Source organism: Enterobacter cloacae complex sp. GYL001, assembly GCF_049237125.1.
In the GTDB taxonomy this organism is placed as follows: Bacteria; Pseudomonadota; Gammaproteobacteria; order Enterobacterales; family Enterobacteriaceae; genus Enterobacter; species Enterobacter hormaechei_C.
Genome location: NZ_JBMKGW010000005.1, coordinates 1 through 56093, shown reverse-complemented (window position 1 = coordinate 56093; position 56093 = coordinate 1). Strand labels below are relative to the sequence as shown.

Annotated in this window: 57 protein-coding genes; 24 read left to right on the top strand and 33 right to left on the bottom strand. The window is 53.7% G+C overall.

Annotated elements, in window-relative coordinates:
- Positions 1–44 precede the first annotated feature (44 nt).
- Entirely contained in the window at positions 45–1097 is a 1053-nt protein-coding gene (locus tag ACOTWU_RS11510) for a YcjF family protein (protein ID WP_023296694.1), read from the bottom strand.
- On the bottom strand, positions 1094–2491 hold the full coding sequence (locus ACOTWU_RS11505) for a YcjX family protein (protein ID WP_040117725.1): 1398 nt from the start codon (positions 2489–2491) through the stop codon (positions 1094–1096). Before ACOTWU_RS11505 ends, ACOTWU_RS11510 begins: the two co-directional genes overlap by 4 nt.
- A gap of 155 nt (positions 2492–2646) precedes the next feature.
- Here ACOTWU_RS11505 and ACOTWU_RS11500 point away from each other — a divergent pair, with 155 nt between their 5' ends.
- On the top strand, positions 2647–3657 hold the full coding sequence (locus tag ACOTWU_RS11500) for a LacI family DNA-binding transcriptional regulator (protein WP_023296696.1): 1011 nt from the start codon (positions 2647–2649) through the stop codon (positions 3655–3657).
- 33 nt (positions 3658–3690) lie between these two features.
- On the opposite strand, the gene ACOTWU_RS11495 is transcribed toward ACOTWU_RS11500, so the two are convergent.
- The 15 genes from ACOTWU_RS11495 to pspA form a co-directional block, all read right to left on the bottom strand.
- The gene (locus ACOTWU_RS11495) at positions 3691–4605 is read right to left on the bottom strand and encodes an OmpG family monomeric porin (protein WP_023303821.1); all 915 of its coding nucleotides are present in this window, start codon (positions 4603–4605) and stop codon (positions 3691–3693) included.
- 65 nt (positions 4606–4670) lie between these two features.
- A complete protein-coding gene (locus tag ACOTWU_RS11490) occupies positions 4671–5753 on the bottom strand; it encodes an ABC transporter ATP-binding protein (protein ID WP_032619600.1) in 1083 nt (360 codons plus the stop codon).
- 13 nt (positions 5754–5766) lie between these two features.
- The gene (pgmB, locus tag ACOTWU_RS11485) at positions 5767–6432 is read right to left on the bottom strand and encodes a beta-phosphoglucomutase (RefSeq protein ID WP_040117727.1); all 666 of its coding nucleotides are present in this window, start codon (positions 6430–6432) and stop codon (positions 5767–5769) included.
- Complete coding sequence (locus ACOTWU_RS11480) at positions 6422–8701, bottom strand: glycoside hydrolase family 65 protein (protein WP_252049276.1); 2280 nt, start codon at positions 8699–8701, stop codon at positions 6422–6424. The genes pgmB and ACOTWU_RS11480 overlap by 11 nt, the downstream gene beginning before the upstream one ends.
- The gene (locus ACOTWU_RS11475; RefSeq protein ID WP_108376594.1) at positions 8695–9753 is read right to left on the bottom strand and encodes a Gfo/Idh/MocA family protein; all 1059 of its coding nucleotides are present in this window, start codon (positions 9751–9753) and stop codon (positions 8695–8697) included. The genes ACOTWU_RS11480 and ACOTWU_RS11475 overlap by 7 nt, the downstream gene beginning before the upstream one ends.
- 11 nt (positions 9754–9764) lie before the next feature.
- Positions 9765–10553, bottom strand: coding sequence for a sugar phosphate isomerase/epimerase family protein (locus ACOTWU_RS11470; RefSeq protein ID WP_126498572.1), 789 nt, complete (start codon positions 10551–10553; stop codon positions 9765–9767).
- A 17-nt stretch (positions 10554–10570) separates the two neighbouring features.
- Complete coding sequence (locus ACOTWU_RS11465; RefSeq protein WP_015570403.1) at positions 10571–11623, bottom strand: zinc-dependent alcohol dehydrogenase; 1053 nt, start codon at positions 11621–11623, stop codon at positions 10571–10573.
- A 28-nt stretch (positions 11624–11651) separates the two neighbouring features.
- Positions 11652–12494, bottom strand: coding sequence for a carbohydrate ABC transporter permease (locus tag ACOTWU_RS11460; protein ID WP_015570402.1), 843 nt, complete (start codon positions 12492–12494; stop codon positions 11652–11654).
- Entirely contained in the window at positions 12481–13362 is an 882-nt protein-coding gene (locus ACOTWU_RS11455; protein ID WP_003856862.1) for a carbohydrate ABC transporter permease, read from the bottom strand. Before ACOTWU_RS11455 ends, ACOTWU_RS11460 begins: the two co-directional genes overlap by 14 nt.
- Positions 13363–13383: 21 nt before the next feature.
- Positions 13384–14676, bottom strand: a complete 1293-nt coding sequence (locus tag ACOTWU_RS11450; RefSeq protein WP_126498573.1) for an ABC transporter substrate-binding protein — start codon at positions 14674–14676, stop codon at positions 13384–13386.
- A 13-nt stretch (positions 14677–14689) separates the two neighbouring features.
- Positions 14690–16387: a sugar phosphorylase gene (locus tag ACOTWU_RS11445; protein WP_126498574.1), complete on the bottom strand. Its 1698-nt coding sequence runs from the start codon at positions 16385–16387 to the stop codon at positions 14690–14692.
- Between the two features lie 195 nt (positions 16388–16582).
- Complete coding sequence (pspD, locus tag ACOTWU_RS11440; protein ID WP_003856857.1) at positions 16583–16807, bottom strand: phage shock protein PspD; 225 nt, start codon at positions 16805–16807, stop codon at positions 16583–16585.
- A 12-nt stretch (positions 16808–16819) separates the two neighbouring features.
- A complete protein-coding gene (gene pspC / locus ACOTWU_RS11435; protein WP_126498575.1) occupies positions 16820–17179 on the bottom strand; it encodes an envelope stress response membrane protein PspC in 360 nt (119 codons plus the stop codon).
- Positions 17179–17403: an envelope stress response membrane protein PspB gene (pspB, locus tag ACOTWU_RS11430; RefSeq protein WP_003856853.1), complete on the bottom strand. Its 225-nt coding sequence runs from the start codon at positions 17401–17403 to the stop codon at positions 17179–17181. Before pspB ends, pspC begins: the two co-directional genes overlap by 1 nt.
- 49 nt (positions 17404–17452) lie before the next feature.
- Complete coding sequence (pspA, locus tag ACOTWU_RS11425) at positions 17453–18121, bottom strand: phage shock protein PspA (RefSeq protein ID WP_015570399.1); 669 nt, start codon at positions 18119–18121, stop codon at positions 17453–17455.
- 151 nt (positions 18122–18272) lie between these two features.
- Here pspA and pspF point away from each other — a divergent pair, with 151 nt between their 5' ends.
- The 6 genes from pspF (at position 18273) to sapF (ending at position 24633) form a co-directional block, all read left to right on the top strand.
- On the top strand, positions 18273–19265 hold the full coding sequence (pspF, locus tag ACOTWU_RS11420; protein WP_163375074.1) for a phage shock protein operon transcriptional activator: 993 nt from the start codon (positions 18273–18275) through the stop codon (positions 19263–19265).
- Between the two features lie 88 nt (positions 19266–19353).
- Positions 19354–20994: an ABC transporter substrate-binding protein SapA gene (sapA, locus tag ACOTWU_RS11415; protein WP_017383082.1), complete on the top strand. Its 1641-nt coding sequence runs from the start codon at positions 19354–19356 to the stop codon at positions 20992–20994.
- Positions 20991–21956: a putrescine export ABC transporter permease SapB gene (gene sapB, locus ACOTWU_RS11410; protein WP_017383081.1), complete on the top strand. Its 966-nt coding sequence runs from the start codon at positions 20991–20993 to the stop codon at positions 21954–21956. The genes sapA and sapB overlap by 4 nt, the downstream gene beginning before the upstream one ends.
- Positions 21943–22833 carry a putrescine export ABC transporter permease SapC gene (gene sapC, locus ACOTWU_RS11405; RefSeq protein WP_003856843.1) on the top strand — a complete coding sequence of 297 codons (891 nt, stop codon included), beginning with the start codon at positions 21943–21945 and terminating at the stop codon, positions 22831–22833. Before sapB ends, sapC begins: the two co-directional genes overlap by 14 nt.
- Positions 22833–23825, top strand: a complete 993-nt coding sequence (gene sapD / locus ACOTWU_RS11400) for a putrescine export ABC transporter ATP-binding protein SapD (RefSeq protein ID WP_003856840.1) — start codon at positions 22833–22835, stop codon at positions 23823–23825. The genes sapC and sapD overlap by 1 nt, the downstream gene beginning before the upstream one ends.
- Position 23826: 1 nt before the next feature.
- On the top strand, positions 23827–24633 hold the full coding sequence (gene sapF, locus ACOTWU_RS11395; protein ID WP_003856838.1) for a putrescine export ABC transporter ATP-binding protein SapF: 807 nt from the start codon (positions 23827–23829) through the stop codon (positions 24631–24633).
- Here sapF and ACOTWU_RS11390 read toward each other — a convergent pair.
- Positions 24630–25220, bottom strand: coding sequence for a TetR/AcrR family transcriptional regulator (locus ACOTWU_RS11390; RefSeq protein WP_015570397.1), 591 nt, complete (start codon positions 25218–25220; stop codon positions 24630–24632). The two genes, sapF and ACOTWU_RS11390, sit on opposite strands and share 4 nt — an antisense overlap.
- A gap of 132 nt (positions 25221–25352) precedes the next feature.
- Here ACOTWU_RS11390 and ACOTWU_RS11385 point away from each other — a divergent pair, with 132 nt between their 5' ends.
- From ACOTWU_RS11385 to pdeR, 5 genes are all read left to right on the top strand, one after another.
- On the top strand, positions 25353–25754 hold the full coding sequence (locus tag ACOTWU_RS11385) for a RidA family protein (RefSeq protein ID WP_126498577.1): 402 nt from the start codon (positions 25353–25355) through the stop codon (positions 25752–25754).
- 280 nt (positions 25755–26034) lie between these two features.
- Entirely contained in the window at positions 26035–26823 is a 789-nt protein-coding gene (fabI, locus tag ACOTWU_RS11380) for an enoyl-ACP reductase FabI (protein ID WP_003856831.1), read from the top strand.
- Between the two features lie 152 nt (positions 26824–26975).
- Positions 26976–27962: a CMD domain-containing protein gene (locus ACOTWU_RS11375; protein WP_015570393.1), complete on the top strand. Its 987-nt coding sequence runs from the start codon at positions 26976–26978 to the stop codon at positions 27960–27962.
- 88 nt (positions 27963–28050) lie between these two features.
- The gene (locus ACOTWU_RS11370) at positions 28051–29985 is read left to right on the top strand and encodes an exoribonuclease II (RefSeq protein ID WP_063931277.1); all 1935 of its coding nucleotides are present in this window, start codon (positions 28051–28053) and stop codon (positions 29983–29985) included.
- A 204-nt stretch (positions 29986–30189) separates the two neighbouring features.
- The gene (pdeR, locus tag ACOTWU_RS11365; protein WP_126498677.1) at positions 30190–32181 is read left to right on the top strand and encodes a cyclic di-GMP phosphodiesterase; all 1992 of its coding nucleotides are present in this window, start codon (positions 30190–30192) and stop codon (positions 32179–32181) included.
- On the opposite strand, the gene ACOTWU_RS11360 is transcribed toward pdeR, so the two are convergent.
- Complete coding sequence (locus ACOTWU_RS11360; protein WP_017384209.1) at positions 32178–33047, bottom strand: crotonase/enoyl-CoA hydratase family protein; 870 nt, start codon at positions 33045–33047, stop codon at positions 32178–32180. The two genes, pdeR and ACOTWU_RS11360, sit on opposite strands and share 4 nt — an antisense overlap.
- A 191-nt stretch (positions 33048–33238) precedes the next feature.
- Here ACOTWU_RS11360 and ACOTWU_RS11355 point away from each other — a divergent pair, with 191 nt between their 5' ends.
- The 3 genes from ACOTWU_RS11355 (at position 33239) to osmB (ending at position 34692) form a co-directional block, all read left to right on the top strand.
- Positions 33239–33421 carry a hypothetical protein gene (locus ACOTWU_RS11355; RefSeq protein ID WP_003856825.1) on the top strand — a complete coding sequence of 61 codons (183 nt, stop codon included), beginning with the start codon at positions 33239–33241 and terminating at the stop codon, positions 33419–33421.
- Positions 33422–33458: 37 nt separating this feature from the next.
- Positions 33459–34211: a DNA-binding transcriptional regulator YciT gene (locus ACOTWU_RS11350; protein ID WP_017384211.1), complete on the top strand. Its 753-nt coding sequence runs from the start codon at positions 33459–33461 to the stop codon at positions 34209–34211.
- 262 nt (positions 34212–34473) lie between these two features.
- A complete protein-coding gene (osmB, locus tag ACOTWU_RS11345) occupies positions 34474–34692 on the top strand; it encodes an osmotically-inducible lipoprotein OsmB (protein ID WP_017384212.1) in 219 nt (72 codons plus the stop codon).
- Positions 34693–34796: 104 nt separating this feature from the next.
- Here osmB and yciH read toward each other — a convergent pair whose 3' ends face one another.
- From yciH to pgpB, 5 genes are all read right to left on the bottom strand, one after another.
- Positions 34797–35123, bottom strand: coding sequence for a stress response translation initiation inhibitor YciH (yciH, locus tag ACOTWU_RS11340; protein WP_003856822.1), 327 nt, complete (start codon positions 35121–35123; stop codon positions 34797–34799).
- The gene (pyrF, locus tag ACOTWU_RS11335; RefSeq protein ID WP_045911817.1) at positions 35123–35860 is read right to left on the bottom strand and encodes an orotidine-5'-phosphate decarboxylase; all 738 of its coding nucleotides are present in this window, start codon (positions 35858–35860) and stop codon (positions 35123–35125) included. The genes yciH and pyrF overlap by 1 nt, the downstream gene beginning before the upstream one ends.
- A gap of 184 nt (positions 35861–36044) precedes the next feature.
- Positions 36045–37214 carry a lipopolysaccharide assembly protein LapB gene (lapB, locus tag ACOTWU_RS11330; RefSeq protein ID WP_049134440.1) on the bottom strand — a complete coding sequence of 390 codons (1170 nt, stop codon included), beginning with the start codon at positions 37212–37214 and terminating at the stop codon, positions 36045–36047.
- Positions 37215–37220: 6 nt separating this feature from the next.
- Positions 37221–37529: a LapA family protein gene (locus ACOTWU_RS11325; RefSeq protein WP_003856817.1), complete on the bottom strand. Its 309-nt coding sequence runs from the start codon at positions 37527–37529 to the stop codon at positions 37221–37223.
- 148 nt (positions 37530–37677) lie between these two features.
- Entirely contained in the window at positions 37678–38445 is a 768-nt protein-coding gene (pgpB, locus tag ACOTWU_RS11320) for a phosphatidylglycerophosphatase B (RefSeq protein WP_003856815.1), read from the bottom strand.
- A 197-nt stretch (positions 38446–38642) separates the two neighbouring features.
- Between pgpB and ribA the strand changes: the two genes are divergently transcribed.
- Positions 38643–39233 carry a GTP cyclohydrolase II gene (gene ribA, locus ACOTWU_RS11315; RefSeq protein ID WP_003856813.1) on the top strand — a complete coding sequence of 197 codons (591 nt, stop codon included), beginning with the start codon at positions 38643–38645 and terminating at the stop codon, positions 39231–39233.
- Between the two features lie 37 nt (positions 39234–39270).
- Here ribA and acnA read toward each other — a convergent pair whose 3' ends face one another.
- The 6 genes from acnA to topA form a co-directional block, all read right to left on the bottom strand.
- Positions 39271–41946 (bottom strand): aconitate hydratase AcnA, encoded by a 2676-nt coding sequence (gene acnA, locus ACOTWU_RS11310; protein ID WP_126498579.1) that lies wholly within the window; start codon positions 41944–41946, stop codon positions 39271–39273.
- 165 nt (positions 41947–42111) lie between these two features.
- A complete protein-coding gene (gene ymiC / locus ACOTWU_RS11305; protein WP_032103392.1) occupies positions 42112–42210 on the bottom strand; it encodes a small membrane protein YmiC in 99 nt (32 codons plus the stop codon).
- A gap of 137 nt (positions 42211–42347) precedes the next feature.
- Positions 42348–42518, bottom strand: a complete 171-nt coding sequence (locus ACOTWU_RS11300; protein WP_006810843.1) for a hypothetical protein — start codon at positions 42516–42518, stop codon at positions 42348–42350.
- Positions 42519–42520: 2 nt separating this feature from the next.
- Positions 42521–42661: a YmiA family putative membrane protein gene (locus ACOTWU_RS11295; RefSeq protein WP_213083754.1), complete on the bottom strand. Its 141-nt coding sequence runs from the start codon at positions 42659–42661 to the stop codon at positions 42521–42523.
- A 336-nt stretch (positions 42662–42997) separates the two neighbouring features.
- The gene (gene cysB / locus ACOTWU_RS11290; RefSeq protein WP_006810844.1) at positions 42998–43972 is read right to left on the bottom strand and encodes an HTH-type transcriptional regulator CysB; all 975 of its coding nucleotides are present in this window, start codon (positions 43970–43972) and stop codon (positions 42998–43000) included.
- Between the two features lie 186 nt (positions 43973–44158).
- A complete protein-coding gene (topA, locus tag ACOTWU_RS11285) occupies positions 44159–46756 on the bottom strand; it encodes a type I DNA topoisomerase (RefSeq protein ID WP_003856806.1) in 2598 nt (865 codons plus the stop codon).
- A 398-nt stretch (positions 46757–47154) separates the two neighbouring features.
- On the opposite strand from topA, the gene ACOTWU_RS11280 reads away from it, so the two are divergent.
- Complete coding sequence (locus ACOTWU_RS11280) at positions 47155–47406, top strand: YciN family protein (protein ID WP_003856804.1); 252 nt, start codon at positions 47155–47157, stop codon at positions 47404–47406.
- Positions 47407–47441: 35 nt separating this feature from the next.
- On the opposite strand, the gene sohB is transcribed toward ACOTWU_RS11280, so the two are convergent.
- A complete protein-coding gene (gene sohB, locus ACOTWU_RS11275; RefSeq protein WP_017384218.1) occupies positions 47442–48488 on the bottom strand; it encodes a protease SohB in 1047 nt (348 codons plus the stop codon).
- Positions 48489–48740: 252 nt separating this feature from the next.
- On the opposite strand from sohB, the gene ACOTWU_RS11270 reads away from it, so the two are divergent.
- Together ACOTWU_RS11270 and cobO are read left to right on the top strand one after the other, a co-directional pair.
- Complete coding sequence (locus ACOTWU_RS11270) at positions 48741–49502, top strand: YciK family oxidoreductase (RefSeq protein WP_126498580.1); 762 nt, start codon at positions 48741–48743, stop codon at positions 49500–49502.
- On the top strand, positions 49499–50089 hold the full coding sequence (cobO, locus tag ACOTWU_RS11265; protein ID WP_015570385.1) for a cob(I)yrinic acid a,c-diamide adenosyltransferase: 591 nt from the start codon (positions 49499–49501) through the stop codon (positions 50087–50089). Before ACOTWU_RS11270 ends, cobO begins: the two co-directional genes overlap by 4 nt.
- A 34-nt stretch (positions 50090–50123) precedes the next feature.
- Here the strand turns inward: cobO and rluB are convergent, their stop codons facing one another.
- Entirely contained in the window at positions 50124–50999 is an 876-nt protein-coding gene (gene rluB / locus ACOTWU_RS11260) for a 23S rRNA pseudouridine(2605) synthase RluB (protein ID WP_003856794.1), read from the bottom strand.
- A 559-nt stretch (positions 51000–51558) separates the two neighbouring features.
- Positions 51559–51684, bottom strand: a complete 126-nt coding sequence (locus tag ACOTWU_RS11255; RefSeq protein WP_006810850.1) for a hypothetical protein — start codon at positions 51682–51684, stop codon at positions 51559–51561.
- A gap of 1060 nt (positions 51685–52744) precedes the next feature.
- Here ACOTWU_RS11255 and ACOTWU_RS11250 point away from each other — a divergent pair.
- From ACOTWU_RS11250 to ACOTWU_RS11230, 5 genes are all read left to right on the top strand, one after another.
- On the top strand, positions 52745–53212 hold the full coding sequence (locus tag ACOTWU_RS11250; protein ID WP_421625766.1) for a hypothetical protein: 468 nt from the start codon (positions 52745–52747) through the stop codon (positions 53210–53212).
- A complete protein-coding gene (locus tag ACOTWU_RS11245; protein WP_220719521.1) occupies positions 53205–53639 on the top strand; it encodes a hypothetical protein in 435 nt (144 codons plus the stop codon). Before ACOTWU_RS11250 ends, ACOTWU_RS11245 begins: the two co-directional genes overlap by 8 nt.
- A 181-nt stretch (positions 53640–53820) precedes the next feature.
- Positions 53821–53976 carry a hypothetical protein gene (locus tag ACOTWU_RS11240; RefSeq protein ID WP_154591465.1) on the top strand — a complete coding sequence of 52 codons (156 nt, stop codon included), beginning with the start codon at positions 53821–53823 and terminating at the stop codon, positions 53974–53976.
- Positions 53942–55171 carry a primase-helicase family protein gene (locus ACOTWU_RS11235; RefSeq protein WP_220719519.1) on the top strand — a complete coding sequence of 410 codons (1230 nt, stop codon included), beginning with the start codon at positions 53942–53944 and terminating at the stop codon, positions 55169–55171. Before ACOTWU_RS11240 ends, ACOTWU_RS11235 begins: the two co-directional genes overlap by 35 nt.
- A 362-nt stretch (positions 55172–55533) precedes the next feature.
- Entirely contained in the window at positions 55534–55950 is a 417-nt protein-coding gene (locus tag ACOTWU_RS11230; protein ID WP_006810857.1) for a hypothetical protein, read from the top strand.
- Positions 55951–56093 lie beyond the last annotated feature (143 nt).

Here is a 56093-nt window from a genome sequence, read left to right as displayed (position 1 = left end):
CTGTCAACAAATATTGACAGCCCGCACGATTAGTAAACAAAACCTCACTGAGCAGGTTTTTTATTGAGCGTCTCTTTAAGCTGGCCAATTAATTCGCGACGGAAATCCCCCAGCCGCGGCTTATCGCCATCGATCCAGGGGAGTGGACGACAAACCTCCATCGCTTTGATGCCCAGGCGTGCCGTCAGCAGACCGGCACCAATCCCCTGCGCCGCCCGGGCAGAGAGACGCGCCGCAAGATCCTGCGACATCCAGTCCATCCCGACCTCCCGCACCAGTTCGCTTGCCCCGGCGAAGGCGATATTCAGCAATACCAGTTTGAACAGGCGCAGCCGGCTGTAATAGCCAAGCTCAATGCCATACAGTCTGGCGATGCGGTTGATCAGGCGCAGGTTGCGCCAGGCAATAAAGGCCATGTCCACCATTGCCAGCGGACTGACGGCGATCATCAGGGTGGATTCCGCCGCCGAGCGGCTGATCTCACGACGAGCCTGCGCATCCAGCACCGGCTGAACAATGTGGGCATAGAGCGTGACCACTTCCTGGTCATTCTGGGTTTCGTGGATCGCCGCATACCAGCGCTGAAGCGCCGGGTGAGAGTGATCTATCCCGGCCTGAGCCGCAAGCTTTTCACAAAAAGCACGCCCTTTTCCTGTGCCGTGACTGTGCAGCAGATCCCGCGCTTCATCGCGTTCGTGGGCACGCTGACGCAAACGCCAGAGGCGACGCCACTCGGTGACGACCGAGCCAACGCCCGCACCAACAATCAACGCCCCGGCGGCGCATCCCCCCAGCGCCACCCAGTCCTGCGTTTGCCAGGCATTGACGCCCCACTGCACACCCTGGCCGATTACGCTAACACCAAAAAGGGCTAACCCGGCGGTCACCATCTTGCGCCACAGGCTGCGTTTCGGGCGCAGTGCCGCATCAACCACCGCTTCCGCCTGCCCCTCTTCAGCCAACGGTTCGTCTGCCAGCACGGGAGCAAAGTTGTCGGCCTGCGGGCCGCTGAAGGTTTGCGCCGTTTTAAACGCCTCATGCGGGGACTGCTCAAGCTGGCCGGTAAAATCAATGCGTGGTTTTAACGGTTCCGTCATCGCAATTTATCTCCAATTAAAAACTCCAGCGCGGCATCCAGACGGATATGCGGCAATGGCTGGTCAACGTTCATACTCTGCGGACGGAAGGCTTCGAACTGAAAACCCTGGCTTTGCCAGAAAGCCTGGCCCGGCAGACGCGCCGGAACTTCCCCCGGATAGACCGTGAGCGGCGCACCGTCGCTGAGACGGTTGCCCCGCAGGGCCGGAATTTTCTCGCCATTCAGGTCAATCAACCCACTCTGCGTAGCCTGTACGGACGCCAGCCCCAGACAATCCATACTGATCCCTTCGAAGGCCGCATTCTGCCAGGCATCCTGCACCAGCTGTTGCAGCAGGGATACCATGTTGGCGTGCTGATCGACCGTCACATGGTCAGCTTTTGTGGCGGCAAACAGCAGCTTGTCGATGACCGGCGAGAACAAACGGCGAAACAGCGTACGCTGGCCATAATGAAAGCTTTGCATCAGCTGCGTAAGCGCCAGCCGCATATCATTGAACGCCTGCGGCCCGCTGTTAAGCGGTTGCAGGCAGTCCACCAGTACGATCTGGCGGTCAAAGCGTAAAAAGTGATTTTTATAAAAGCCCTTAACCACCTTCTCACAGTAATAATTGTATCGCTCGCGGAGCATACCGGCGTTGGTGGTCTTGTCCGCCTGCGCCAGTTTCGATTCACCGATGCTGTCAACGTCCGGCCACGGGAAAAACTGTAGCGCGGGAGCACCGGCTAAATCACCCGGCAGAACAAAGCGGCCCGGCTGAATAAAATGCAACCCCTCCTGCTTGCACTGATGCAGGTAATCCGTCCAGGCTTCGGCTATGACGGCCAGACGGTTTTCATCCGTCGGTGCCAGCGGATCCAGTCCTTCGCAAAGCTGGCGCCATTTGGTCGACCACTCTGCCCGCTGCCCCTGCAACAGACCGGTCATCTGTCGGGACCAGCTCAGGTAATCCTGCGCCAGCATCGGTAAATCGAGCAGCCATTCTCCCGGGTAATCCACAATTTCGAGATAGAGCGTGGACGTTTCTTTGAAGTGACGCATCAGGGATTCATTCGAGCGGAAACGAAGCGCAAGACGGATTTCGCTCACGCCACGCGTCGGGGTGGGCCAGGCGGGTGGCTCCCCGTATAACTGCGCCAGACCTTCATCATAGGTGAAACGGGGTATGCCAAAATCACGTTGCGGTACGCGTTTCACCCCAAGCAACCGCTCCTCGCGCACTGCGCTAAGCAGTGGCAGGCGCGCCCCTGCATGCAGGTTCAACAGCTGATTGACCATCGCCGTAATGAATGCTGTCTTACCGCTGCGGCTCAGCCCCGTCACGGCAAGACGCAGATGGCGATCAACGCCACGGTTCACCAGAGAATTGAATTCGTTTTTAAGTCGCTTCATCGCCGTCCTTCATTGCCTGGAACCCTGAAAAAAGTCACTTCAGAATACAGTAAATTGGGGCAGATCGTTGATTATCAATTCTTAATTATTGCTATTGCCGTTTTCTCTCCAGTAAGATGGGCGCAATTGCTGTCCGTCTGGAGTGAGTAAGGTGTATGTCACCCACCATCTATGATATTGCCCGCGTTGCTGGCGTTTCGAAATCAACCGTGTCGCGCGTTCTTAATAAACAAACGAATATTTCTCCTGAAGCGCGCGAAAAGGTGTTGAAGGCGATAGAAGAATTAAATTATCAACCGAATAAACTTGCCCGCGCACTCACCTCTTCTGGCTTCGACGCCATTATGGTTATTTCGACCCGTTCAACCAAAACCACCGCAGGCAATCCGTTTTTCTCTGATGTACTACATGCCATTACGGCAAAAGCAGAAGAAGAGGGTTTTGATGTTATTTTACAAACGTCCAAAAGCAGCGAAGATGATCTGCAAAAATGCGTGGGTAAAATAAAGCAGAAGATGATCAAGGGGATCATCATGCTAAGCTCGCCGGCGAACGAGTCTTTTTTCGCGACGCTGGACGAATATGGCGTGCCCGTGGTCGTTATTGGTAAAGTGGAAGGTAATTACCAGAATATCTATTCTGTCGACACGGATAATTTCCGCGACAGCGCCATATTAACCGACTCATTTATCAAACATGGTCGCACTAAAATTGCCTGCCTGCATGCCCCGCTCGATTATCACGTTTCTATCGATCGCCTGGCGGGCTATAAATCGAGCCTTGAGAAGCAGGGTATTGCAATTAACCCGGACTGGGTTATTGATGGCGGATACACCCATGAAAGCGCGCTTCAGGCGGCCTGTCAGCTACTCTCTTCAGACAACCCGCCCGATGCGGTTTTTGCGACAGACAGTATGAAATTGCTGAGTCTTTATCGTGCCGCGGATGCGCTAAACCTGACGATCCCGGAACAGGTCGCAATGGCAGGATACAGCGACCCAATGCTATCTCTCATTTTAACCCCTGCGCCTGGCGGCTTTGATATCCCCACCAGAAAGCTGGGCGAAGAGAGCTGCGATGTGTTGTTCAGGTGCATAGCGGGTAAACCTGCCCCGCATAAGATATTGGTTGAAACGCATTTTTCAGATGCGGCTTCATTACGCTAAAAACCAGGGGCAAACGCCCCTGGTGAAGTGTTATCAAAACGCGTAATTCACGCCGATACCGGCATAGTGGAAGCGGTCACTTTCCCCTTCGTCATGGTTTTCCCATTCGTAGGCATATTCCAGCGTCATGGATAAACCATTGTTAAAATCATAGGCGTACAGCATACCCAAACGGTTGAAATCATGTCCTTCACGCTCAGGATCGTCTTGCCAGTCCCAGTTTGACCAGCGATCGAGTCCCAGACGGGTATAAGGCGTTAGCGTCGTCTGACCCAATGAAATCGGCAGATAGGCGCGAATTTCCTGAGTGGAGAATTCACCGTTATTTCGTGAGCCGTCCATATTAAAACCGCGCTCTAAATAGTAATTAACTTTTGCCGAGACCGTTTCGTTAATTGTCCAGGTAAAACCGGTTTCGGTCTCGACGCGGCTGTCAGAATAGCCGGTTTTTTCCAGATCGTTGGCAAACTGATACATGGCAAACCAGCCGCCAAAACGCCAGTCGTCGGTTAGTTTAATATCCCAGTCAGGCTGAACTTTGTAGCGCTGCATATTAGCACTACCATCTTTAGCACCATGCTCATCCTTAAAGTGATAGCCATAATTACGGAAGCCACCGGTCAGGCCGAACGTAAAATCATCGGTGCCGATAAAACGATAGCGTAATTCTACTTCAGGACGATCGAAATAGGTGCCGCGCGTCATGCTACTGTAATCGACCGGCCCCTCCTGATACATAGCCAGCGAAATGGTCCAGGCATCCCATGTGGCATTAAACCACACGGAGGGTTCATATAATCCATCTTTATCGTCAGCCTGACCTTCGACGTTTTCAATTTCATACATGGCGCCAATATTAAATTCCCACTGTTTGGCTGATTCTGTTGCTTGCGCGCAGCTCACCCCTGCGCACAGAACGAGCGCAGCACTTCTTAGTAGAGTACTCATTAAAATATTCCTTTATAATTAACACACAAAAAACCGGAAACTTTCATTTCCGGCGAACACCTTTCTTATCTAATAGCTGTTTCAGTATCAGCATCGAAGAAATGGCACTTATTCATATCGAACTGGATGCCGATATTATCTCCGGCGACGTAATCATCCGCCGCTCCCGCACGGACGACCAGTTCATGCCCACCCACGGTGGCATAAAGCATAAATTCAGCCCCGGTCAGCTCAGCAACGCTGATCTTCGCCGTGATGTTTTCACCGCTTCGCTGTGCGGTGAGAATGTCTTCCGGACGGATCCCAAAGACAACCGCTTTACGCTGGTAACCTTGCGCATTCAGTACGGCCAGCTTGTCCTCCGGGATCTCCAGGCGCAGCGTTTCCGTCACAAAGTAGCGATCGTCGATCGCGCCACGAATGAAGTTCATCGCAGGCGAACCAATAAACCCTGCAACGAACATATTCGCTGGCTCGTTGTAGACCTGCTTCGGCGCACCCACCTGCTGAATGATGCCGTCCTTTAAAATCACGATGCGGGTCGCCATCGTCATGGCTTCCGTCTGATCGTGCGTCACGTAAATCATGGTGGTGTTAAGCTTCTGGTGCAGCTTGCTGATTTCAGCGCGCATCTGCACACGAAGTTTGGCATCGAGGTTGGATAAAGGCTCATCCATCAGGAAGACCCCCGCTTCGCGCACTATCGCCCTGCCTAACGCCACGCGCTGGCGCTGACCGCCGGACAACGCACCAGGTTTACGCTGGAGATAGTCGCGCAAGCCCAGGATCTGTGCCGCCCAGGTAACGCGTTCTTCAATGACGGAGGGCGCAATTTTTTGCATTTTCAGGCCAAACGCCATGTTGTCGTAGACCGTCATATGCGGATAGAGCGCATAGTTCTGGAAGACCATCGCGATATCACGGGACTTGGCGGGAACATCATTCATGCAAACCCCGTCAATAATCAGTTCACCCGCGCTGATCTCCTCGAGGCCGGCAATCATTCGCAGCGTCGTGGATTTCCCACAGCCCGATGGACCGACGAAGACAATAAATTCTTTGTCTTCAATTTCGAGGTTGAAATCCTTCACCACGTGGACCTGGTTATCATAGATTTTCTGAATGTGTTTCAGAGACAGTTGAGCCATTATTAATTCCTTATCAATACGCCCGGGATGCCCAGAACGCCGTCAGGCCTTCCCAGGTCAGTTCCTGCGTTGAATGAAGTTGTAATCCCGCATGGTTCAGGCCAGGCCCAATCCCGACCGACAGCATTCCTGCGGCGTTAATCGCATCTACTCCTGCGGCGGCATCTTCGATACCAATGGCCTCTTCAGGACGCACGTTCAGTCCTTTACAGGCCGCAAGGAAGATTTCCGGGTCCGGCTTTGAGCGGCTAATACGCGAAGCATCGGCGCAAAAATCGAAAGCCTGATGAATGCCCAACGCGTGCAAAATCCCAGGGGCATTAAGCGATACGGATGCCAGGCCAATTTTGACCTTCGCGGCGCGAATATCCGCCAGCACGTCGCGAATCCCCGGGAGCAGTGAATTCTGCGTCAGTGATGCCAGCGACTGGACGTAAAGCGCGTTTTTTTTCGTCGCAAGCGCCAGGCGCTGCTCGTCACTGAACATCCCCTCTTTCCCGCCATGTTTCAGAATGCGCTGGAGGGAGTCCATACGGCTTATTCCCTTCAGCTGTTCGTTAAATACTTCATCGAAGGTGATACCAATCTCCTCCGCCACGGCGCGCCAGGCCAGAAAGTGAAGATGCGCGGTATCGGTGATCACCCCGTCCAGATCGAATACAACAGCGTTAAGCGTCATGGCGCCCCTCCGTGGTAGCGGTCCCATTAACAGATGCAAGAAAGTCCTTACGCTCACAGACCTTTCGCCCTGATACGTGCAGCGTTTTACCCCACAGCGTCAACGTGACAGGTGCGGTGGTTTCAATGGTTAACTGGTCATCTTCACAGGTAATGTGCATCGTTGCGTCCCGCCACCGCAGCGGAAAGGCGAGTTTCTGCCAGTGAGCAGGCAGCTTCGGCGCAAGATGCAGCTCCCCTTCGCTAATGTGCAGGCCAGCAAATCCCTGAATGGCGCCCAACCAGATCGCACCGGTGGCGGCGGCATGAATACCGTCATCACTGCTGTGCGGGTCGTCCCCCAGGTCGATGGCAATCCCATCACGCCAGAAGGCATACGCCCCCTCGGTGTCACCGCAGCGTGCGAGCACAATGCCGTGAATGGCTTTACTCAGGGATGAATCATGGATCGTGCGTGGCTCGTAGAACGCCAGATTGGCGGCACATTGCTGCGGCGTAAACCGTTCCGGCAGCAGGTAGTTAAGCATCACCACGTCGGCCTGCTTCAGGATCTGCATCTCGTTCACTTCCGCGCGAGAGTAATCAAGCAGAATGGTTTGCTTACCCGCTTTGGCTTTATAGCGGCTCAGATCGATGGCAGGTTTCGCCATGAAAGTATCGTCCTGCGGGATCACACCGTCTGCGTCGGCCTCTGGCAGCCACAGGCGCGCCAGAAACGTCCCGGCATTCTCCGTAAAACGCGCATCTTCACGCCCAAACATCGCCATAAACTGACGCGCGCAGGCAACGTTGTGCCAGGCCAGATAGTTGGTGTAGGCATTGTTGTTGACATGCTCGGTGTATTCATCCGGTCCGATCACGTCATGGATCTCAAGACGACCATTAATTTCCGTCGCGCGTCCCATCCAGAACGAAGCGGTTTCCATCAGCAGCGTCAGGCCCTCATTGCGCATAAAGGCATCGTCGTGTGTTGCCTGCCAGTAAGCGACTACGGCCCAGGCAATATCAGCCACGATGTGGTGTTCAGCGAGTGCGGAGGCGACTTTCTGGCGAATCCCGGTGCGGATGTTAATGGCTGCGAATTCTGGCGTCTCTTCCTGCCCGCTGGCGGCGCTTTCCCACGGGAACAACGCGCCCGGCCAACCGTTACGGCGTGCTTTTTCGCGCGCGCCAGAAAGATTCAGCCAGCGATAGCGCAGCAGGCTGTGGGCAATCTGTGGACGGGTAAACAGATGGAACGGCAGCAGGAAAATTTCAGTATCCCAGAAGACGTGCCCTTTGTACCCTTCCCCCGTCAGCCCTTTCGCGGCAATGCTGCTTCTTTCGCTATGGGCTGGCGTCATTGTCGTCAGGTGCCAGACGGCATAATCCAGCGCCAGCTGATCCTGCTGTTCTGCACAAGTCACTTCCACCCGAGCGTCACGCCAGACCGCTTCCCAGGCGTACGCTGAGCTCTCAAGCAACGCATCGTAGCCTCTTGCCGCGCAGACTTTGAGATCGGCCAGCGCGTTGCGGGCGAAAGACTCCTGCGAGAGCGATTTATCGCAGCGATGCGTCAGCCAGACGATTTTTTCAAGCGTGACAGTGTCACCTTGCGAGATAGTCAGAGAATGATGAACGCTGAGGCGACGATTTTTGGCGGTGAAACAGCTGTCGCTCTTAGCGGAGAGCTGACAAAACGCCGAAACAACAACTTCAGACGCCCGGTCCTGCGTTTCATACACACCCTGCATGTAGTGCTGGTCAAAGACCCTTACCGAGATTTCATCCAGATGCTGCCTGCCGCTGTTCGTTTGTGTCGCATCTATGCCGGTTTTCAGCACGGCCTGAGCGGCGCCGTCAAGCGGTGTGATCGAGAGCTGCATTGCCACTAAGGGCAACTGGTCCAGCGAAACAAAACGACGGCTCTCGAGGCGATAGCGTTTTCCGTCCGGCGAACGCCAGACAACATTACGATGCAGTTCGCCGTTAGCAAAGGCCAGCTCGCGTTGCCACTCAAGAATTTCGCCTGAAAGGAGCGTGAAATTGATGCCGTCCAGCTCAACTTCAATCCCGGTGACATCCGGCAGATTGATCAGCTCAGTGGTTTCGTTGCGTCCCGCGCGATGATACAGCCCCGCAAGGTACATGCCTCTGGTCTGCTGGGTGTAATCTTCTTCATGCGTGGCGCGCATGCCCATGTAGCCATTGCCGCAGGCCATAATGGACGCGTACTTATTCAGGCTATGCGGGCAAAAGCCCGGATCGGTTAGTACAGACTGGTTCAGCATAACGTCACGCTTTCCCCTGTTTCCGCGGCTTCATATAACGCCGCGACTAATTGCTGGATCACCAGCCCCTGCTCCGCATCGGCAATCATGACCGGCTCGCCCAATACGTGGCGAACAAACGCATCCATACTGCGCAGATGTCTCCGATCGTCAGCTTCTTCACGCTGGATCAGCGTCTGCAAAACACCGGCTTCGTCGTTATAAATGTGTGCCGGGAACAGCGTTGCACCCGCCTTCTCACCGCAGAAAGAGACGTTCATGATCGACTGCTCGCGGATATTAAGCGCAAAAGAGGTGTCCAGACGCAGAATGCCACCGTTGCAGAACTCAATCGTACCAAACAGGGCATCTTCCACGGTAAACTGCGCAGGATCCCATTCGCCAAACTGGCCGGTGTGTTTCCGGTTCCCCAGTCTCTGGAAGCTGTGCGCGGTTACCCGTTTCACGGTCGGGAAGCCGAGCACATACATCGCGGCATCCAGCATATGAATGCCGATATCAATCAGCGGCCCGCCGCCCTGGAGCGATTTATTGGTGAACACGCCCCACCCCGGCACACCGCAGCGACGCAGCGCCTGCGCGGAGGTGAAGTAAATTTCACCGAGCGTTCCGTTCATAACCGCATCGCGCAGGAGCTGGGTATCCAGGGCAAAGCGATGGTGAAAATCGTACGCGAGGACTTTTCCGGCCTTGCGCGCCGCGAGACGCATCTCATCCGCCTGGTGCGGCGTCATCGCCGGCGGCTTTTCACACATCACATGACAGCCTGCTTCGAGAGCCGCCATCACATGTTCAAAATGGAACCGGTTAGGCGAACAGACGCTCACCACATCCGGTTTTACTTCCTGCAACATCTCGTGAGCGTCCTGCCATGCCGATGGAATAGCATAACGTTCCGCAAACGCCTGTGCCTGCTCAAGGCGGCTGTCCATGACAGCCACCATTTGAACATCACTGCGCGTGGCGTAATACGAGGCATGCACTTTGTCTGCTACCTGCCCGGCGCCAATGATGGCGACGCGCAGAGGCAAAGGTGTAGAAGCACTCATCACGCTCGTCATCCTTAGCATTCACGCAAGTAAGTGAGAGAGTCCTTATAGGCCTGAGCCGGATCGTCGGCACGCACCCGGCACTCGTACACGACGTAACCCTGATAGTTATCGGCACGCAGCTGATCGAACAGGCTGGCGAAATCGAGGCTGCCGCTGCCCGGCTGATAGCGGTGGTTATCAGCAATGTGCACATGACCCAGCAGGTCGCAGTTGTGATGCAGCGCTTCCGTCAGGGAGTCTTCTTCAATATTCATGTGGTAGAAATCACCGATGATCTGCACGTGCTTCAGGCCGTTCTCTTCGATATAACGACGCGCATCGGCCAGGGTGTTGATCATATGATCCTGATAGCGGTTCAGCGGCTCCAGGTAGACGGTAGTACCGGTGCGCGCTGCCACCTCATCCAGCCAGCGCAGGGAAGCGCTGACCGCTTTGCGATCGCCGTCCAGGCTACGTGGCGAAGTCATTGGCGGCAGACGGAAGGTAAACATCCCCCAGGCAGCCGGAACGATAATCCCCTTGCCGCCCACTTCTGCCAGCGCTTCCAGAATGCGTTCAATCTGCTGTAGACCGTTAAGGCGGCGTTCTTCGATAAAATCCCCGATCCAGCCATCGTATCCGCCACAGGCCGTCGTGACCGGCAGGCCGGTGGCTTTGATAGCCGCTTTTACTTCGTCGAGGTTTTCCACCAGCAGCCGGCCATCAATTTCGTAGCCATCAAATCCCATCGCTTTGATGTATTCGAATTTCTCCATGATAGCGGTCGGGAAAAAGGCCTGGTTTTGTGTTGCGATTTTCATGATTTGCTGTCCTTAGCTTAAAAAGTGACGCCCATTTTGATACTGAGTTCCGGGTGCTGATCGACATACTTCATATAGCTTTCCGGGCTGGTGGTGAAGGTGACGACCGGGTCGATCAGATCTTCGCAATTGAGATAACCGTTCATCAGCAATTCCCAGCAGGTCTCTTCAATACGCTTGCGGCTCCAGCGCGGATAATCCGGGTTGGGTTCACTGCATGCGCGGGAGAAGACAATTTTGGCGTTATTGAAGTGTGCTTCGCGACCAAGGTTGAAGCCCGCCGCGAACGGCTTGGCGAAAGCCACATAGGAGATGGTGCCGCCGTAGGCGAGACCGCGCAGCGCAGATTGCAGCGCATCTGCAAATCCGCTGGTTTCGATGATCACATCCGCGCCCTGCTTGCCGGTCAGTTTCTTAATTTCCAGACCGACATCGGTACCGATTGGGTTCAGGCAGTGGTCTGCACCGTGACGGCGGGCGATCTCACAGCGATGTTCGATAGGATCGACACCAATAACCACTGACGCGCCGGCTTTTTTCGCCAACTGAATCGCAATCTGACCAATCGCGCCCAACCCCACAACCACGACGAAATCCCCTACGCGGACGTTAGCATCACGCACGCCGCTCATGGCGAACTGCGCCGGATCGTAGCAAACGGCGTTTTTCCAGGATGCGCCCTGCGGCATTTTGCGCAGCTTATAGTTGTTCACCGCGTTAACAATGACCGTTTCCTGCAACGGGCCGTAGCAGCAGACGCTGTCGCCGATCTGGTATTCCGTCACGTCCGCACCACATTCGATGATGTCGCCGACGATCATGTTCCCCAGCTGGAATTTACCAAATTCGATACCGCGCGCTGCACCTTCTTCACGCGGGGTAAACATCTGCCACTCCGCGTTGAACTCTTCATCAATGAACGGGCTTGCCGCGCGGAAATCCACGACTTCAGTGCCGTGTTTCGGGGCGCCATAACGGGCACGAATCTTCACCTCATGTGCTGCAACAGGACGATCTTCGTATTCCACCAGCGCCGCTACACGAGGCGCTGTCGCAACTAATTTTTTCATGACTGACTCCTTGTTAAAATCGGCCGCCTCAGCCCTTCACGCCGCCGGCGGTCAAACCACTTTTAATGAAACGTTCAGACAGGGCATACATAATGACGACCGGAAGTGCCGTTACCAGCGATGCCGCCATCATGCGACCCCAGATGTAATCTGGCGTACTGAAGAGCGTGTTCAGCCCGACCGGCAACGTGAAGTTGCTGGCGCTGGACAGGAAAATGGAGGCGAACAGATAGTCATTCCACGCCACCATGAAGCAGTAGACAAAGACCGACACCAGACCCGAGATCGCCAGCGGCACGGTGATGCGGAAGATGATTTGCAGGCGGTTCAGGCCGTCCATCATCGCGGCTTCTTCGATTTCGTCCGGGATGGTGTCGAAATAGCTGCGCAGCATAAAGACCGCGGTAGGCAACGTCTGCGTCACCATGGTGATGATCAGCGCCAGTTCGGTGTCATAAATGCCGAGCGCGGTGATGATTTTGAACAGCGGCACCACCAGCAGGATCCCGGAGAACATATAGACGGTGTAGAAGCTCGCATTGATCGTAGTGCGCCCTTTAAAGCGCAGTTTGGATAACGCATACGCGCCCAGCGTGCCGAGAAACACCGCAATGACCGAGGAGGTCAGCGACACCACCATGCTGTTACGAAAGTAATCCACAAACGGGAAAATCAGCGGGTTAAAGATGTCGATGTAGTGCTGTAGCGTCCACTCCTGCGGCAGAATGGTCGGGTGCAGCGAGATCGCCTCTTTCGCGCTTTTGAACGACGTCATCAACATCACAAAAAATGGAAACAGCGTGATAATCAGAAATAGCGCCAGTCCCAGATAAAAACCGATACGGCCCAGAACGCGTTTATTTGTTGCCATTGAGGTTTACCCTTTTTCTGGTCAGCAGAATGACAGCGAAGATGATCACAAACAGCACAACGGAAATGGCGGCTGCTTTACCCAGGTCATTGAACGCAAAGGCGGTTTTGTAGAGATATACGCCCAGAATGTCGACCTTGGTGGTGAGCAGATACACATCCGCAAACATGTAGAACATCCAGATGGTTCGCAGCGTGACCACCGTGGCCAGCACCGGCATGATGGCGGGCAACGTCACGATACGAAAACGCTGCCAGGCATTTGCTCCGTCCATCTCTGCCGCTTCGTACAATGATTTATCAATGGTCTGCAAAATCGCGAGGAACGAGATAAAGGCGTACGGGAAGTAACGCCAGATGGCGAACAGCACAACCAGCACAAAACTGCTGCCAGGATTATCGAACCACAGCGGCGCCTGATCGTAGAGATGCAGCAGATCAACGCCCAGATAGTTCACAATCCCGTAGCCGTTGTTGAACATGTATTTCCAGGCAAATACCAGTGAAATAGACGGCGTCACGTAGGACAGAATCACCAGTGAACGTGCCGTTTTCCGCATGCGGAATTCACGGTTAAAGAAGATCGCTACGGCCAGTCCCAGCCCGGTGCTGCCGAGCACGACCAGCGCCGTATACCAGAACGTCATCCACAGGGAGTGCCAGAACGCAGCATCGCCCAGAATGCGAATGTAGTTATCCAGGCCGACGAACACCGCATCAATACGAGGGTTCAGCGGTAAACGTAAAAAACTGATTTCAATGTTGGAAATCATTGGCCAGGCCACCAGGCCCCCCAGCAAAATCAGGCTGGGGGCCAACAGCAGCATGGCGAAAGGCATATCTGAACGACCAGAAAACAACGTCTTCATAATTCCCTTCGCAAAGCGCTCCTATCGTTGTGATATCAGGTCAGTCAGTTTCTTCTGGCTGTTGCTTAACGTCGCATTGAGATCTTTTCGTCCCACCGTCACGTTATGCACCATGGAACTGATAATGCCGGACCCGGTAACATCTCCCATGCGGGTAAAGTTTTTGTCGCCTACGGCGCCAAATACCTGGACGTTCGGGAACTGCGCAATCAGCTCGTAAGGCAGCTGACCAAAGGCTTTGATCACGTCGTTGTTTTTCCAGCTCTCAGTGCCCACCACGAGTTTGTTCACCGGCAGCGCCGCGCCAGGGGACATCATCACCCAGTCAGACGCGTTTTGAGCCTGCTCCATCCAGGTCACAAATTTTTCTGCCGCCTGCGTTTCCTCTTCGGTCTGGCCGGTCGTGATCGTCAACGAGGTGATCATGCCGTACACGGCTGATGTTTTTTCCGTCGGGACCACGAACCCCAGGTTGGCCGGATTGCCATCTTTGTAGACCGCGGGCAGGATATAGGTGGAGTAAACGGCCATCGGCGCAGAGCCGTTCATAAAGGCGTCTTTGATCTCCATGACATCATTCGAGCCCGGCATGGTGTTCGCGGCCAGTGCCCGATAAAACGCCAGCGCTTTCGACATTTCAGGGGTATCGATTTTCACGTTGCCGTTTGCATCAAAGACGTTGGCTCCGCCTGACAACGCAAACTGCGAGAAGGCCTGCTCCGTCATGACGCTTTCTGCGGTTGGAAGCGCGATACCGTAATGTTTTTTCGCCGGATCGTTGAGCGCCTGACTGGCTTTCAGCAGTTGCTCCCAGTTGTGCGGTTCTTCGATTCCCGCTGCCGCGAGCGCGTCTTTGTGATACCAGACGCCGGACAGCCACGCGCTAACCGGCACCCCCGTCCATGCCTTGCCGTCTTCGGTGCGAACAACGCGTAAAATGCCGTCGTAAAAGGTATCTTCGCCGACGGCGTTAATCGCGTTGCCGATCGCGTCACGGTCCAGCAGTTGCTCTTTATCCATGACTTTGGCGTAGTCATGGCTGACTTCAATCACTTCCGGCAGCGCGCCGGTACGGGCCAACGTAATGACCTTGGTGTTATAGGCATCTTCCTCAACGGGGACCTGTTTCACCGTAATAGTCGGGTTTTCTTTCTCGAATTTTTCGATCAGTTTCGTAATAACTGCCTGACGCTCCTGTTCTACCGACGAGTGCATAAACTCAATGGTGACCTGAGATGCTTTATCGTCCTTACAGCCTGATAACAGGGCGCACGAAACCAGTGCTGATAACAGCACAATTTTGGGCATTTTCATTTTAGGGTCCTTTTTAGTTTTCTTTAATCCACATTACCTGCCATGGATTGAGGGTCAGTTCCGTACCGCTAATATCTTGTCCTGAGAGTAATTCCCTACCAAAGAGCGTTTGTCCATAAACGGTCTGCATTTTATTGCTAAAATTAAATAATGCTGTCATTCGCTCGCCATTTTCAGCAACACGAACAATTTTAAGAATATTTTCACCGACTGCGTCAAAAATAGCCTGACTATCCGGATGGAACGCACGCTCGCCGCGACGAATAGCAATAAGCTCACTCAAACGAGAATAAATCTGATAACGTATACTCTTATTATTATTAAGCTCCCGATCAACCTGACCTGCGGTGTATTTCTTCCTGTTTATCGCGCGATTATATCCGAGACGTTCGACACCTTCATAATCGTTACGCGAACCAAGAATGCTTTGAATATATACAGCCGGTACGCCAGGAAAACTTAACAACACAGCATGCGCCAGGATGAACCGCGCAATGCGCTCATCATCTGAGCTGTCTCGCAAACTCAACGCATCAAGATAGGTGACATTAATTTCATAGGGGCTTCGCGTTCCGTCAGGATTATTTTTCCAGTTGACCAGCGCGCCTTCCTGCTGAAGCTTTTCGACCAGCGAGAGGATCTCTGATTCCGGAAGGATGCCGCGTAATGGGTTCAATCCGATACCATCATGTGAAGCCAGGAAATTAAACCAGGTGGTGTAAGTTGAAGGCAGCGCCAGCGAGCCCGCCCACCGGCACAGGGCTTTAACATCCTGACGATGAACGGCGTGCAGCACCAGCGGCGGTAAGGAAAACTGATAGACCATCTGGGCTTCATTTTCACCATCACCGAAGTAAGAGATATTGTCTTTGTGGGGAACATTTGTCTCAGTGATGATCACCGTTCCAGGCGCCACGGCGTCCGTAATGGCGCGGAACAGCTGGATAAGGCAATGGGTTTGTTCCAGATGGATACAGGTGGTTCCCGGGATCTTCCACATAAACCCGACCGCATCCAGACGGATATAACGCGCCCCTTCCATGAGGTAATGGAGCAGAACGTCAACCATGGCAATCAGCACCTGCGGCGAGGCGAAATTGAGATCGATCTGGTCATCGCTGAATGTGGTCCACAGATGACGAACGCTGCCATCATTAAGCGTAAACGGCGTCAGCAGCGGTAATGCGCGGGGACGCGTCACCGCCGATAAATCGGTTTCGGGATCGACAGAAATAAAGAAATCTTCGTAGCCCGGCTTCTGCGCCAGATAATTAGCAAACCATTCGCTTTTCGCTGACATATGGTTGCAAACGAAGTCAAACATTAAGCTGGCAGACTGTTTTAATTCCGCGACATCTCGCCAGGTTCCGGTTTCAGGTGCAACTTCGTGATAATCAATAACGGAAAATCCATCATCCGACGACCACGGATAAAACGGTAACAGATGGACATGAGAAAACGTGCGAGAAAGCCATTCATTATAGAAACGGGTAAATACCGGCAACGCTTTCTCCCCTTTCGCGGAAAACTGATCGGCATAGGTAATCAGCACAACGTCTTTTTCAACCCAGCCTGACTTACGCTTTTCCGTAATATTAACCGCCGTCTTTTCAAGCTTAGTTAATAACACGTTAAGGTGTGCATCTGAAAATGATTCACCGTAAATATGATTGATAAGTTTTTTAATTTTTGCGTTCACATTATTTTCCATGGTAGCGGTCCCACGGATTGGCAATCTACTCCCATGTAAAATATCTGTCAACGGACCCGGGGGCAGAAAGCAGCAATCTCAGCGCAGCGCAACGCATTATTGTGAGCTGCCGCAAAGAAAGCAGAAAAGCAGAAGAAACGCAGAAGGGAAAGTCATGCCCCTTCTCTGGGCGAGAAAGGGCTTATGCGGGAGGAACTAGCGTGACAGGTAGCGCCGGGAAACGCGTTTTGCCAGCTTCTGTAACAGCGGCTCCAGAGCGACCGCCAGCATCATTCTGACCGGCTTGCGGGCAACAGACTTGATCGCCCAACCCGCCACACCGGCCGGGCCATAACGTAACGCCGTCATCAGAACCAGTTTACCTGCGATTTTCAGGCCGGGTTTTACCTTCTGACCGGCCTGTTGCCAGTTTTGTTTCATGTAAGTTCTCTCTTAAAGCTGACGAAAACGACTTCTCAGCGTAAAGGTATCGGAGGTGACATAACGTTCCATCTCGCGCAATCGCTTCTCCCCTGCGCTCAGCTGTTCATCCACCGCGTTCAGGAGATCGCTGCTGGTTGGCGTGTTCTCCGCATCCAGCTCACCTTCCGGCATAGGATCGAGTACAAACGACAGGATGATGTATGCCACCAGTGTAATAAAGGCCAGGCCGAAGAAAATCGACAATACGGTGACCACACGCACCAGTTTTACCGGAATATCCAGATAGTGCGCCAGCCCGGCGCAAACGCCCCGAACCATGCCCTGCTGTGGGATCCGCCACAGTTTTTTATTCAGATTCAGTCCAGCCATTACCGTTCCCTCCAGTTCGGGTGTTCCGCGTCCAGGATCGCTTCCAGCGCCTGAATACGTTCGCGCATTTTATTTGCCTCGGCAGAGAGCTGCGCCAGCCGCTGTTGTTCACTCTGCGACAGCTCACCGCGTGAAGAGCGGTTGCTGTAGTGCAGCCATAACCAGATGGGCAGAACAAACAGCACGAAAATGGTCAGGGGTATAGCCAGAAAAAGCGCGCTCATGTGTACTCCTTGTCTTACGATGCGGCACGCTCAGGTGCCGCAGGAATTATTATTGGTTGTCTTGTTTCATTTTGGCTTTCAGCGCAGCCAGTTGCTCGCTAATTTCATCATCGGCCTTCAGGTCAGCAAACTGCTGATCGAGGGTTTTCTGTTTACCGATGCTGTGGCTCTCGGCTTCCGCTTCCATGTGGTCGATACGACGTTCAAACGATTCGAAACGGGCCATCGCTTCATCCAGCTTGCCGCTGTCCAGCTGGCGACGCACGTCGCGAGACGAGCTTGCAGCCTGGTGGCGCAGCGCCAGCGCCTGTTGACGTGCACGGGTTTCGCTGAGTTTGTTTTCAAGCTCACCAATCTCTTTCTTCATACGCGCCAGAGTATCATCCACCAGCGTCACTTCGTGTTCCAGCGTGGCAACCATGTCGGTCAGCTTCTGCTTCTCAATCAGCGCAGCGCGAGCCAGATCTTCTTTATCTTTACGCAGCGCCAGTTCCGCTTTTTCCTGCCATTCGTTAAGCTGGGCAGTTGCCTGCTCGATACGACGCGTTAACTGCTTTTTCTCTGCCAGCGCGCGGGCGGAGGTGGAGCGTACTTCAACCAGCGTGTCTTCCATCTCCTGAATCATCAGGCGCACCAGCTTCTGCGGATCTTCCGCTTTCTCCAGCAGCGAGTTGATGTTGGCGTTCACGATGTCGGCAAAACGAGAAAAAATACCCATAATTCAATCCTCATAGTTCTGTTATCGGGCGATGCCCTGCTGAGTAGTTAATACAAATCCCATGCCAACTTTTTATCTTATTGATTTTACTGAGTGTGATTGATATTTATCCAGCCAGCGGCTATTCTCACCTGGTGAATATCACTAAGGAGTGGTTAATTTCATCATGGCTGAATATAAAGATAATTTGCTTGGCGAGGCCAACAGCTTCCTGGAAGTGCTTGAACAGGTATCGCGCCTCGCGCCACTGAATAAACCGGTGCTGATTATCGGTGAGCGCGGAACGGGTAAAGAACTTATCGCTAACCGCCTGCACTTTCTGTCTGGCCGCTGGGACGGCCCTTTTATTTCCCTTAACTGCGCGGCGCTGAATGAAAACCTGCTCGACACCGAGCTGTTTGGTCATGAAGCTGGCGCCTTCACCGGCGCACAAAAACGCCATCCCGGACGCTTTGAGCGCGCCGATGGCGGAACGCTCTTTCTCGACGAGCTGGCGACCGCGCCGATGCTGGTGCAGGAAAAACTGCTGCGCGTCATTGAGTACGGTGAACTGGAACGCGTTGGCGGCAGTCAGCCCCTCCAGGTCAACGTTCGCCTGGTATGCGCCACCAACGCCGACCTGCCCGCGATGGTGGCTGAGGACAAATTCCGCGCCGACCTGCTGGACAGGCTGGCTTTCGATGTTGTACAGCTGCCGCCGCTGCGGGAGCGGCGCAGCGATATCATGCTGCTGGCCGATCAGTTTGCCATTCAGATGTGCCGGGAACTGGGTCTGCCTCTCTTTCCGGGCTTCAGCGAACGGGCCACCGGGACCCTGCTCGGTTACCACTGGCCGGGCAATATTCGTGAACTGAAAAACGTGGTGGAACGGTCCGTTTACCGGCATGGCAGCAGCGAGACCGAACTGGACAACATTATTCTCGATCCTTTTCGGCGCGAGGAGAAACAGCTCCCTGCTCCGGCGACGCGCCAGCAGGCTCCGGCGTTGCCGCTCGATTTACGCCACTTCCAGCATCAGCAGGAGCAACAGTTGCTTGAGCAGAGCCTGAAAGAGGCGAAATATAATCAGAAACGGGCAGCTGAACTGCTGGGCCTGACCTACCATCAGTTAAGGGCATTGCTCAAAAAACATCAAATGCGCTGACATTATCAGCACTTACCCCCAGACATTTTTACGAAGCAGGCGTAAGTGCGATACACTTTGCAGATCGAATCTAAAAACCTTAAAAACTATGCGCCTGGTTTTATCGTCCCTGTTTGCACTCGGTCTGTTCAGCAATCTGGCCTTTGCTGCGCCCGATCGCGCTGTGCCTCCTGATATCCGTGATAGTGGTTTCGTCTACTGCGTCAGCGGGCAAGTTGATATTTTTAATCCGCAAAAAGCGGGGAGCGGCCTGATTGTCGATACGCTGGCCGCACAGCTCTACGATCGCCTGCTCGACGTCGATCCTTATACCTATCGGCTGGTTCCGGAGCTTGCTGAAAGTTGGGAAGTGCTTGATAACGGTGCCACATACCGCTTTCGTCTACGCGATGATGTCGCATTTCAGCACACCCCGTGGTTTACCCCAACCCGTAAGCTCAACGCGGATGACGTGGTTTTCACCTTCCAGCGCATATTCAACCGCAATCATCCGTGGCATAACGTTAATGGCGGGAACTTCCCCTATTTCGACAGTCTGCAATTCGCGGACTCGGTCAAAAGCGTTCGCAAACTGGATAACCGTACGGTTGAGTTTCGTCTGAATCGCCCGGATGCCTCCTTCCTCTGGCATCTGGCGACGCACTACGCCTCGGTCATGTCAGCCGAATACGCGGATCAGCTGACGAAAAAGGATCGTCAGGAACGTCTCGATCGTGAGCCTGTAGGCACCGGTCCGTTCCAGTTAGCAGAGTACCGCGCCGGACAATACATTCGCCTGCAACGCCACGATCGTTTCTGGCGCGGCAAGCCGCTGATGCCGCAGGTTATTGTTGATCTGGGTTCAGGTGGAACAGGCCGACTCTCCAAACTGCTGACCGGCGAGTGCGACGTGCTTGCCTGGCCTGCGGCCAGCCAGTTGACCATTTTGCGCGACGACCCACGCCTGCGCCTGACCCTGCGCCCGGGCATGAACATCGCTTATCTGGCGTTTAACACCGATAAGCCGCCGCTAAATAATCCGGCCGTGCGCCATGCGCTGGCGTTAGCGATCAACAACCAGCGTCTGATGCAGTCGATTTACTACGGTACCGCGGAAACCGCCGCCTCTATTCTTCCGCGCGCCTCCTGGGCCTATGACGGCGAGGCGAAGATTACGGAATATAATCCGGCGAAAGCGCGCGAACAGCTTAAAGCGCTGGGGGCAGAAAACCTGACGCTACAGCTGTGGGTGCCCACCAGCTCTCAGGCGTGGAACCCCAGCCCGCTGAAAACGGCTGAGCTGTTGCAGGCTGATATGGCGCAGGTGGGCGTTAAGGTGATCATCGTGCCTGTCGAAGGCCGTTTCCAGGAGGCGCGTCTGATGGACATGAATCACGACTTAACGCTGGCTGGCTGGTCCACCGACAGTAACGACCCGGACAGCTTCTTCCGTCCGCTGCTGAGCTGTGCGGCAATCAACTCCCAGACCAACTACGCCCACTGGTGTAACCGGGAATTTGATGCCGTGCTGCAAAAAGCGCTGGCGTCTCAACAGCTTGCCTCACGCATTGAGGCCTACGATGAAGCGCAAAATATTCTGGCCAGAGAACTTCCCGTGTTGCCGCTTGCCTCTTCCCTGCGCCTCCAGGCCTACCGTTACGATATTAAAGGGCTGGTACTCAGCCCGTTTGGTAACGCCTCCTTCGCGGGCGTGACCCGTGAGAAAGAACAAGAGGTGAAGAAACCATGATTATATTTACCTTGCGTCGGCTACTGTTACTGCTGGTGACCCTGTTCTTCCTGACCTTTGTCGGCTTTAGCCTGAGCTACTTTACGCCGCACGCCCCGCTTCAGGGCTCATCTCTCTGGGACGCCTGGCTGTTCTGGTTTAATGGCCTGCTGCACTGGGATTTTGGCGTGTCCAGCATCAACGGACAGCTCATCTCCGAACAGCTGAAAGTGGTTTTCCCGGCCACCATGGAGCTGTGTATACTCGCCTTTGGCTTTGCCCTCATGGTGGGGATCCCGGTGGGAATGCTGGCGGGAATTTATCGTAATAAATGGCAGGATAAATTTATTAGCGCGCTTGCCTTAATTGGCTTTTCCATCCCTGTTTTCTGGCTGGCGCTGCTGCTTACCCTCTTCTTCTCACTGACGTTAGGCTGGCTGCCGGTATCTGGCCGTTTTGACCTGCTGTATAACGTGCAAACGGTTAGCGGCTTCGCCATCGTTGACGCCTGGCTTTCTGATTCAGTCTGGCGCGACGAAATGATCGTGAGTGCGCTGCGCCACATGGTGCTGCCGGTGCTTACGCTGGCCGTCGCGCCGACGACCGAGGTGATCCGCCTGATGCGCATCAGCACTATCGACGTCTTCGATCAAAACTATGTGAAAGCCGCCGCCACGCGCGGACTGTCTCGCCTGACGATTTTACGTCGCCATGTGCTGCACAATGCGTTGCCCCCCGTAATCCCACGTCTTGGGCTGCAATTCTCAACCATGCTGACGCTGGCGATGATCACCGAGATGGTTTTCAGCTGGCCGGGCCTTGGGCGCTGGATGATCAATGCCATTCGCCAGCAGGATTATGCGGCGATCTCCGCCGGCGTGATGGTGATTGGCTCGCTGGTCATTATTGTTAACGTTATTTCCGATATTTTGGGTGCCATGGCCAACCCATTGAAGCATAAGGAATGGTATGCCTTACGATAACGTCTACAGCGAAAAGCGCACGCCCGGTGCGCTACGCACCGTGTGGCGTAATTTTTACGGCGACACCACGGCGATGATCGGCTTTTACGGCTGCATTGGCCTCGTGTTGCTGTGCGTTTTGGGTTCGTGGTTTGCGCCGTATGGCATCGATCAGCAGTTCCTTGGCTATCAGCTTTTACCGCCGTCGTGGTCGCGCTACGGGGAGGTTTCGTTCTTCCTGGGGACTGACGATCTCGGACGCGACGTGCTAAGTCGTTTGCTGAGCGGCGCCGCACCTACGGTGGGCGGCGCGTTCGTGGTCACCCTGGCTGCCGCGATCTGCGGCCTGGCGCTGGGCATTTTTGCCGGCTCAACCCACGGGCTGCGGTCGGCCGTGCTTAACCATATTCTTGATACCCTGCTCTCTATTCCTTCGCTGCTGCTGGCGATTATCGTCGTGGCCTTCGCGGGGCCGCACCTCACCCATGCGATGTTCGCCGTCTGGCTGGCCATTCTGCCGCGCATGGTGCGCTCGGTTTACAGCCTGGTTCACGACGAGCTGGAGAAAGAGTATGTCGTCGCCGCCCGTCTGGATGGCGCCACCACGTTTAATATTTTGTGGTTTGCCGTGCTGCCTAACATTGCCGCCGGGCTGGTGACGGAGATCACCCGCGCCCTGTCGATGGCGATTCTGGATATCGCAGCGCTGGGCTTCCTGGACCTTGGCGCGCAGCTCCCTTCCCCGGAATGGGGCGCTATGCTTGGCGATGCGCTGGAGCTGATTTACGTTGCGCCGTGGACGGTCATGCTGCCGGGCGCGGCCATCATGGTGAGCGTGCTGCTCGTTAACCTGCTGGGCGACGGGATCCGCCGCGCAATCAATGCGGGGGTGCAATAATGCCGTTACTCGATATCCGCAACCTCACGATCGAAATTAAAACGGGCGAAGGCTGGGTCAAGGCCGTGGATCGCATCAGTATTACGCTCGCAGAGGGCGAAATCCGCGGGCTGGTGGGCGAATCGGGTTCAGGGAAAAGTCTGATCGCCAAGGCCATTTGCGGCGTGGCGAAGGACAACTGGCGGGTGACCGCCGATCGTATGCGCTTCGACGACATCGATCTGTTGCGTCTCTCCCCGCGCGAACGCCGTAAACTGGTGGGCCATAACGTCTCGATGATTTTCCAGGAGCCTCAATCCTGTCTCGATCCGTCCGAGCGCGTCGGGAAACAGCTGATGCAGAACATCCCCGGGTGGACCTATAAAGGCCGCTGGTGGCAGCGTTTCGGCTGGCGTAAACGCCGTGCCATTGAGCTGTTGCACCGTGTCGGGATCAAAGACCATAAAGACGCGATGCGCAGTTTCCCCTACGAACTGACCGACGGTGAATGCCAGAAAGTGATGATTGCCATCGCCCTGGCGAATCAGCCGCGTCTGCTGATTGCGGACGAACCAACGAACGCGATGGAGCCAACCACCCAGGCCCAGATTTTCCGCCTGCTCACGCGTCTGAACCAGAATAACAACACCACCATTTTGCTGATCAGCCACGACCTGCAAATGCTGAGCAAATGGGCGGATAAAATTGATGTAATGTATTGCGGCCAGACGGTAGAAACCGCGCCAAGCGAAGACCTGGTGACGACGCCGCATCATCCCTACACGCAGGCGCTGATCAGGGCGATCCCTGACTTTGGCAGCGCGATGCCGCACAAAAGCCGGCTGAATACACTGCCTGGCGCGATACCGCTGCTGGAATCGCTGCCCATTGGCTGCCGTCTGGGTCCGCGTTGCCCGTATGCTCAGCGCAAATGCATTGAAACACCGCGCCTGACAGGGCCGAAAAACCATCTGTTTGCCTGTCATTTCCCGCTGAACATGGAGAGAGAGTGAAATGGTCGAAACCTTACTGGAAGTACGTAACCTGAGTAAGACCTTTCGCTATCGCACCGGCCTGTTTCACCGTCAGACCGTCGAGGCTGTTAAACCGCTGAGCTTTACGCTGCGCGAAAAGCAGACGCTGGCGATTATCGGTGAAAACGGCTCGGGCAAATCGACCCTGGCAAAAATGCTCGCGGGTATGGTCGAGCCGAGCGGCGGTGAAATACTGATTGACGATCATCCTCTGGAATTTGGGGACTACTCTTTTCGCAGTCAGCGCATCCGGATGATTTTTCAGGATCCGTCGACGTCCCTGAACCCGCGTCAGCGTATTTCCCAGATCCTGGATTTCCCGCTGCGGTTGAATACCGACCTGGAGCCGGAAGCGCGTCGCAAACGGATTGTCGAAACCCTGCGTCTGGTAGGCCTCCTGCCCGACCATGTCAGCTATTACCCGCACATGCTGGCCCCGGGCCAAAAACAGCGTCTCGGTCTGGCCCGCGCGCTGATCCTGCGCCCGAAGGTCATCATCGCCGACGAAGCGCTGGCGTCGCTGGATATGTCGATGCGTTCGCAGCTCATTAACCTGATGCTGGAGTTACAGGAAAAGCAGGGGATCTCGTATATTTACGTGACTCAGCATCTGGGCATGATGAAGCACATAAGCGACCAGGTGCTGGTGATGCACCAGGGAGAAGTTGTCGAGCGCGGCAGTACCGCTGACGTACTGGCCTCCCCGCTCCATGACCTGACGAAACGCCTGATTGCCGGACACTTTGGTGAAGCGTTGACGGCGGACGCGTGGCGTAAAGATCGTTAGCCGCTGCGTAACCCGCTTGCCAGCAGAGTAAACACCTCTATGGCATGCGGGAGAGTCTTCTGCGGTTCATCACTCGCGGCAATCAGCAGAGCCGCATTCAGAGCAGCGCCATTCAGCAGATGGGCTGCGACTCTGGCATCCATCTTTTTGATTACGTTGCACTCCATCATTTTTTCGATGGTCTGACGGGTCGACTCAAGGCAGCTGTTCTGGCTGGGCCATTGCGCCGGGTCGCCCAGAACAGCCGGACCGTCAAGAAGGACGATACGCTGAACTTCAGGAACGAGCGCCATTTTGATATAGGCGATGCCCTCCGCCAGCAGTCGCTCCCAGTCATCTTCGGCGGCGGCGGCAATCGCTTTTGCGTTTGCTGCCATTTCGCTGTCTATCTGCGCGACCACCGCCGCCAGTAATCCCTTCTTATCGTTGAAATTATGATATAGCGCGCCGCGTGTTAACCCCACGCTTGCCGTGAGTTCATCCATTGACGCTGCGGCATAGCCTTTTTCAGCAAACGCCTTCCGCGCCGCCTGAATCATTTTCTCGCGATTTTCCTGGGCCGTTTCAGCGCGACGTTTTGTAGCCATGGGACTTCCTTAATTAAGCGATAACTATAATTTGACATACGCGACGTATGTGAATTACATTTTTCACATACATCGCGTATGTTACTTCTACCGCGTAAGCACAACAATACCTCTGACAGAAAAGGAAAAGCCATGCCTTCACGTGATCCCGTCTTCCCGGCTAACCGACATGCCCTCTATGAAGAGCATGGCTATTCAGCTGCAATCCGCTCTGGCGATCTGTTATTTGTTTCCGGTCAGGTTGGCAGCCGCAGCGATGGCACACCTGAACCCGACTTTCCCGCTCAGGTGCAGCTGGCGTTCGATAATTTACGGGCGATCCTGGCAGCCGCGGGATGTACTTTTGACGATCTGATCGATGTCACGACGTTTCATACCGATCCTGAAAACCAGTTTCCCGTCATCATGGAGGCGAAAAAACTGGCATTTCCGCACGCTCCTTACCCAAACTGGACAGCAATAGGCGTTAACTGGCTTGCGGGTTTTGATTTCGAAATTAAGGTTATCGCCAGAATCCCCTCGTCAACGAATTAAGATCCGGCTGTATAAGCGTGAAGCTCCGGGCAGTCTCTGGTTGGATGAGGCGAACCCCGCGTGCGGTGATATACTGCTGGGATACACACGAAACAGCCTGATGAAGAGTCAGTTCAACCTCTTCCGTGAGCCCATTCACGGCGCAGGAGCGAGAAATATCGTGACACAAGGGGCTGTGAGTGGGCTATAATTTCGAGCTAATTTCGAATGATTTTGAAATACTGCCTGTAACACTATGAATTACAAGGCAAAATAAGCAATGAATATAAGGATTAAAGCTATGGGTTTTCTTTCCGGTAAGCGCATTCTGGTGACTGGCGTTGCCAGCAAACTGTCCATCGCATACGGCATCGCACAGGCAATGCATCGCGAAGGCGCTGAGCTGGCGTTCACCTACCAGAACGACAAGCTGAAAGGCCGTGTTGAAGAATTTGCCGCGCAGCTGGGTTCCAGCATTGTTCTGGAATGTGACGTTGCACAAGACGAAAGCATTGATGGCATGTTTGCTGAACTGGCAAAAGCATGGCCGAAATTCGACGGTTTTGTTCACTCCATCGGCTTCGCTCCTGGCGACCAGCTGGACGGCGACTACGTGAACGCGGTTACCCGTGATGGCTTCAAAATCGCCCACGACATCAGCTCCTACAGCTTCGTTGCAATGGCAAAATCCTGCCGCGCGATGCTGAACCCGGGCGCAGCCCTGCTGACTCTGTCCTACCTCGGCGCAGAACGTGCTATCCCTAACTACAACGTTATGGGTCTGGCGAAAGCGTCTCTGGAAGCCAACGTGCGCTACATGGCGAACGCGATGGGTCCTGAAGGCGTGCGTGTTAACGCTATTTCTGCGGGTCCAATCCGTACCCTGGCCGCTTCCGGTATCAAAGATTTCCGTAAAATGCTGGCACACTGCGAAGCGGTTACCCCGATTCGTCGTACCGTTACCATCGAAGATGTGGGTAACTCTGCGGCATTCCTGTGCTCTGACCTTTCCGCGGGCATCTCCGGCGAAGTGGTTCACGTTGACGGCGGCTTCAACATCGCTGCAATGAACGAGCTGGAAATCAAATAAGCTTGTCACTCTCTTCCCGCCAGGGAAGAGAGTTTCCTCCCGCCCCGCCCCTCGTTATTCCGTTCAGCTATTTGTTATCACCTAACAATATTTTTCCCCTCATCCGCCTTACGCCAGGATATTGATCGCCATTTTGAGATCAAGGAACGCCCATGGAACAACGCCGTTTTTCCGGCAAAGGCCACTGGTATCATGAAACCCAGTCGAATCATTCGCAGACGGACGTTCTGCCGCTGGTGCCCGAAGCCGCTAACGTCGACGACCGTTTTTTGCTCGATCTAGCCCTGCCCGATGACATTCTCGCAAGCTGTGCTGGTTGGCTTACGCCTGCCCGAACCCTCTGTCATCTTTTGTTCCCACTTGATACTCCCGTGAACCGTCTGCATACGCTCAGCGCCTACGACAGGCTGAGCACGGCATTAACGGTTGCCCAGGCCTGTGGCGTTCAGCGGCTCTGTAACCACTACGCTGCTCTGCTCGCCCCTCTTCCGGGGCCGGACTCCTCCCGGGAAAGCAATCGACGCCTTGCAGAAATTACCCAGTATGCCCGCCAGTTAGCCAGCTCACCCGATGTCATCGATGATAAAGCCCAAAACCAGCTTGATGAGGTTGGACTCACAACGTATGACATTGTGCTTATCAACCAGATCATCGGCTTTGTCGGTTTTCAGGCGCGAGTGGTCGCGGTATTTCAGGCATTGCTTGGCCATCCGGTACGCTGGCTGCCCGGGCATCACATTCAGCCCCATACGCTGCCGGTCAGCTTCAGCAGATGGACCGCCACGCTACCCGCGGTTGAGCTAAAATATGCCAGTGCGCTTCAGCTTGAGGCGCTCTCACGCTGGCAGGCGGAACCGGCGCTTGAAGCGCTTACTCCTGTGCTGTGTCATGAGCCGATGCTGCTTGATCTGACGGGCGAAATTCTGCTTAACCATCCGCGAAGTGAAGGCCCCGCGTCTTCGATGCTCTCAGCCGCTCGTGCGCTGCTTGTCGCCTCTCCGGATCGCTTTAGCGCCGCCCAGTTAACGCCCCTGACCGGGTCAGGTCTCTCGCCAGAGAAGGCCATCAACCTGCTTACCCGAGATGCATTTTATGGCTGGCTGGACCGTCTGCGCGTGGCGCTCGGCAAAGAGGAATAACCATACTCTTTACCTAAAGAGCGCTTGCTGTAGCAGTGAGATTCGCGTAAAACTGTCAGCCGCTCAATGGCTACGAAAATAGAACATTATGTTTCAGGACAACCCGCTGCTAGCGCAGCTTAAACAGCAACTGCATTCCCAGACGCCGCGTGCAGAAGGGGTCGTAAAAGCCACGGAAAAGGGCTTTGGCTTTCTTGAAGTTGACGGGCAGAAGAGCTACTTCATTCCGCCTCCTCAGATGAAGAAAGTGATGCATGGCGACCGCATTTCGGCCGTTATTCATACCGAAAAGGAACGAGAGTCTGCCGAGCCGGAAGCACTGATCGAACCTTTCCTGACCCGCTTTGTCGGGAAAGTGCATAAAAAAGACGATCGTCTTTCTGTCGTGCCGGATCATCCTCTCCTGAAAGATGCTATTCCGTGCCGCGCCGCGCGTGGCGTTGAGCATGATTTTGTTGAGGGCGACTGGGCGGTGGCCGAGATGCGCCGCCATCCTTTAAAAGGCGATCGCGGTTTCTACGCCGAGCTTACCCAATACATTACCTTCGGCGACGACCATTTCGTCCCATGGTGGGTGACGCTAGCGCGCCACAATCTCGAAAAAGAAGCGCCTGAGGGCGTGGCGACTGAAATGCAGGACGAAGGTCTGGAACGTCGCGATCTGACGGCGCTGGACTTTGTCACCATTGACAGCGCCAGCACCGAGGATATGGACGATGCGCTGTATGCCGAAGAGACAGCCGATGGCAAACTGCATCTGACCGTCGCCATTGCCGACCCTACCGCATGGATTGTCGAAGGCAGCAAGCTGGACGAGATGGCCAAAGTGCGTTCGTTCACCAACTACCTGCCGGGCTTTAACATTCCGATGCTGCCGCGTGAACTCTCCGACGATCTTTGCTCGCTGCGTGCGCATGAAGTGCGTCCGGTGCTGGCCTGTCGGATGACCATTGCGGCTGACGGTACCATTGAAGAAGATATTGAATTCTTCGCCGCCACCATCGAATCCAAAGCCAAGCTGGCCTATGACGACGTGTCCGACTGGCTGGAGAACACGGGTAGCTGGAAACCTGAGTCCGACAACATTGCCGCACAAATTCGTCTGCTGCACCGCGTCTGCCTGAGCCGCAGCGAATGGCGTCAAACTCACGCGCTGGTCTTCAAAGATCGTCCGGACTACCGTTTTGTGCTGGGTGAAAAAGGTGAAGTGCTGAATATTGTCGCTGAGCCGCGCCGTATTGCCAACCGCATCGTTGAAGAAGCGATGATATCCGCCAACATTTGTGCCGCCCGCGTGCTGCGCGACAAATTAGGCTTTGGCATTTACAACGTGCACACCGGGTTTGATCCAGCGAACACCGAAGCGCTGGCTGCCCTGCTGAAAACCCATGACGTACACGTCGATCCTGAGGAAGTGCTGACCCTGCAAGGTTTCTGCAAACTGCGCCGCGAGCTGGACGCACAGCCGTCAGGGTTCCTTGACAGCCGTATTCGCCGCTTCCAGTCCTTTGCGGAAATCAGCACCGAGCCAGGCCCGCACTTCGGCCTTGGTCTTGAGGCTTACGCGACCTGGACCTCCCCGATCCGTAAGTACGGCGATATGGTTAACCATCGTCTGCTGAAAGCGATCATCAAAGGGGAATCTGTTGCCCGCCCACAGGATGATACGACGTTGCAGATGGCAGAACGTCGCCGTCTCAACCGTATGGCGGAGCGTGATGTCGGCGACTGGTTATACGCGCGCTTCCTGAATGATAAGGCAGGGACTGACACCCGTTTCCCGGCTGAAATCATTGACATCAGCCGCGGCGGTATGCGCGTTCGTCTGGTGGATAATGGCGCCGTTGCCTTTATTCCTGCCCCGTTCCTGCATGCCGTTCGCGACGAACTGGTTTGTAGCCAGGAAAACGGGACCGTGCAAATTAAAGGCGAAACGGTTTACAAGGTCACTGACGTGATTGATGTCACCATCGCTGAAGTGCGCATGGAAACCCGCAGTATTATCGCGCGCCCTGCCGCCTGATAACCGCGTAAACTTCCGGCCGTTCCGTTAAGGGGTGGCCGGGAGTTCTCACCTGAATTATCTCCCGCAAAATCATCGTTTTTTCTCACACTTTTCTGTTTCCCATCGCCACATTTCGCCAGAATTATCTACAGTAAAAGAGAGCCGTCATTGTCGACTGCAAATGAATAATTTGTGCGCTACTCAGCAGCCGCGGGAGAAAACGTGATGGACGATCTGGAGCAGAATTTGCTGTTTCGTTACATGGGTACGCATAGCCCCTGGTGGCGACTGACAGCAGACAGCAATGCTCTGCATCTTGCTGCCAGTGAAAGCGCTGACATCATTCAGGTGGTGGCGCTGGATGATGAGCAGGCCGCGCTGATCCGCCAGCTCACCGTGATAACCTCCAGCATTGCCATGACCCTGCCCTTGTACGGTGTGGACGTTCCCGTTCATCTTGTCGGCCGTAAAATTAACAAAAATGAGTGGGCAGGAACGGCATCAGCCTGGAACGATACCCCTTCCGTGGCGCGCGACCTGGCGCAGGGGCTCTCCTTCGCTGAACAGGTGGTTTCCGAGGCTAACTCCGTGATTGTGATCCTCGACCAGAACGGGAATATTCAGCGCTTCAACCGTTTAAGTGAAGAATATACGGGCCTGAAGGAACAGGAAGTTATCGGGCAAAACGTGTTCAAACTGTTTATGAGCCGTAGCGAAGCCGCGGCCTCCAAACGCAACATCACCGGTTTTTTTCGTAACGGCAGCTCGTACGAAGTTGAACGCTGGATCAAGACCCGCAAAGGGCAGCGCCTGTTTCTCTTCAGAAATAAATTTGTTCACAGCGGCAGCGGGAAAAATGAAATTTTCCTCATCTGTTCAGGTACCGACATAACCGAAGAGCGTCGGGCCCAGGAGCGCCTGCGCGTACTCGCCAATACGGATACGATTACCGGTTTGCCTAACCGAAACGCCATCCATGAGCTGATCTCTGATGCCATCACCGCTCGGGCTGACACCCAGGTAGGCGTGGTTTATCTCGATCTGGATAACTTTAAAAAAGTGAACGATGCCTATGGGCATATGTTTGGCGACCAGCTGCTACAGGCCGTTGCGCTGGCGATCCTGAGCTGCCTGGACGAAGGACAAACCCTGGCGCGCCTGGGTGGGGATGAGTTTATCGTGCTGGCCACCGATACCTCGCAGGGCGCGCTGGAAGCCATGGCATCGCGCATACTGACCCGACTTCGTCAGCCTTTCCGCATCGGGCTGATAGAGGTTTACACCGGCTGCTCGCTGGGCATCGCGCTTGCGCCCCAGCACGGTAACGATCGCGAAAGCGTCATTCGTAATGCCGACACCGCCATGTACACCGCCAAAGAAAATGGCCGGGGCAAATTCTGCGTCTTCTCGCCAGAGATGAACCAGCGCGTATTTGAATACCTGTGGCTGGATACCAACCTGCGTAAAGCGCTGGATAACGATCAGCTGTTAATCCACTACCAGCCCAAAATAACCTGGCGCGGCGAAGTCAGAAGTCTGGAGGCGCTGGTGCGCTGGCAGTCGCCAGAGCGTGGCCTGATCCCGCCGATGGAGTTTATCTCCTATGCTGAGGAGTCAGGGCTGATTGTGCCCCTGGGCCGCTGGGTTATGCTTGATGTGGTGCGCCAGGTGGCAAAATGGCGCGACAAGGGGATCAACCTTCGCGTCGCGGTCAACGTCTCCGCCCGTCAGCTGGCGGACCAGACCATCTTCAGCGACCTGAAGCAGGCGCTGAAAGACCTGAGTTTTGAATACTGCCCGATTGACGTGGAATTGACCGAAAGCTGTCTCATTGAAAATGAAGAGCTGGCCCTGTCAGTGATCCAGCAGTTTAGCCGCCTGGGAGCGCAAATTCACCTGGATGACTTTGGTACGGGGTACTCTTCCCTGTCGCAGCTGGCGCGCTTCCCTATCGATGCCATTAAGCTTGACCAGGCTTTCGTGCGGGACATCCATAAGCAGTCCATTTCACAGTCGCTGGTGCGTGCGATAGTCGCCGTGGCGCAGGCGTTAAATTTGCAGGTCATTGCTGAAGGGGTGGAAAGTGCAAAAGAAGACGCCTTTCTGACGAAGAATGGCGTCAACGAACGGCAGGGTTATCTTTTTGCTAAGCCCATGCCCGCTGCCGCATTCGAGCGATGGCTAAAGCGCTATCAGGCCAGAAATGTCCGTTAGCTGGCTTTGCGTAAGCCCGTCGCCTGATGGCGATTTTGCAGCATAACCAGCCGCTCCATGTAGGCGATATCCTTCGGTTCAAGGCAGAAGGCGGCATCAACCCAATCCTCAGTAATGTCCATCAGCTCGCTTCGCGGAAGTGGCAGCACGCGCGTACGCGCACGCAGCATGGCCCTTACGCCGTTGAGCTTCGGCTGTAGCGTGTCGATAAACGTCCGCACCGAAACATAGCTCTGTAACGGCTCGAATAAGAGATCCACAAGACCATACTGCTCATACCATTCCGCCGTATGCGTCTCACCTTTGTAGATCAGCGCCTCCGCCATTTTCATGCCGGCGCGACGCGCCACCAGTGAATAGCCGCCCATGCCCGGGAACAGATTGAACGCGATTTCCGGAAAGCCTAATCGGGCATCGCGCTGGGCCAGAATGAAATGATGCGCCAGCGCGGCTTCAAACCCGCCCCCTAACGCGCTTCCTTCCACCATAGCCAGCGTGACAGCACCGGTATCAAACCCTCGCGAGGCGGCATGAACGCAGTCCACACAAGCCCGGGCATAGGCGCGTAACGCTTCGCGTCGGTTGTTTTTGATGCACTCAACGAAGAACTGTAAATCACCGCCGGTATTGTAGATGTCGGGGACCAGCGATCCGGTGACCCAAAAATCAACGACAAATCCGGACTGTCGAACCAGCCAGGAGAGATTCATGATCTCCTCGATCAGCGCATGATTGAAGCAAGGCCGTGGCGTGGCACGTAACATCATCCACACCGTACGCCGTTCGGCCTCATAATAAGCCGCCAGTTGAGTGAATCGTTCAGCATCAGTAAACAATGTGCAGGTTGTCTGGTTGATAACTGTCATAGTCGAATTCCTCTTATAAAAAAGCGCGTTGCGCGCAGTTTTAGACTAATCCACCCCTACAACCCGCAGCATACGGGGGCCAAATTTATCACTTTCATTTATGAACTTTGGTTATTGCATTTTTTACCTTCTCTTTTGAATCAATTTTCTGCATCATTGATAATATTAACTTTTCGCTTCAGGGTGAGCTTATGTCTAACATTGATGCAACAGCCGTGGCACAGCGTATTGATACTGTGCTGGATATTCTTGTCGCAGGCGATTATCACTCTGCTATCCGTAACCTTGAAATCCTCAAGTCTGAACTGCTGGCTGAGAACGGCGCTGATAACGCTCCAGAATCCACTCAACCTAAAGCCCCGTGGGAAGTGTAGCCACGTCGTTTCCGCCCTTGCCTTTTAAATGGATGCTATGAATTCCCGACAACAAATCATTTTGCAGATGGTGATCGATCAGGGACGCGTAAGCGTGGTCGATCTCGCTAAAGCCACCGGCGTTTCTGAAGTCACCATTCGTCAGGATCTGAATCTGCTGGAAAAACAGAGCTACCTGCGGCGTGCGCACGGATATGCCGTTCCACTGGACAGCGACGACGTCGAAACCCGCATGATGAACAATTATGCGCTCAAGCGGGAGCTGGCGGAGTTTGCTGCATCCTTAGTGAATAACGGTGAGACCGTCTTTATTGAAAATGGCAGCAGTAACGCTCTTCTGGCGCGCACGCTCGCCGATCAAAAAGACGTTACCATCATCACCGTAAGCAGCTATATCGCCCATCTGTTGAAGGAAACTCAGTGCGAGGTGATACTGCTGGGCGGCATTTACCAGAAGAAAAGCGAAAGCATGGTGGGGCCATTAACGCGTCAATATGTTCAGCAGGTTCACTTCAGTAAGGCATTCATTGGTATTGACGGCTGGCAGCCCGACACCGGCTTTACTGGTCGCGACATGATGCGTTCAGACGTGGTTAACGCCGTACTCGCCAAAGAGTGTGAAGCGATTGTGCTGACCGACAGCTCTAAGTTTGGCGCCGTACACCCTTATACGATGGGTCCGGCTTCACGCTTCAGCCGTGTGATTACGGATGAGCGTTTGCGCGATGAATATCGCCAGCAATTAGAACAAGACGGCCTGACTGTCGATATTGTGAAAAAAACGGCCTGATTATCCTGCTGCGCCCGAATAATGGGCGCACTTAAACCTTTCTCTGAGAGTATTCCGACCCTGCCTTTAAGAGTTTTTACCTGTTGAAACCGTTCTAAACACGTAAAATTAATATTAGCGATATAACAGGAAGTGACTATCACCTGCGTGATGATGAAACGCCTGCGCGACCAGCTTTCACGGGAACAGAATTTAAGTATGGATATTGTCTATACTTAAAGTGCATTCCTTTCCGTGAATCGATAATTCAGGAGAAAGTATTATGACCTTTACCAGCAAAAAATTAGCCGCCGCTGTTCTGGCAATCACTGTAGCAATGTCCCTGAGCGCTTGCTCTAACTGGTCTAAACGTGACCGTAACACCGCGATTGGTGCCGGTGCTGGTGCGCTTGGTGGTGCAGTATTAACGGATGGTAGTACGCTGGGTACATTAGGTGGTGCTGCCGTAGGTGGTGTTATCGGTCACCAGGTGGGCAAATAATCACCATAACGGCTCTCACCGGTATAATAATATATTTTGTATTTTCAGGTCTGACTTACGCACGTTAAAAAAAGAGCCACGGCAATGTCCGTGGCTCATTTATTTTAGCCGCCCGCCAGTTTAACTTTCATTCCTTTGGCTTCCAGCAGCGTTTTAATTAAATCCCGTTTATCACCCTGAATCTCAATAATGCCGTCTTTTACTGCCCCACCGCATCCGCACTTCTTTTTAAGTTCAGCGGCGAGCTTTACCAGGTCTGCATCATCCAGATCAATGCCAGTGACAAGGCAAACCCCTTTACCTTTCCTGCCGCTGGTCTGGCGCTGAATTCGCACGATACCATCGCCTTTTGGACGTTCAGCTTTCTCTTTTGGCTCTTCAATGCGCCCGGTATCCGTTGAATAGACCAGACGACTGTTGGCGTCACGCATTATGCCCCCTTTTTCAGTGATGCATTAATCGCTTTCAGGGTCTCTGCCGGATGAGCGGATTGCGTCACCGGGCGACCAATCACCATATAGTCTACACCCGCGCTCAGCGCCTGCTCTGGCGTCATGATGCGTCGCTGATCCCCAGACTCGCTGCCTGCCGGACGGATACCTGGCGTTACCAGTTTAAAGTCGCGGCCTAGCACAGATTTGAAGCGAACCGCCTCCTGAGCCGAACAGACCACGCCATCGAGACCACACTGTTGCGTGAGGCGCGCCAGACGCTCCGCGTGTTCGGCAGGTGACAACGTCACACCCAGGTCGCGCAGGTCGGATTCATCCATACTGGTCAGCACGGTGACGGCGATCAGAAGCGGAGCGTCATTGCCAAACGGCACCAGCGCTTCGCGCGCAGCCGTCATCATGCGTGCCCCGCCGGATGCATGAACGTTAACCATCCACACGCCCAGTTCAGCCGCCGCAGCTACGGCGTGCGCAGTGGTATTTGGAATATCATGGAATTTCAGGTCGAGGAAAACGTCGAAGCCACGCTGGTGCAGATCGCGGACGATTGACGGGCCGAACAGCGTAAACATCTCTTTGCCTACTTTCAGACGGCAATCGCGGGGATCAATGCCATCAACAAAGGCCAGTGCGGCGTCACGGTTATTGTAATCCAGAGCGACAACTACGGGAGAATCGGTAACTACGCGGGAAGTGGAGGATGTAACAGACGTCATGACCAGCCCTTTTTGTCTATGGGCGCGCAGCGGCGCGGAACAGATAAACGGCGTGCATTCTACCTGCCCTCGGGGTAAATGAACAGAATCGAATGCTTTTCCTGCCGAACCCCAGACCGCTCGGTGCTGATGAAATTACTACAACCATTAGTATGTTGTAACTAAAATGAGGCGTTTTAAAAAATCACTGCCCGTCCAGACCTCGGATTGGCTTAATGGTGGACCACGCCCGGCAGGAAGGGCAATGCCAGTAAAGCGAATAGGCGGTGAAACCGCATTTCTGGCAGCGATAGCGCGGTTTGCTCCGCACCTGTTCACCCACCATGTCTCGCAGCACCATCAGGCTCTCTTTAGCGCGCCCTTCTTCTGCGTCATTAAGGTGGTAATCCATCAGCTTATGGAATACCCGCATGGTAGGATGACGCTGCAACTGACGGGTAATGTATACCTGGGCGGTATCACTCCCTTCGTGCTCTTCGACGACATCTGACAGCATCAGTTCGGCTGTGGCACCGGTGTTTTCTTCAACGCAGCGACGCAGAAACGCAACCCACTCGTCCTGCTTACCTAACTGCTGATAGCAGGTTTGCAGCATTTCCAGCGTTTCGCTGACCAGCTCTTTGTCCTGATCGATAACGCGAAGCAGGCTCTCCACGGCTCTGGCGTAATCACCGTTAGCCATAAAGACCCGCCCCATCATGATCGAGATGCGCGCGCTGTTGCGATCGGCCGCAGCGCCTTTCTTTAACAATGCCATGGCTTTATCCATGTCATCGCTACCCATCTGCTGGAGAGCCAGCTCGCAATAGAAGTGGGCAATTTCGACGCGTTGTTTGTCTTTACCGAGTTTGACCAGCCGTTCGGCGGTATCAATCGCTTTTTGCCAGTCGCTGGTGGCCTGATAGATTTGCAGAAGCTGCTGAAGCGCACCGATACGGAAGTCCGTCTCATCCACCAACTGAGAGAACATATCCTCGGCGCGATCGTAAAGCCCCGCAGCCATGTAATCCCGCCCAAGTTGCTGCACGGCCAGCAACCGTTGCTCATAGGTCAACGAAGCGCTTTCCATCAGGGTCTGGTGGATACGAATGGCACGGTCAACCTCTCCGCGCGAGCGGAACAGGTTTCCCAGGGTGAGATGCGCCTCAACGGTGCCGGTATCCTCTTTAAGCATGTCGAGGAACAGATCCACCGCTTTGTCCTGCTGATTGCTCAGCAGGAAGTTCACCCCCGCTACGTAGTCACGGGAGAGTCGGTTTGCTTCATCCTGTTTTGTTTGTTGCGCGCTTCTGCGGCCCATATACCAGCCATAGGCTGCGGCGACAGGCAAAAGCAGAAACAACAACTCCAGCATATTCGATTATTCCTTGACTACCGGCACACCAGAGCTCGCCGGAATGTCAGACGCAGGCGTAAGTTGATGTTCAAGTCGTTTAATTTTACGTTCAGCGCGAACAAGAGAAACACGAACCTTAAGCCAGAACAGGCCGCATACAAGCCAGCCGATGACAAAACCCGCCGCGAATAACACCGCCAGCAGGCTCGACACCCGGTACTCGCCCTGCGCCAGCAGATAGTTAAAACTTACCTGTTGATCGTTTTGCGCGCCCAATGTGACTGAAATGACAAAAATCGCCAACACCAGTAAGAAAATGAGTAAATATTTCACATGACTTCCCGTTATGTGGTTCGAGCGTATAAAGCGTGTTCAACTCACTGCAATCAGCCTTATAAGCTACCATTTTAGTGGCGGGCGCGAAATGGAAAAAGTAACGCGCCCTACATGGATTTATGGTCAAAATGCGGAATATCAACCTTCAGGTTCCGCCAGACTCCCTTTCGGCTATTTCTTCCTTCTCTTCCGGCGGCGGCGTCAATGGTCCACAAAAACGTTGTGCAAGCCAGGTCGCCAGCGTCACCAGTACCCACGAGATCAGCGTTGCCACCACCAAATCACGCGGCCAGTGCATCCCCAGCAGCATCCGGCTGCCCATTACGCCTGTCGCCCAGACCAGCAAAATCGCAATCGTGAGGGTACGCCGACGCGGCCACAGCAGTCCCACGCCAAGTAGCGCCCAGCTGGCAGCAAACATCGTATGCCCGGAAGGAAACGCAAAGCCGGTCTCTTTTTGCCAGTGTTTGCGTAAAAAGGTCGGGATATCCTGCTGTTCTGCAAGCTGCTCCTTTACCAACGCACCGCGATCTTTACGCTTTAAATTGTAGAACTCATCCACCGGAACATGATGCGTTTTTTCCAGCCAGACGACGAAAGGACGGGGTTCCTGCACACGATCCTTGACCCACGACTTCACCCCTTGCCCGATAAGTATGGCGCCGCCGAGAATAGCGAACAGTACCAGCGCCGCGCGAAGGCGAAAGCGCAGGCACCACAGGAACCAGCCACAGAGCAGCACGTGCGTAATAATCCCCCACGGCTGGGTGACCGTCTCGGTTATCCAGTATAAGGCTTTCAGCCACGTCTCGTTTTGTCCGGGCTGCCACATCCAGCCGGAGAACCAAACGACCAGGGGTATAACGAGCAATACGGCAGCTCCTGCGGCCGTTCGTCTGGCAATTGAAAGCATGTCCTCTCCTTTTTCACTAAGCACCACAATCATAACTGAATTTCATCATTCTGGTGGATATGTCGGATTGTGCGTTTAACGTTTGTAAAGCGTGGTGGTGATTAGGTGAAGTTGCCGGGCTTGTGGCAAAATAGTCCGATACAGAAAGCATAATGGGGCAAAGGCACGAAACGTGTCAGCCTGGTCTGGAGAATCACATGCAGCTTAAACGTGTGGCAGAAGCCAAACTGCCAACCCCATGGGGCGATTTCCTGATGGTGGGTTTTGAAGAACTGGCAACCGGGCAAGATCACGTCGCCCTGGTGTTCGGCGACATTTCGGGGCAAACGCCGGTGCTGTCCCGCGTTCATTCAGAATGTCTGACCGGTGACGCGCTGTTCAGTCTGCGGTGCGACTGCGGTTTTCAGCTTGAAGCCGCCCTTTCTCATATCGCAGAGGAAGGACGTGGCGTTCTGCTGTATCACCGTCAGGAAGGTCGCAATATTGGACTGCTGAATAAAATCCGCGCCTACGCGTTGCAGGATCAGGGCTACGATACCGTCGAAGCGAACCATCAGCTCGGCTTTGCTGCTGACGAGCGCGATTTCACCCTGTGCGCGGATATGTTCAAGCTGCTGGGCGTGGACGAAGTGCGTCTGTTGACCAATAACCCGAAAAAGGTGGAAATCCTCACTGAAGCGGGCATCAATATTGTGGAACGCGTACCGCTGATTGTCGGCCGCAACCCGAAAAACGCGCACTACCTCGATACCAAAGCTGCCAAAATGGGGCATCTGCTGAGCGAGTAAACGCAAAACGCCCGGCACATGTGCCGGGCGAGTTTTATCAGTCCAACATCTTACGAATCACATAATGTAAAATGCCGTCGTTCTGATAATAGGTCAGCTCTGTTGCCGTATCAATACGACACCGGCAATCCAGCACTTCTGTCGTTCCATCTGCGCGCGTTAACTTCACCGGAACGGTTTTACCCGGTTGCAGATTTTGCAGACCGCTGACATCAATCTGCTCTTCCCCGGTCAAACCCAGCGTTTTACGCGTTACGCCCTGCGGGAACTCCAGCGGCAGGATCCCCATCCCGATCAGGTTTGAGCGGTGGATACGTTCAAAGGATTCGGCAATCACCACGCGAACCCCGAGCAGACGCGGACCTTTTGCCGCCCAGTCGCGACTGGAACCGGAGCCGTACTCTTTACCGGCAATAACGGCCAGCGGCGTACCCTGCTGCTGATACTTCATGGCTGTGTCATAAATTGAAATGACCTCTGTATCCGGCAGGTGGCGCGTCATACCCCCTTCCACGCCTGGGACCATTTCATTGCGAATGCGGATGTTGGCAAAGGTCCCGCGCATCATCACTTCGTGGTTACCGCGGCGCGAACCGTAGGAGTTGAAATCGCGACGTTCCACGCCACGACTTTGCAGATACCGACCTGCCGGACTGTCCGCCTTGATGCTACCCGCAGGGGAGATATGGTCGGTGGTGACGGAATCGCCCAGCATCGCCAGAATGCGCGCGCCGTGAATATCTTTCAGCGGTGCAGGCTCCGCCAGCATTTCGTCGAAGAATGGCGACAGGCGAATATAGGTGGAATCATCCTGCCAGTCATAGGTATCGGAACCCACCACGTCGATCGCTTTCCATTCCGCTGTGCCTTCGAACACTTCCGCATACTCTTTGCGGAACATCTCGGTGGAAACTTTCTCTACCGCGCGCGCAATTTCGCGCGATGATGGCCAGATGTCTTTCAGATAGACCGGTTCATTTTTGCGATCGTGACCAATCGGATCGGTCGCCAGGTTAATGTTCATGTTTCCGGCCAGCGCATAGGCTACAACCAGCGGCGGCGAGGCCAGCCAGTTGGTTTTCACTAGCGGATGAATACGCCCTTCAAAGTTTCGGTTACCGGAAAGTACCGCGCCAACGGTCAAATCCCCCTGCTTGATCGCCATTTCAATAGGTTCAGGCAGTGGACCAGAGTTACCGATGCAGGTCGTACAGCCGTAGCCCACCAGGTTAAAGCCCAGCTCGTCGAGGTAAGGCGTGAGTCTGGCCTGTGCCAGGTAATCGGATACCACTTTCGAACCAGGCGCCAGGGAGGCTTTAACCCAAGGCTGTGGCTTGAGCCCCAGCTCTACCGCTTTTTTTGCCAGCAGCCCGGCAGCCATTAACACACTCGGGTTGGACGTGTTGGTACAGGAAGTGATAGCGGCGATCACCACGGCGCCGTCAGGGAGCTGATACTGATGCCCGTTCAGAACATAGTCCACCGGACGGTGATCTTTTTGTGCGGCGTTAACTTCCAGCTCATTGCTGGCGGCAAAGGCTTTCGGAACGTTGCTCAGGGCGACGCGGTCCTGCGGACGTTTTGGCCCTGCGAGGCTTGCCTCAACTGTGCCCATATCCAGCTCCAGCGTACTGGTAAATACCGGCTCGTCACCCGGGTTACGCCACATGCCCTGCGCTTTGGTATAAGCCTCAACGAGAGCCACCTGCTCCTCGCTGCGACCGCTGAGGCGCATATACTCCAGCGTAACGCTATCAATCGGGAAAAAGCCGCAGGTCGCGCCATATTCCGGAGCCATGTTGGCGATGGTGGCCCGGTCCGCCAGCGGCAGTGAATCCAGACCATCGCCATAAAATTCAACGAATTTGCCCACCACGCCATGCTTACGCAGCATCTGGGTGACCGTCAGAACCAGATCCGTGGCGGTAATGCCTTCGGACAATTTACCGGTCAGCTTAAAGCCCACCACATCGGGAATGAGCATTGATACCGGCTGGCCGAGCATGGCCGCTTCCGCTTCAATACCACCGACGCCCCAGCCCAGAACGCCAAGGCCGTTAATCATGGTGGTGTGTGAATCGGTGCCCACCAGCGTATCAGGGTAAGCCACCCACTCTTTATCCTGCAATTCACTCCAGACGGCTTTGCCAAGATATTCCAGGTTGACCTGGTGACAAATGCCAGTGCCCGGTGGAACAACGCTGAAGCGGCTGAAAGCCTGCTGACCCCATTTCAGAAATACGTAGCGTTCATGGTTACGTTCCATCTCCAGACGGACGTTTTCGCCGAAAGCATCGTCGTCACCAAAGTGATCGACGGTGACGGAGTGGTCAATGACGAGGTCTACCGGGGACAAGGGGTTAACCTTAGCTGTATCGCCCCCGAGACGCTTAACGGCTTCACGCATAGCTGCCAAATCCACCACCGCTGGCACGCCGGTGAAATCCTGCATCAGCACTCTGGCCGGGCGATAGGCAATTTCTCTGTCTGCATGAGCATTTTTCAGCCACCCTGCCAGAGCCTGGATATCCTCCTCGGTAACCGAGTCGCCATCCTGCCAGCGCAAGAGGTTTTCCAGTAAGACTTTCAACGACTTGGGTAACCGCGAAATGTCCCCAAGCGTTCTGGCAGCCAGCGGTAAGCTGTAGTAGCGCCAGGTTTTATTTTCCGCCTGTAATGTGTCCTTACTGGCTTCGCGTAGGGTTAACGACATAAGCTCCTCCTTAAAAACAGGGATGTCCTGACAATCATCAGGGCTGTAATTAAAGATAACACAAAGATGTCGTAACGTTTTGATAACAACCCAAATTGATAAATTTAGGAATGGTCCAACGCGAGGGATAAAACAAAAAACCCCGCCGTGGCGAGGTTTTACGATTTAGTGCAGGGCCAGCCAGAGGAGCTGACACCAGAAGAGGATCGACGCTGAGAATACGCCGAGCCATGACCAGTATTTTACGGTTGTCATGTTATTCATCATAGGGACACCAGTCTTTAATTATTTAAGGTTGCGAGGTCTGCCCTCGTTCTATATTGCTGATGTGTATTTATTAAGGAGTACAAAAGTGCACAGTCTATGTTCAGACTATTTGCATCATTACGCAAAAATCAAAATTATTGTTTTTTGGGTTCGTCTTCCGCGAACACATCAATAAAGGCCTGCTGCTGCGGCGTCAGTTTCCAGGAAGCTGGCACGCTGGTTGCTGGCGCCTTACGGGCTTTGTGAGCATTGTCACGAAGCTGACACATCTCTTTTCTCGCTTCTGTACGCACCGTCATGACCATAATCAACCCCAGTAATTCCAGACAAGAAGAGCAACCACCACCCAGAACAGGGCAGAGCCAAGAAAGACCGCCAGCCAGGCTTTACGCTTAAGCGCGGGATCCCTTTGCGGTTCTTCACTTCCTGACGGCATTGCTAACCTCATACAATCGATATCGCTTATCATTTAGAGACCAAACAATTGGCACAAGTAATCATCTGATGAGATAAATCCTAAAGAAACTTTAGCCGAAAAGCCAGTGAATTTACGTATCCGAGCCCGGGAAAATTCAATCTTTTGACCCGAAATAAATAATTGAAAAGAATAATTTGCACAGCTGTAAATTAGTTTCTACTTTTGTCGCAAATTTGCGACAGTAAAACCATAGTCATCAAATGGGTTATGACGATATATGACAGTGGGCGTAGATGATGATAATTCTAATTCAGATTTAAAGCGGAATGACGGTATCTTTCCGCAAGAGAAAGATACCGGGAGTGATTATTTGGCGGGAAGTTTAATGTCTTTAAACATCTCTTCGATGTCTTCATTGGAGCGTAACGCCACAGCTGTATCCACCACATCGCGCGTTAAATGTGGCGCAAAGCGTTGAATAAAATCATACATATAGCTGCGCAGGAACGTGCTGCGACGAAAACCTATCTTGGTGGTGCTGTGACTGAAAATATCATGCGCATCCAGACGCACCAGATCCGGGTCTGAGACAGGATCCACCGCCATGCTGGCAATAACCCCAACGCCCAGGCCCAGACGTACATACGTTTTTATGACGTCCGCATCCGTCGCCGTAAAGACAATCCGTGGCGTTAATCCGGCGCGGTTAAACGCGGTGTCCAGTTCAGACCGGCCCGTAAAGCCGAACGTATAGGTCACCAGCGGGTATTGCGCCAGTTCTTCGATTGTCACTTCGCCCTTCCCCGCCAGCGGGTGATCCGGGGTCACGACAATAGAGCGGTTCCAGTGGTAGCACGGGAGCATGACCAGATCATCGTACAGATGGAGCGCTTCCGTCGCGATAGCGAAGTCTGCATTGCCTTTAGACACGGCCTCTGCGATTTGCGTCGGTGATCCCTGATGCATATGCAGGGAAACGCGGGGATAGCGTTCTATGAAGCCTTTGATCACCCCGGGAAGCGCATAACGCGCCTGTGTATGCGTGGTGGCAATATACAGAGAGCCTTTATCCGGCCAGGTATGTTCCCCGGCGACGGATTTAATGGCGTCGACTTTGGAGAGCACTTCCCGTGCGATGCGTATGATTTCCTGTCCTGCCGGGGTGACCTGAGTCAGGTGCTTACCGCTGCGGGCAAATATCTGAATACCTAACTCATCCTCCAGCATACGCACCTGCTTACTGATGCCGGGCTGAGAGGTATAAAGACCTTCTGCGGTGGAAGAGACATTGAGGTTATGATTGACGACCTCAACGATATAGCGAAGCTGCTGTAATTTCATGCCAGACCATCCGATTTAGCGCATGCGTCAATCGCTTAAGACGATTTGATAATAAGAAACGGGTTAACTATAACCACTATATCATTTATAGCCAGGCTGTATAGTACGGAAAAAAAAATAATAACTACGTAATAAAAAAGGGCCGGAAGTCCGGCCCTTTTACAGGTAAGTTACGGTAAGGGAAGATTATTTCTTGCCTTCAACCCATTTCCCGTCGACAAAGAAGGCTGACCATCCGGTCGCTTTGCCCTCTTTCTCTGCCGCCACGTACTGCTGCTTCGTTTTACGGCTGAAGCGCACCACGGTTTTGTTGCCTTCCGGATCCTGCTGTGGCGCATCGGCCAGGTAACGCAGTTTCTCCGGCAGACGGTCGCGGAAGCGGTACAGCTCTTCTACCAGCGGCGCACGGGTTTCGCGCGATTTCGGGAAGGTGTTGGCCGCCAGGAATACCCCGGCAGCACCGTCACGCAGCACGAAATACGCGTCTGACTTCTCGCACGGTAGCTCAGGAAGCGGAACCGGGTCTTCCTTCGGCGGCGCAACTTCACCGTTACGCAGGATCTTACGCGTGTTTTTACAGTCGTCGTTGGTGCATGCCATGTACTTACCGAAGCGTCCCATTTTCAGGTGCATTTCGGAACCACATTTCTCACACTCAACGATTGGACCGTCATAGCCCTTAATACGGAACTCACCTTCTTCGATCTCATAACCATCGCAGGTCGGGTTATTGCCACAAACGTGCAGTTTGCGTTTTGGATCGATCAGGTAGCTGTCCATCGCCGTGCCGCATTTCTTACAGCGGCGTTTGGCGCGCAGTGCGTTGGTCTCCGCATCGTCACCTTCCAGCACGTTGAGAACTTCGTTCTCCGGCACGAGGTTGATGGTGGTTTTGCAACGCTCTTTCGGCGACAGCGCATAGCCAGAGCAACCGAGGAACACGCCCGTGGTCGCGGTACGGATCCCCATTTTACGGCCGCAGGTTGGGCAGTCGATGCTCGTCAGTACCATCTGGTTAGGCAGCATGCCGCCCTCTTCAGGATCTTTCTCGGCTTTCTCAAGCTGATTGGTAAAATCGCTGAAGAAGCTGTCGAGAACTTTCTTCCACTCTGCCTTATGGCTGGCAACCTCATCGAGGCTGTCTTCCATCTGCGCGGTGAAGTCATAGTTCATCAACTCGCGGAAGTTCGCTTCCAGACGGTCGGTGACAATCTCACCCATTTTTTCAGCATAGAAACGACGGTTCTCGACGCGAACGTATCCACGATCCTGAATGGTCGAAATAATTGACGCATAGGTGGACGGGCGACCGATGCCGCGTTTTTCCAGCTCTTTCACCAGCGATGCTTCGCTGAAGCGCGCAGGTGGCTTGGTGAAGTGCTGAGCCGGGACCAGATCAACCAGCGACAGCTCGTCACCTTTGTTGACTGAAGGCAGCGTTCTGTCTTCATCGCCTTTACGCAGCGCAGGCATCACTTTTGTCCAGCCGTCGAAGCGCAGAATGCGGCCGCGCGCTTTCAGGCGGAAATCACCCGCGCCGACGGTCAGCGTGGTGGAGTCGTATTTCGCTGGCGTCATCTGGCAGGCTACGAACTGGCGCCAGATCAGCTGATACAGCTTCTGGGCGTCCGCTTCCATATCTTTCAGCGATTCTGCCAGAACGGAAACGTCAGAAGGACGAATCGCTTCGTGCGCTTCCTGAGAATTCTCTTTGCTGGCGTACTGATTAGGACTGTCCGGCAGGTATTTCTTACCGAAGTTGTCCTCGATATAGCCACGCACCATGTTGACAGCGTCCTGGCTCAGGTTGGTGGAGTCAGTACGCATGTAGGTGATGTAACCCGCTTCATACAAACGCTGGGCCATCATCATGGTTTTCTTCACGCCGTAGCCCAGACGCGTACTCGCCGCCTGCTGGAGAGTTGACGTGATAAACGGTGCGCCAGGCTTGCTGCTGGTCGGTTTGTCTTCACGATCCAGAACCTGATAACGCGCTTTTTCCAGCAGCGCCACGGCGGCCATGGTTTGATCGCGATTTTCAGGACGGAACGGTTTGTCGTTGTGGTGGCTCACCTGCAACGGCAGCGCATCGCCGCCCGGCGTGGTGACATTCGCATCCACTTCCCAGAACTCTTCCGGGACGAACGCTTTGATCTCGCGTTCACGCTCAACAACAAGACGAACAGCCACAGACTGCACACGCCCCGCAGACAGGCCGCGAGCGACCTTTTTCCACAGCAACGGCGAGACCATGTAGCCTACAACGCGGTCCATAAAGCGACGCGCCTGCTGAGCGTTAACACGGTCGATATTCAGTTCACCCGGCTTTTCAAACGCCTGACGAATCGCATTCTTTGTAATTTCGTTGAACACTACACGGCTGTAGCGTTTGTCATCACCCCCGATCACTTCCCGCAGGTGCCATGCAATGGCCTCCCCTTCGCGGTCAAGGTCGGTTGCGAGATAAATGTGGTCTGCTTTTTCAGCAAGCTGTTTCAGCTCGTTAACGACTTTTTCTTTGCCTGGCAGCACTTCGTAATGTGCATCCCAGTTGTGCCATGGGTTAACACCCATGCGGTTGACAAGCGCGCTACGTTCATCCTTTTTAGGCTTTTTAGCCCCTTTGGTGGAGGTAGAGTCTGCGCTCTTTTTGCTGGCTGAGCCACTGGTCGGCAAATCGCGAATGTGACCAACGCTGGACTTAACCACGTAGTCATTGCCCAGATATTTATTGATCGTTTTGGCTTTTGCCGGGGACTCAACGATGACGAGAGCTTTACCCATATTCACCTTTACCTAATTTAATTCTTCCAGGAATACGCCGCACGTTGATTTCCCTTCCGCTGACGACGAGCCATTGATATTGCGACATCGTCAGGGGATATCAACCCCTATGTGTTACCGAACGTCAGAATGGCGACATCCAGGTCATTGAGTTTTCGGGTATTTTTCTCACATCAAAGTTCATTCGTGACGAATTCCCGGTCGAATGTCAAGCAATTCTGTTGCCAGAATGACGAAAGCGCACACTGTACCTGATAAAATTCGTTACGCAACTTTATTAGCATGCAAAAGCAAATCCCGCCAGCCAGCCCCTGTTTCTTATCCCCTCGGATAACAGGGAAAATTTGCCCCCGAAGCGACCCAGGCGTAGACTATTGTCACTGTTTAAGGAGTGGAATATGCAGAATACGACCCAACCCATTGACCGAGCTTCACTGCTTATCGAAGCAAACAAACTCATTCGCGACCATGAAGACACCCTGGCGGGAATTGAAGCGACTGGCGTGGAACAACGTAATGGCGTGCTGGTGTTCAGCGGTGAATACTTCCTTGATGAACAAGGGCTACCCACCCCGAAAAGCACCGCCGTGTTTAACATGTTTAAATACCTGGCGCATACCCTCTCAGAGAAGTACCACCTGGTCGATTAAAACGAAAACGCGAGGCATCTGCCTCGCGTTTGTCTTTACAGCAGCGGCTTTTGTCCGCGCTGCAACCAGCGTAGCAGCAGGCGATCCGCGCTTTCTGCCGCGCTATTGGTAAAACGGTCGAGCAGGCGCTTACGTCGGGTGAAGCGCACCCCCACCAGCTCACGGCCTTCCATCAGGTTGAGCAGGAGGTCATCGCTGGTACCCACTTCATCCACCAGCCCTTTCTCCTGCGCCTGCGTGCCGTACCAGTGCTCGCCCGTAGCCACCTGCTCAATGTCCAGCGTTGGGCGCATGCGGTGCACGAAATCCTTGAACAGATGGTGGGTTTCGTTCAGATCTTCCCGGAACTTCTGCCGTCCCTCTTCGGTATTTTCGCCGAGCAGCGTCAGCGTACGTTTGTACTGACCCGCCGTATGCAGTTCGATGTCGATCTCTTTATTTTTCAGGAAACGATTGAAGTTAGGGATCTGCGCGACCACCCCAATCGAGCCGATAATGGAGAACGGTGCCGCGACGATTTTATCCGCCACGCACGCCATCATATAGCCGCCACTCGCCGCGACCTTATCTACCGCGACGGTGAGCGGGATCTGTTTATCCCGCAGACGTTGTAACTGCGAAGCCGCCAGTCCATACCCATGCACTACGCCGCCCGGGCTTTCAAGGCGTACCACCACCTGATCCTGGGCTGTCGCCACGGCCAGCACCGCCGTCACTTCTTCACGCAGAGAGGAGACTTCATGCGCATCCATGCTACCTTTAAAATCGAGCACATAGACGCGCGGTTTTGCGTCAGCCTGTGGCGTGGCGAGCTTAGCTTTCGCCTTCGCGGCTTTGGCGTCCTGCTTATGTTTTTTCTTCTGGGCTTTTAGCCACAGCTTCTGTTGATGATCGTCAAGCAGCGCCAGAGACATCTCCTCCTGCATCTCTTTATACTGCTCGCTCAGGCGGGTAATGCGTAACTCACCACGCTGACGCTTACGCTGCGTCAGGTTGACAATCAGGACGGCAATCACCGCGACAGCAATAACCACCGTCGCGATTTTGGCCAAAAACAACCCATACTGAAAAAGTAATTCCACGCGTTCCACCTTGATTTAACCACGAATCTTTCACGCCAGTGTACAACAGCCCTGCGCAGGCGTCTCGCTCTGGACATTACCTCTGCGAGGCGGCTTCAGGAATCCCCCGCTTCTGGTTTAAATCTTTGCAAATTGTTAATTTCCCAGCGTTCTGTCCTGTAGACTGATTGAATTCTGACGCTGTTTCGGGCATAAAGCCGAAAAGTCATAAATAAAGGTGCAAGTCACGCCCAATGCGCCTGAGGAGCCACCGTGCATTATCAGCCACAAAAAAACCTTCTACAGAACCGCATCATTCTGGTTACCGGTGCCAGCGACGGGATTGGTCGCGAAGCGGCGCTGACCTATTCTGAATACGGTGCGAGCCTTATTCTGCTGGGACGTAATGAAGAAAAGCTCAAGGTCGTCGCCCGTGAAATCGAAAACGCCGGCGGTACCCTCACGCCCTGGTATACGCTCGATCTGCTGACCTGCACGCCAGCGTCATGTCAGGCCCTTGCCCAGCGGATCAGCACACATTATCCGCGTCTGGACGGCGTACTGCACAACGCGGGGTTACTGGGCGAAGTGCGCCCGATGGATGAACAGGATCCGGAAATTTGGCAACAGGTGATGCAGGTTAACGTCAACGGGACGTTTTTCCTGACCCAGGCCTTGCTTCCTTTATTACTCAACTCCGATTCCGGCTCGCTGGTATTTACCTCCTCCAGCGTGGGGCGTCAGGGGCGTGCGAACTGGGGGGCTTACGCCGCCTCAAAATTTGCCACCGAAGGAATGATGCAGGTGCTGGCCGAAGAGTACCAAAGCCGCCACCTGCGGGTTAACTGTATTAATCCAGGCGGTACGCGCACCAAAATGCGCGCCAGCGCCTTCCCGACAGAAGATCCGCAGAAGCTTAAAACCCCGGCCGATATCATGCCCCTTTACCTGTGGCTGATGGGTGACGACAGCCGTCGCAAAACCGGAATGACCTTCGATGCCCAGCCAGGCCGCAAACCGGGGATATCGCAATGAGTGATGATCGGCATCAGCAGCGCCAGCAGCGTCTGAAAGAACAGGTTGATGCACGCGTGGCGGCCGCTCAGGACGAGCGCGGTATCCTCATCGTGTTCACCGGCAACGGCAAAGGCAAAACCACCGCCGCATTTGGGACCGCCACCCGCGCAGTCGGGCATGGGCAGAAAGTGGGCGTGATCCAGTTTATCAAGGGTGAATGGCCCAACGGCGAGCGTAATCTGCTCGAGCCGCATGGCGTTGAGTTTCAGGTAATGGCAACCGGTTTTACCTGGGATACCCAGAACCGGGAAACCGATACCGCAGCCTGCCTCGCCGTCTGGGAGCATGCCAAAAGAATGCTTTCAGACCCGTCGCTGAACATGGTGTTGCTGGATGAGATCACCTATATGGTGGCGTATGACTACCTGCCGCTGGAAGCCGTGCTGGAGGCCCTCAGGAACCGCCCTGCACACCAGACGGCGATCGTCACGGGGCGCGGGTGTCATCGGGACATTCTGGAGCTGGCCGATACCGTCAGCGAGCTGCGTCCGGTTAAGCATGCGTTCGATGCGGGTATCAAAGCGCAAATTGGGATTGATTACTGAAAAAAAAGCCCGGTATATTCACCGGGCTTTTCAATTAACCGTTGTTATTACGGCTGCCAGAGCGGCGATTGCTGCTGACCTGGCTGTGACGTTTCACCGCACGGCGGATTTGATTCGCCTTCATGCGACGACGATCTTTCTCTACCGCCACTTTCGACGTGGTTTCTGGCGTCAGGCCAACCAGATCGCGCAGGTAGTTGGTTTGCGTCAGATCCAGTTCGGTATAGCCGCCACGTGGCAGGCCTTTCGGCAGCAGAATGTCGCCATAGCGGACGCGAATCAAGCGACTCACCTGGACACCGACCGCTTCCCACAGTCGACGCACCTCGCGGTTACGTCCCTCTGTCAGGGTAACGTTGTACCACTGGTTAATGCCTTCACCACCGGTAAACTTGATGGTTTTGAACGCCGCAGGGCCGTCCTCCAGCTGAACACCACGCGACAGGTCGCGCAGTTTGTTCTCATCAACCTGGCCGAAAACACGAACGGCGTATTCACGTTCCACTTCACGACTCGGGTGCATCAGACGGTTTGCCAGTTCACCATCGGTGGTGAACAGCAACAGGCCACAGGTGTTCACGTCCAGACGGCCTACGGCAATCCAGCGGGCGCCACGCAATTTTGGCAGACGGTCAAACACCGTCGGGCGACCTTCCGGGTCGTTGCGGGTACACAGTTCGCCTTCCGGCTTGTAGTAAGCCAGTACGCGGCAGATCTGTTCAGCAGACTCTTTCACGGAAATAAGATGGCCGTCAATGCGGATCTTCAGCCCCGGTACGATTTCAACGCGGTCACCGAGCGTGGCGATTTTACCGTCCACACTCACGCGGCCTGCTTCAATAATGGCTTCGATTTCACGACGCGAACCGTGGCCGGCGCGCGCCAGCACTTTCTGTAACTTCTCGCTCATTGAGCTTCCTCAGGTGTCGCCTTCACAGGCGTCGAATAGACACTAACAAATCTATATAAATCAATGCGTTAGCATGTTTAGTTGAAGGTCATTATACGCGATGTTCACCACATTGTAACCTACTTTGTTGTACAGCCTGTTCACCACCTAAAACTTACCCTCTGATTAAGTTTTAAGCAAAAAAAAGTAAGTGTTGCGCATCTGTTCACAAGCGCGAGTATGAAAGATTTGAAATAAGTAGTAATTTTTAAGTTTTTATGGTAGCCACGCCCTTGACAAGGCATGGGATGATGTGCTACCCTACACACGAAGTTCGCGAGCGAAGCGAGTGAGGTTTGTCTCTCGAAGAGAGAGAATTACCTTTGCACAATAGTGATCTTTCATGTTAGTCATGAAAGAGAGTGTATGTCTGTTCCTGTGTGTCAATCACTACTCAAGTGTACACTCTATTTCTGATCTGAATTAACCTAACCTTGATAATAATCCTTCTTGTTACTCTCTGATGTAGGCAGGAGTAATCCGAAGTCATACTCTGACCCAACTAACCTTTAACTTAACCTTAAACTTTATCCTGCATTATCTCTTCCCGTTGCTCACCGATGACCACCACCAGAGATTCATCATGATGAGATTCCAGATTAAGCTGGAGAATCGTCTCGATGATGGCAGTCTTCAACATCTTCATTTAACCACTTCCACCAGCCCCGGTGCGCATTACAGCCTATCTCCCTGATGTTTACCCACCCTTTGAGCGCAAGCAGCACAGGACGCAGTAGACGAAGCGTGAACAGCTATTCGGAACAATGCCAAAGCTGGACCACGGTAAGCCGTCGCCCTTCTCACTGGTGCAATGACGATACCAAGGAATCGCCCTGCAACATCCAGAAGATGATTCCCCGAGCCACCAGTGCCGCTATCTGACGTAGTGGACAGCGGAAGCCCCGATCAAATGCCTACGCTCTAACGAGTGCTACTGGCCATTCTCTCTGACAGCTTCGCTGTATTCCCACTATCCAATCCCCCTCATGCAGATCCAGACAATACAACTCGCAATGCACATTTAAATACATAAGTCAACAAAAATCAATTGACAAAAAATGCTTTTTAGTGTATTATAAACATTAGGAAAGCAATGTTGTGAACAAACGCCTCTGAGCGATAGTTTTTGTTCTTAGAATCTACTTCTTACTATTCCCATAGTTAGTATCGTATAGCGCAGCTTGCGCACTCTCCGCAGAATAAAGCCTCCCGGAAGCTAAACGTTTTAAAGTCGATGATTCCCAGATCACCCGGTCTGATTATTTCGGTTGTGTTGGACGTTTGGGCAATCCTTCCGAGGAGGCTTTCCTATGCTCAAAGAAAAGGAAAACTCATACAGTTGAAAAGTCAAAATCTGAAAGAAATTAAAAAGTGGCTCCCTCGTTTCGAATACCACATCTATCGTGACAGGTTACGCCAGTATGGTATGCCAACCACTCCACACCGAGTTGCATTTATGTACTGGGCCGAAGAAATCATGAAACATTGCTTCACGTTCGAGGACTTCGTAGATGAATGGAGCAATGGCAATGAGCACCGAGAAATAAATCGATGGGTGGATAGTGGAGTTCTCAGCATGGAATACTTTGAAGGAAAATTCTATTACGTCACCTCGTACATTGTTGGAGGTGTAAGCCCATTTTATTGTCACACCTGCAACCGAATCAACATTAAGAAACTTCTATCTATAAAGGAGCAATGTCCTCATGACTAAGCTACCAGCAGCATTCACCAAAGAAATAAAAGCCGAGTTTAAAATACAGCGTGATCAATACGTAGCTGATTACATCGAATCCCATCTCACGGATGTTTTCAGTATCTCTGATTTTTATCCGGTAGTGCTCATTAAGCTACAGACCGCTATTCAAGATGGGTACGAAATCGCGGAGTTTGAGCGCCAGCCATTCTACAACATTGGTGATCCTGCAATGCGTATCGTGATGAACAAAAAGCAGCAGGAAATCGACACAGAGCGCCGTTCCCTCACAGAGGCAGCAGAAGCAGCTTTAATGGCCTCCCTTGAGGCTCAAGCGGAAGAGCTATACCAACAGATGGTTGCAGAGGAAAAACGCCGTAAACGTGCAGAAGCAGCCGCGCAAGCAGCAGCAGAAACCGAGGCTCTCACCTTCTCTGGTCGCCTACGTGCATCCTTTGTGAAAGGCTCCCATGTTTGAACCTTATGCGCAGAAGTGCAACCCGGCAAAACTCGCCCAGAGGAGCGCCAGCGACTACCGGAAAATGATGATCGCCGAGCAGGACGGGAGGGACTTCATAACAGGCTCACCACTGACAGATCCGGTTATTGACCATGACCACAGGACGGGACATTGCCGCCTGATCCTGAACCGTGTGACGAATGCCATAGAAGGCGACTTTAATCTCATCCTGTCTCGTGTTGCTTATCGTGAAGATTTTACTCCGCTTTTGTGGGAAGTTTATTTTGGCTTTCACGATACCTTGTACGATGAATTATACAATGCCGCGCTTGAGCGCCGGAATGGTTATTTAAAAGAACACCACTTCAGATTTATCTTAAAACAGTTTGCGGTGTATTACGCCGTGCGATTCGACCACCTCAACCATTTGGAGTATTACAGATGACTACAAAAGCAGAGAAATCATTATCATGGCTTAGAAGCTACTGGAACAACCAACCACCAGCAGAGATAGCCAAATCTGAGATTCAGCTATTCAGTAAGGAAGTGAATAAACTAACGATTGGGGAGTTCTACCAGTGGCTATTATCCGAAGGTTACATCTTTAAAAATAAGGATACTAAATAATGCTGCAACTTAAAATAGCTCGAGATCTGCTGACGTGGATTGATGCAAGCAAGGGTGATGACAGTCGCCCAACTTTTATTATCAAGACATTACGTAAGGTAATGACGAACGAGGAAACGAATGAATCCAAAGCTACAAATAGAAAAGCTGATTGACCATCTACAGAAACAGAAATACGCTTTTATCTCCGCTCAAGGTAAAATACTTCTCCACCACATCCCCACTAACACAAATCACGGTCTGGACATTCTCGAACGGGAATACTATTTATCGACTGGTGAGCAGTGGCGACGAAGTTATTTAAACCTACTCTGGGATCACATTCCTTTTATCAAGGTGAATGAATTCAACCCGACGCAGCCCTACGGTATCGACCAGAACGGCACACTGAACACATTCAGGCGCTGGCGCAGTGATAAGACACCAGCGGCAGATCTGACACTATGGCACTCCTACCTGGCCCGACTCTTCCCCGACCAGACAGACCGCGCCACAGTGAGCGCGTACATGGCGCACATGTTCCAGCACCCGGAACAGCGCCCAAGCTGGCACATCGTGATCCCAAGCGACACCGGAACGGGCAAGGGTTTTTTGTTCAATCAAATCTTGTCACCGCTCCTGATGCACCAGACAACGCTGTACAGCAATTACAGCACCCTAACCAGCGTCCATAACGATGCTATGGCCCGTACAATCCTGATCCTGTTTGATGACCCGCCGCCAGCCACGCGCAACATGGCAGACCGTCTAAAGAGCATTCAGACAGAACCGGTTATCGAAATTAACCGGAAGTACGAACAGCCCCGTAAAGTGCTAACATTTACAAGATTCTTCACCTTTTCAAACAGTGAAAGTCCGATTGAAGTGGAGGCGAATGACCGCCGCCATTATTGCACTCACTACATACGCCACAAGGTGAGCAGGGAGGAAACCGCCGAGTTTATCACCTGCCTTGCGGAGTGGCTCGCCGTTGGCGGTCTGGAAGCCGTACACGCCTGGCTAATGGCTTACCCCTTGTCCGAGTTCACCCCTTATCGCCCACCTTACAGCGTGGCGCTGGAACGCATGAAACAAGCCAGCATCACCGAAGAGCAGAACGAAGCGGAGATCTTCACTGGAGAGAATCCGGCGTTTGCATTCAAGGCATTCCATGATGCTTGTCCATCGTTCCCGCGACCACAGGATGCGAGTCAATGGTTACGTGACAACGGCTATGTCAGTGCCAGAGTGAACACCAGAGCAGGGTTAAAATCAGTTTGGTATCGAGCGCCGCAGGACGGCAGCGGGAAAATCCCGGAGAGCGCCCTTTCCTGGTTTGTCGATAAATACTACCCAACCCCGACGAAATGATCAGGGCTACAGGGCTACGATTTTAGCCCTGTATTTTGAAACCCGCGCCGCTACAGGTCTGATCAGGGCTACAGGGCTAACAGGGCTACTTATTAAGTATTCTTAGATCTGTTCTACAGCTTCACCATTTTCCAAATGGGAATAACAGGAGCACCAGCGTTTCCCGACTATCAATTTTTAAAAGTTTGATAGGCAAATGCCTAACAACTTCCTTAAAGCAAAATCTGAAATCACTCATACCGTGGATCGGTATCGCCGCCCGGATTTTCGGGCTTCGTTCCTTCCACATTCACGCCGCCTGACGCGCTCCAGCGTACAGCCAGCACATCAAAAAAGATCCAAATTTTACAGGAGGACATTACATGTCAGGACGTACCCACGCAGCATACGTCAATTATTTCCAGAACGGTCGCAAGGCCCACCGTTTAGCCGAGGTTGAGCGCCAGCTTGCCGCAGAGACAAGCCACCAGCAAGAGAAGCGCCAGCTCGAAGCGGAAGCACGGAGCGCTGAGAACATCGCAGACCATTTCCCAAGAGTGATCCCGGATACGCCTTTAATCGAAATGCACCCCGGCTACTACATTCACCGCCTTGAGTGGGAAGCTCACCGCGACGGCTTGAGCGTGGTCACGGTCACAGACGAACGAACCACCAGAGATCCCGAACTTGTTTCCTATCAGTGGAACCACTTTGTAATCACGCACCGCAGCCCCTGGGCACTTGAGGACTACCGAATCAGATACTACCCGTTTAGCCTCCCGGAACATGTAGCGAAATAGCACAGTATTTCGACACACCAAAATCCGGGTCTTTTCCCCTTCAAGATTGTGTCATTTTCAGAAGACGACTGCACCAGTTGATTGGGCGTAATGGCTGTTGTGCAGCCAGCTCCTGACAGTTCAATATCAGAAGTGATCTGCAC

What these genes read in the sequence shown, in the direction of transcription:
- pspA (WP_015570399.1), bottom strand. Translation starts at nt 18,121, where the DNA reads ATGGGTATTTTTTCTCGTTTTGCCGACATCGTGAACGCCAACATCAAC.
- ACOTWU_RS11255 (WP_006810850.1), bottom strand. Translation starts at nt 51,684, where the DNA reads ATGAAGATGTTGAAGACTGCCATCATCGAGACGATTCTCCAGCTTAAT.
- ACOTWU_RS11360 (WP_017384209.1), bottom strand. Translation starts at nt 33,047, where the DNA reads ATGACAGTTATCAACCAGACAACCTGCACATTGTTTACTGATGCTGAA.
- ACOTWU_RS11465 (WP_015570403.1), bottom strand. Translation starts at nt 11,623, where the DNA reads ATGAAAAAATTAGTTGCGACAGCGCCTCGTGTAGCGGCGCTGGTGGAA.
- sapF (WP_003856838.1), top strand. Translation starts at nt 23,827, where the DNA reads ATGGTCGAAACCTTACTGGAAGTACGTAACCTGAGTAAGACCTTTCGC.
- sapB (WP_017383081.1), top strand. Translation starts at nt 20,991, where the DNA reads ATGATTATATTTACCTTGCGTCGGCTACTGTTACTGCTGGTGACCCTG.
- topA (WP_003856806.1), bottom strand. Translation starts at nt 46,756, where the DNA reads ATGGGTAAAGCTCTCGTCATCGTTGAGTCCCCGGCAAAAGCCAAAACG.
- ACOTWU_RS11455 (WP_003856862.1), bottom strand. Translation starts at nt 13,362, where the DNA reads ATGAAGACGTTGTTTTCTGGTCGTTCAGATATGCCTTTCGCCATGCTG.
- ACOTWU_RS11495 (WP_023303821.1), bottom strand. Translation starts at nt 4,605, where the DNA reads ATGAGTACTCTACTAAGAAGTGCTGCGCTCGTTCTGTGCGCAGGGGTG.
- lapB (WP_049134440.1), bottom strand. Translation starts at nt 37,214, where the DNA reads ATGCTGGAGTTGTTGTTTCTGCTTTTGCCTGTCGCCGCAGCCTATGGC.
- pspB (WP_003856853.1), bottom strand. Translation starts at nt 17,403, where the DNA reads ATGAGCGCGCTTTTTCTGGCTATACCCCTGACCATTTTCGTGCTGTTT.
- pspD (WP_003856857.1), bottom strand. Translation starts at nt 16,807, where the DNA reads ATGAAACAAAACTGGCAACAGGCCGGTCAGAAGGTAAAACCCGGCCTG.
- ACOTWU_RS11505 (WP_040117725.1), bottom strand. Translation starts at nt 2,491, where the DNA reads ATGAAGCGACTTAAAAACGAATTCAATTCTCTGGTGAACCGTGGCGTT.
- ACOTWU_RS11445 (WP_126498574.1), bottom strand. Translation starts at nt 16,387, where the DNA reads ATGGAAAATAATGTGAACGCAAAAATTAAAAAACTTATCAATCATATT.
- ACOTWU_RS11250 (WP_421625766.1), top strand. Translation starts at nt 52,745, where the DNA reads ATGACTAAGCTACCAGCAGCATTCACCAAAGAAATAAAAGCCGAGTTT.
- yciH (WP_003856822.1), bottom strand. Translation starts at nt 35,123, where the DNA reads ATGCGTGACGCCAACAGTCGTCTGGTCTATTCAACGGATACCGGGCGC.
- ACOTWU_RS11375 (WP_015570393.1), top strand. Translation starts at nt 26,976, where the DNA reads ATGGAACAACGCCGTTTTTCCGGCAAAGGCCACTGGTATCATGAAACC.
- ACOTWU_RS11500 (WP_023296696.1), top strand. Translation starts at nt 2,647, where the DNA reads ATGTCACCCACCATCTATGATATTGCCCGCGTTGCTGGCGTTTCGAAA.
- cysB (WP_006810844.1), bottom strand. Translation starts at nt 43,972, where the DNA reads ATGAAATTACAGCAGCTTCGCTATATCGTTGAGGTCGTCAATCATAAC.
- osmB (WP_017384212.1), top strand. Translation starts at nt 34,474, where the DNA reads ATGACCTTTACCAGCAAAAAATTAGCCGCCGCTGTTCTGGCAATCACT.
- ACOTWU_RS11460 (WP_015570402.1), bottom strand. Translation starts at nt 12,494, where the DNA reads ATGGCAACAAATAAACGCGTTCTGGGCCGTATCGGTTTTTATCTGGGA.
- ACOTWU_RS11245 (WP_220719521.1), top strand. Translation starts at nt 53,205, where the DNA reads ATGTTTGAACCTTATGCGCAGAAGTGCAACCCGGCAAAACTCGCCCAG.
- ACOTWU_RS11295 (WP_213083754.1), bottom strand. Translation starts at nt 42,661, where the DNA reads ATGAGGTTAGCAATGCCGTCAGGAAGTGAAGAACCGCAAAGGGATCCC.
- ACOTWU_RS11370 (WP_063931277.1), top strand. Translation starts at nt 28,051, where the DNA reads ATGTTTCAGGACAACCCGCTGCTAGCGCAGCTTAAACAGCAACTGCAT.
- ACOTWU_RS11355 (WP_003856825.1), top strand. Translation starts at nt 33,239, where the DNA reads ATGTCTAACATTGATGCAACAGCCGTGGCACAGCGTATTGATACTGTG.
- ymiC (WP_032103392.1), bottom strand. Translation starts at nt 42,210, where the DNA reads ATGAATAACATGACAACCGTAAAATACTGGTCATGGCTCGGCGTATTC.
- pgpB (WP_003856815.1), bottom strand. Translation starts at nt 38,445, where the DNA reads ATGCTTTCAATTGCCAGACGAACGGCCGCAGGAGCTGCCGTATTGCTC.
- cobO (WP_015570385.1), top strand. Translation starts at nt 49,499, where the DNA reads ATGAGTGATGATCGGCATCAGCAGCGCCAGCAGCGTCTGAAAGAACAG.
- ACOTWU_RS11385 (WP_126498577.1), top strand. Translation starts at nt 25,353, where the DNA reads ATGCCTTCACGTGATCCCGTCTTCCCGGCTAACCGACATGCCCTCTAT.
- fabI (WP_003856831.1), top strand. Translation starts at nt 26,035, where the DNA reads ATGGGTTTTCTTTCCGGTAAGCGCATTCTGGTGACTGGCGTTGCCAGC.
- ACOTWU_RS11470 (WP_126498572.1), bottom strand. Translation starts at nt 10,553, where the DNA reads ATGAAAATCGCAACACAAAACCAGGCCTTTTTCCCGACCGCTATCATG.
- sapA (WP_017383082.1), top strand. Translation starts at nt 19,354, where the DNA reads ATGCGCCTGGTTTTATCGTCCCTGTTTGCACTCGGTCTGTTCAGCAAT.
- ACOTWU_RS11450 (WP_126498573.1), bottom strand. Translation starts at nt 14,676, where the DNA reads ATGAAAATGCCCAAAATTGTGCTGTTATCAGCACTGGTTTCGTGCGCC.
- ACOTWU_RS11300 (WP_006810843.1), bottom strand. Translation starts at nt 42,518, where the DNA reads ATGGTCATGACGGTGCGTACAGAAGCGAGAAAAGAGATGTGTCAGCTT.
- ACOTWU_RS11350 (WP_017384211.1), top strand. Translation starts at nt 33,459, where the DNA reads ATGAATTCCCGACAACAAATCATTTTGCAGATGGTGATCGATCAGGGA.
- acnA (WP_126498579.1), bottom strand. Translation starts at nt 41,946, where the DNA reads ATGTCGTTAACCCTACGCGAAGCCAGTAAGGACACATTACAGGCGGAA.
- pyrF (WP_045911817.1), bottom strand. Translation starts at nt 35,860, where the DNA reads ATGACGTCTGTTACATCCTCCACTTCCCGCGTAGTTACCGATTCTCCC.
- ACOTWU_RS11480 (WP_252049276.1), bottom strand. Translation starts at nt 8,701, where the DNA reads ATGCTGAACCAGTCTGTACTAACCGATCCGGGCTTTTGCCCGCATAGC.
- ACOTWU_RS11510 (WP_023296694.1), bottom strand. Translation starts at nt 1,097, where the DNA reads ATGACGGAACCGTTAAAACCACGCATTGATTTTACCGGCCAGCTTGAG.
- ribA (WP_003856813.1), top strand. Translation starts at nt 38,643, where the DNA reads ATGCAGCTTAAACGTGTGGCAGAAGCCAAACTGCCAACCCCATGGGGC.
- ACOTWU_RS11280 (WP_003856804.1), top strand. Translation starts at nt 47,155, where the DNA reads ATGCAGAATACGACCCAACCCATTGACCGAGCTTCACTGCTTATCGAA.
- rluB (WP_003856794.1), bottom strand. Translation starts at nt 50,999, where the DNA reads ATGAGCGAGAAGTTACAGAAAGTGCTGGCGCGCGCCGGCCACGGTTCG.
- ACOTWU_RS11235 (WP_220719519.1), top strand. Translation starts at nt 53,942, where the DNA reads ATGAATCCAAAGCTACAAATAGAAAAGCTGATTGACCATCTACAGAAA.
- sapD (WP_003856840.1), top strand. Translation starts at nt 22,833, where the DNA reads ATGCCGTTACTCGATATCCGCAACCTCACGATCGAAATTAAAACGGGC.
- ACOTWU_RS11390 (WP_015570397.1), bottom strand. Translation starts at nt 25,220, where the DNA reads ATGGCTACAAAACGTCGCGCTGAAACGGCCCAGGAAAATCGCGAGAAA.
- ACOTWU_RS11490 (WP_032619600.1), bottom strand. Translation starts at nt 5,753, where the DNA reads ATGGCTCAACTGTCTCTGAAACACATTCAGAAAATCTATGATAACCAG.
- pgmB (WP_040117727.1), bottom strand. Translation starts at nt 6,432, where the DNA reads ATGACGCTTAACGCTGTTGTATTCGATCTGGACGGGGTGATCACCGAT.
- ACOTWU_RS11240 (WP_154591465.1), top strand. Translation starts at nt 53,821, where the DNA reads ATGCTGCAACTTAAAATAGCTCGAGATCTGCTGACGTGGATTGATGCA.
- sapC (WP_003856843.1), top strand. Translation starts at nt 21,943, where the DNA reads ATGCCTTACGATAACGTCTACAGCGAAAAGCGCACGCCCGGTGCGCTA.
- ACOTWU_RS11230 (WP_006810857.1), top strand. Translation starts at nt 55,534, where the DNA reads ATGTCAGGACGTACCCACGCAGCATACGTCAATTATTTCCAGAACGGT.
- pspC (WP_126498575.1), bottom strand. Translation starts at nt 17,179, where the DNA reads ATGGCTGGACTGAATCTGAATAAAAAACTGTGGCGGATCCCACAGCAG.